Below are 57,671 nucleotides of genomic sequence, written 5' to 3' on the forward strand. Positions count from 1 at the left end.
TGCCGGTAAAGAGAACACTGGTATTTTTCCTCGTTCCCAATTTCACCCTTCTGCCGTTTACGGCGGCCGTCGAAACGTTGCGGATCGCCAACCGCATGCTGGGTTATGAGGCCTATGCCTGGCGCCTCTGTTCCACCGACGGCGAGAAGGTTCATTCCTCCGCCGGCATCGCGGTCGAAGTCAATTCTTCCGTCGCGGACGAGCGCAAGAACCTCGGCGGTGAAAATCGACCCAACATGGTCCTCGTCTGCTCAGGCATCGAGATCGAGCAATACCAGAACAAGACGGTCAACGCCTGGCTGCGGGAAACCTATAACCGCGGCATTGCAGTGGGCAGCCTGTGCACCGGCGCGCATGTACTGGCGCAAGCCGGACTGCTGAACGGAAAGCGCTGCGCGATCCACTGGGAAAACCTGCCCGGGTTCGCTGAGGCCTTTCCGCAGGTGGACGTCTACGCCGATCTCTACGAAGTCGACAGCAACCTCTATACCTGCGCCGGCGGCACCGCCTCCCTCGATATGATGCTGAACCTGATCGGGCAGGATTTCGGGGAGAACCTCGTCAATCGTGTCTGCGAGCAACAGCTGACCGATCGGGTCCGCAATCCGCACGACCGGCAGCGCTTGCCGTTGCGAGCGCGCCTCGGAATCCAGAACACCAAGGTCCTGTCCATTATCGAGTTCATGGAGAACAATCTCGCCGAACCCCTGTCGCTGGTGGAGATCGCCGACGAGGCCGACCTGTCCCGCCGGCAGATCGAGCGCCTGTTCCGTCAGGAAATGGGCCGATCCCCTGCCCGCTATTACCTTGAGATCCGGCTGGACCGGGCGCGGCACCTGCTGGTGCAATCGTCGATGCCGGTGGTCGAGGTCGCGGTTGCCTGTGGTTTCGTATCCGCGTCGCATTTCTCGAAGTGCTACCGCGAGGTCTACAATCGCTCGCCGCAGCAGGAGCGCGCCGAGCGTAAACTGACCATTGCAAGCGCGCGGGCGGTGATGGCCGCATAGAGCAGCATTGATCGGGCCGTCCGCATCAGTCGGCTCGCTGTTATGCCAGTTAGACCAGCGACGAACCTCGCGCCTGTCGATGCGGGCCACTGTCCCACCATCTCAGCACCCGCATGGCACGGAGCGTGACCCATCGAGAGGGCTTGCCCTGCCCTTCGTCAACCTCGAACCAAACCCGTCCGTTCAGGCTCCAGTCGAGGAGCCAGGTCCCGTCATCCAGGCGTCGGGAGAGCAGATGGTCGATGGCGTCGCCAAGGCGCGGGTCGCCAGGTGCCCCAGTCAGCATTGCCGAGGAACGGAAATAGTCGAGCGCGCGGAGAATGTCGTAGCGCCACCGGTTCGGGTTCAGGAAGGAAAGAAACCGCTCATCCGCCACCTTGCCGTCGGTGAGGCGGCGGAAAAGATCGCGCTCCAGAAGATATTCCTCGCCCGACCTGCGCGCCTCCCGGGATCGAGGCGTGCCCCCAGTGGCCTTCTCGTACGCCAGCAACCCTTCCAGCACGTTGAGCGTGGTTGCAAACGATGAGCGGACCGAACCGTTGATCCGCTCGCAGTTCCAGCCTCCGTCATCCAGGCGCTCCCCGAGCAGCCTTTCGACGATGGATGAAACGTCAATTCCGAAATAGGCGCCGTCCGCAACGGTCCGCCCGTTGATGCACTCCTCGACCTCGCCCTCCCAGTAAGGCTGCCCGCCCTCATCCCACCGGGAGTGCGCGCCGATCAATTCGACGGTTCGCCTGGCACGGCTCGACGAAGGGTCGAGGCCAAACTCCCGCAGTTGCGACAGCGTGAAACACGTGGCCGTCCAGGGCTGGCCATGCTCCTGCCACTCGCGAGGCTCGAAGCCAGCGGGCACGAACGCACCACCCGCCCATTGTCCATCCTCGTCCTGGTGGGAAAGAAGCCTGGCTCCCCAGCCTTCGGTCTCGATCTTGCTCCGCTCTACCGACCACTCGCTTTCCGGAGCGTCGAGCAGGTAACGCATCACCTGCCACCGGATCGATGGATCCGAGTCGAGAAGCCAGTCGACAACAGCATTCGCGTCAGTCATGCACAGGCCCGTGGGAAGGTCGGGACACGGTCGCTTATACCACACCCACAGCCCTTGGCACGATGACCGCGCCTCAACCTAGGCTGCGGCCGGCTTCAGTTTCGCCTGGCTCGATCGGATCTGAATGAGCGTGTCCAGGTTCTGGTTGACGCGGCAGTAGAATTCCTCGTCGATGAACGGCCGCAGCATGAAGTCATTGCCGCCGGCCTTCAGGAAACGCGCCGACAGAAGCCGATTCGAGGACGAGGAGACACCGATGATCCGCAGCTCGTGGGAGCCCCGGAAGGAACGAATGCGCCGCGTCAGCTCGAACCCGTCGATGTCAGGCATGTTGTAGTCGGTGACGACGAGGCCGATATCAGAGTTGCTCTTGAGGATTTCCAGTGCCTTCGCACCGCAGTCCGCGACACTGACCCTGAAATTGTAACGCTTGAGGCGGCTTGTAAGCAGCGCCCGCGCCGTCGGGCTGTCGTCGACGATCAGCACGTGATGCCGATGGTTCGTCAGGAAGCGGGCAACCGATTCCGCCAGCATGTCGACGGCGAAGACATTGTCCTTGATGATGTAATCTACGATGTCCTTGGACAGCAGCTGATCGCGCGTGCCTTCATGGAAGGTGCTGGTGAACACGATAGTCGGAATGCTCAGATCGACAAGGTATTCGAGAGCTTCGCCGTTCTCGGCTCCGGGCAGGTTGATGTTCGAAATGGCCAGCGTGACCGGCTCCGACGAGCGGTCATAGGCGATTTGCAACTCCTCGAAGTTGCGGCAGATTTCGACATCGATGCCGAACATCTCCTTCAGCCCCACGCCGATCATCGATGTGAATACGTTGGAATCCTCCGCAAGCAGAATGCGAGAATTTGCCAGAGATTGGCCGGAATACTGCATTCCGGATATGCCAAGAAAAGTCATTCCACCCTCAGTCTTGCTGTCCCTGGCGACACGACTAGCAGAAGGCATTTGCCGAAGCGTTAACTTATACCTATGCCATTGCTAAATAAGGGAAAGGCGGCAATGAATGCCGCCTTTGGGTAAACGCTTTACTTACCTCGTCTCACTAGCCGCGAAGTACAGCATTGTCAGGATCGAACGGACTTTCGGGAACGACTGTCGCGTCATACAGATCGCCGAGGATCTTGATCTTCAGCTTCGTGCCGGCAGCCGCGCATTCCGGCTTCACCATGGCGAGCGCCACGGATTTGCCGACGCGCCAGCCGTAACCGCCGCCTGTGGCGCGCCCCACAAGCTCCCCAGCCTGGCCGTAGATAGCTTCCGATCCACGCGCATCGACGTCGCTGTTGCCCTCGACCACCATGGTGACGAAGTTCCACTTCAGGCCGTTATCCTTGTAGGCGACAAGCGCGTCTCGGCCGATGAACGATTTCTCCGGCCGCAGGAAGCGATCGAGGCCGGACTCGTAGGCATTGTACTCGATCGACAGTTCGCGACCCATGTTGCGGTAGGACTTCTCGACCGCCATGGCGCTCATGGCACGGATACCGAAAGGCTTGATGCCGAATTCCGCACCGGCTTCCATCAGCTGATCGAAGATGTAGGCCTGCATCTCGATCGGGTGATGCAGCTCCCAGCCGAGCTCGCCAACGAAGTTGACGCGCAAGGCGTGGGCGGTGGCGACGCCAACGGAGATCTGCCTGGCAGTCAGCCAAGGGAAGTCCTTGTTGTCGAGGCTCGTGCGGGTGAGCTTCTTCAGCACGTCACGCGACTTCGGGCCGGCCAGCACCAGCACGCCGTATTTCTGCGTGATCGGCTGCAGCTGGACGGAGCCGTCGATGGGCGCCGCCAGGCGCATCAGGAGATCATGATCGTGGGCTTCGAGGCCGCCGGCCGACACCATGTAGAAGCGATCGGGCGCCCATTCGTAGATGGTGAACTCGGCGCGTACGCCTCCAGCCGGCGTCAGGATATGGGCAAGCGCCATGCGGCCACGCTTCTTCGGAATGGCATTGGCGAAGATGGCGTCCAGCCAGACGCGGGCGCCGGGACCCGAAACCTCCATCTTGGCGAACGGCGACATGTCGAGAACACCAACGTTCTCATGCACATTCTTCACTTCGTTGCCGACATGCTCGAAGTAGTTTGAGCGGCGGAACGACCATTTCTCGACAACTCGACCGTCGTCCAATGGCTGCGCATGGTTGTGGTTTGTGATGACATCGGCGCCGACGCCAAGCTGGTCCTTGGGCACCTCGTAGCCCTCTGGCGCGTACCAGTTGGCGCGCTCCCAGCCATAGACGGAACCGAAAACGCCACCGAGCTTTTTCAGGCGATCATAGATTGGCGTCGTTTTCAGCGGACGAGCAGCCGAACGCTCCTCGTCCGGATAGTGCATGGTGAAGACGTTGGCGTAGGCTTCCTCGTTCTTGGCAATGAGATAGCCTTCGGTGGCGTAAGGGCCGAAGCGACGCGGATCGACCCCCATCAGATCCACCGTCGGCTCGCCATCAACGATCCATTCGGCAAGCTGCCACCCGGCGCCGCCTGCGGCGGTGATGCCGAACGAATGGCCTTCGTTCAGCCAGAAATTCTTCAATCCCGGTGCCGGGCCGACGATCGGGTTGCCGTCCGGCGTATAGGCGATGGCGCCGTTATAGACTTTCTTGATGCCGACCTCGCCGAACGCCGGGACGCGGACGATCGCCGCCTCGATATGCGGCATGAGGCGATCGAGCTCCTCCTGGAAGAGTTCGTATTCGCTTTCCGCTGACGGCCCGTCGACATAACAGACCGGCGCGCCGACTTCATACGGCCCCAGGATCAGGCCACCAGCCTCCTCGCGCATGTACCAGGCACTGTCGGATTCACGCAGCACGCCCATTTCCGGCAGGCCCTGACGGCGCCGTTCCTGGATCGCCGGATGCGGCTCGGTCACGATGTACTGGTGCTCGACCGGGATGACCGGGATGTTGATACCGACCATCTCACCGGTTTTGCGGGCGAAGTTGCCGGTACAGGAGATGACGTGCTCGGCAGTGATCTCGCCCTTGTCGGTGGTCACCTTCCAGAGGCCGTCGGCCTGCTGCTCGATGCCGGTCACCGTCGTGTTGCGGTAGATGGTGGCGCCGTGGTCACGGGCGCCCTTTGCCAGTGCCTGCGTCAGGTCCGCCGGCTGGATGTAACCGTCATCCGGGTGCTGGATCGCGCCAAGCAGGCCGTCCGTCTCGCAGAGCGGCCAGACCTCCTTCACCTGCTCCGGTGTCAGGATATTGACCTTGACGCCGATCGTCTCGGCGATCCCTGCGTAATACAGGTACTCGTCCCAGCGATCCCTGGTGCGGGCGAGCCGGATGTTGGAAACCTTCGAGAAGCCGACATTCATGCCGGTCTCCTGCTGAAGTTCTTCATAGAAGCGAACGGAATACTTGTGGAGCTGTCCGACAGAGTAGGAGAGGTTGAAGAGCGGCAACAGCCCGGCGGCATGCCATGTCGACCCGGAGGTGAGTTCCTTGCGTTCGACAAGAACGGAATCGGCCCAGCCTTTCCTGGCCAGGTGATAGAGCGTCGAAACGCCCACCACACCACCGCCGATCACCACGGCACGCGCATGTGTCTTCATTGAACAGGACCCCTCTCAGATAGTCGGCACCGGAATATCGGTGCCGACTATGCAATTGAAGCCACGTCCGTCAAACGCCTGAATACGACATGAGGAAAGCTCGCCGCGACGGCTATCCCCAAGCTGTCAGGCACCGCCCTGCGCATCCTCGTCGTCGGGCAAGATCGGCTTGCCACGATGCAGCACGATCTCCTGCTGCGGGAACGGAATATCGATGCCCTCTTCCCGGAAACGATTGAGGATCGCGATCCTCAGGTCGTTGCGGATCTTCAGGCCGTCACCCATGTCGGCCAAGTGGAAGCGCAGCTCGAAGTTCAGCGACGACGGGCCGAAATTCAGGAATTCCACATGCGGCTCGGGATTGCGCAGCACGGCGGGAATCTGATCCACGAGTTCCAGAAGGATATTCATGACCTTCTGCGGATCGGCCCGATAGCTCACCGAAATCGGAACTTCCGACCGGCCGATCTTGTTGCGATGCGTCCAGTTGCCGACCGGTGAATTGATGAGATCGGAATTCGGAACGATGATCGACTGCTTGCGGAAGGTCTCGATTTCCGTCGCACGCACGGAGATGCGTTTGACTATGCCCTCCGTTGCACCACTCACGACATGGTCGCCAACTTTGAACGGCCGCTCCACGAGCAGGATGAGGCCCGACACGAAATTCGAAACGATGTTCTGGAGGCCGAAACCGATACCGACCGACAGTGCCGAGGCAACCAGCGCGAAGCTGGAGAGGTCGATGCCTGCTGCGGAAACGCCGACCAGCACGGCCAGTGCCATGCCGAGATAGCCGATCCCGGTCTTGACCGAGTTGCGGACGCCCATATCGACATGGCTGCGCGCCAGAACATGGCCATCGACCCATTTCTGGATCCAGCGGGTCGTCAGGTAACCCAGTCCAAACAGCAGGAATCCGCCCAGGATGCCGACGATCGAGATCGAAATGTTGCCGATCGTGATCTGGGTGAAGAAACGGTAGATCCACACCTCGATGTCGGTGATCTGGAAACCCCAGGTCAGCAGGATCAGCGGGATGCCAAGGAGAAGCGCGAAGCCGTAGATCGCAAGACCCGCGACGAGCCCCACCTGGTCGAGCGCAACCTCGCCCAGCCGGAACCGCCTCGCCACCCGCTCGCCCACCGACGTATGGCCGAATGCTCCCTGCTTGCCCACCGCCTTGCCGGACAGAATCCCGATATAGACGGTGACAAGCACGGCGCCCGTCAGGACAATCTGGGTGGCGACAAATCTGGCCAGCCCCACATAGCCCGCAAGGACGGCGAAGATCAGCAGCGCCCCCATGACGCGCATCAGCAATGCGAGCCACCGAGGCCATGGGCGGCCGGCCTCGTCCGGGTCACCCTCGCCCAGGATCGGGCGCATGAACGAAAGGCCGACCAGGACCGCCCCGATCAGCAGCGATGCGATGACGCTGTTGGCGACCGTCAATACGAGCGGCGCGTTGAGCGCCTCGCTGATCGTCCCAAGAAGGGAGTCCAATCCGTTCACGACTGCCATGGCTACGATGGCCGACGCCAGGAAATGAGCACCGCGATCCGTCAGGCGTACAAGCCGCCACTGGGGATGGTTGGGGGCAAGCACGGCATAGGTCAGCCGCCAGACGAAATAGACAAACCAGATGAAGCCAAAGAGCGCGCCGATAATCGGCGCAATGTCCCTCCGCAGAACATTGAAGCCGTCCAGGAAGAGGAATGACGCAATGAGGAAGGCAGCGAGTGAAAGCGTTCTCATGACTGTCGACCAGAAGGCGGCCGAGAGACGCTTGATGTATGGCGGCTCCTCGAGGGTCATATCCCGCTCGATCATCCTGCCGAACAGGCGGTACCCACCGGAGAGGAAGACCAGAGCCGCGCCGATCGAAAGGACGATCGCCCCGAGGAACTGGAATGTCTTGAACTTCCATACGAAGCTCAGCCAGCTCCCCAGCGTCCTGCCAAGATCGACCATTTCGCGCGCAAAAGCGGCGCCGGCGGCGGCGAACACGTCCAGCGTAAGCTCGGTGCGCTTGAAAAGGGTTTGCGTGAAGAGATCCCGACGAAGCGTGGAGATGGCGGTTACAGCCTGCGTTGCGCTGGTCACCAGGTTGGTAGAATCGTCGACAATGACCGTCAGTTCAGCGCGTTCCGTCGTCAGGCGATTGCGTTCCTCGGTAACATCCGCGACTTCCGGCGGCTGACCTGAGGCCGGTGGCTCACCCAGATCCGCAAGGCGCGCCTGTATCTGGGCAAGACGCGTTTCCTGCGTTGCTTTCACTGCGTGAAGCTCTGCAACCACTTCCTCGGCGTGAACCCGCAACTCCGCCAGCCTGAGATCGTCGACGGCCGTGCCTTCGAATGCCTGGCGCACGGTGCCGAGTTTCTGACGCACGCTCTCCAGCTTCGCCCGCATGTCCTGATTGATGGAGTCGGCCGTGACCTCCGCCGTCGCGGTCGCCTGCGCGTGGACGGGGCCGACCGTTGGGGGCACGATCAACAACAGCATCAGCAACACGACAAGGATGCTGCGGCAGCGTGAGCGGTGGGCGGCGTCGAAAAATCGGAACGGCATAAAATCGTAACTCATCAGCAAATGGGATTCGGCTGCGGATACGTTAGGATTCGGGCCGAAGAAAGGGAACCCCTGCCGATATCAGTCGCCGGAACCTTGGAACAAACTGGCGCGTTACCATGCGCAACCAAACTCAGGAGGGTAAAATCATGGAAGACGCAGGCATCGGCTGGATCGCAGCAATTATTATTGGTGGCATCGCAGGTTGGCTCGCCGAACAGTTCATGAAGAGCAACATGGGTGCCTTGATGAACATTCTGCTCGGCATCGTCGGCGCGATTGTCGCCAACGCGCTGCTTGGCCTCTTCGGCATAAACCTCGGCGGATGGATCGGCTACCTTATCGCCGGCTTCATTGGTGCCTGCATCCTGATCGCGCTTGGCCGAATGATACGACGCTAGGCCGCGACACCTGAACGTCAGAAACCGGCGCCGGGCTTCGATAGATACTCGAGCTCGGCGCCTGTCGATTCGCGGCCGAGGAAAGCGTTGCGATGCGGAAACCGCCCGAACTCGCGAATGACGGCGAGATGCCTCTCCGCATAGTCCAGATAGTCGGCATCACCCAATGCCTTGAAGAGCTCCACGGAGCGCTCCTGGTCCGCAAGCGATTCGGAATGCTCGAACGGCAGGTAGAAGAATCCCCGCTGCTCGGCAGAAACCGCCTGATCGGCACCGGCATCAATTGCGAGCCGCGCTTCCCGCAAAGCCATCCAATCCGCCGCAAACGCCAGCGGCGAGCCACGGTAGATGTTCCTGGAGAGCTGGTCGAGAACGATGATCGCGGCGAGCCGCTGCTCCGGCGTTTCCCGCCACGTCGTCACCTCGCCGCGGGACAGGGCCAGATGGGTGGGTCCGAACCGTTCGCGACTAGCCACATCCAATTCCGGAGAGACCGCAAACCACTGCTGTCTCGAAAGTTCCCCTAACCAGAAGTGCAGAACTTCTTTTGCTTTTTCCGCGCTCATCGAAACCCTCTAAATTAGCCGCAATAAATTGTGGTCCTGGTCGAGCAGGCGACAAAGCGCCTCCACGACCATATTGTGATCTTCCCTCTGCGGCAGCCCTGAGACCGTAACCGCACCGATGCAACCGGTGCCCTTCACGAAAATCGGAAAACTGCCGCCATGGGTCGCATAGTCGGCAGAATCCAGGCCGAACTTCGCTTCGATCGAAGTCTGCTGCTGCGCGAGGACAAGCCCGAGTGCGTAGCTCGACCGGAAGAACCGCATGGCGACCGCACGCTTCCGCCTTATCCAGGAGGTATTGTCGGCCGTCGTGCCCGGCAGGGCGCAATAGAATGCCGGCATGGCGTGCAGTTGAACGTCGATGGCGACGGCCAGTCCTCGTTCCACAGCCATATCTCGAAGCAGAGACCCGAGCGTCCAGGCAGTCGCCGCATCGAACTTGTCGAAACGGAGCCTCTCCTCCTGGTCGGCAATCCGGGCAAGGTCGTCTTCGATCTTCATTTCAAATCCTCATCTCACGCGCGGCGCATTCATGCCCAATCGGCTGGGGAAGTAAAGCGCGGGAGTTCCACCTTCTCGATCACGCCGTCTCGACAAGCGAGTGGATGGCCGACAGCAGCATGTCGTGCTGGTACGGTTTGGGCAGGAAAACCGTATTGGCGGGCAGCAGCATCGGATCGAGGCGAACGACCCCGGAAGTGATGATGATACCGGTGTGCGGCCGGATCGCCCTCACGCGTCGCGCCAACTGGATGCCGTCCATCGATCCCGCCATGTTCACGTCGGTAAAGATCACATCGACATCAGTCCGGCTGCGGAGAAGCACCATGGCTTCGTCCGCGTTCGCCGCTTCCAGAACCACATGTCCAACCTCCTCCAAAGCGTCGAGTGTCGTGAAGCGGATCATGGGCTCATCTTCCACTATGAGAACGACGGCCTTCGGAACGGGCATGCAACAACTCCTAGTCCAGTCGGCGGGCACACCGAAAACAATGATACCCGTCGCGTTCGCCGCTGCAGAAGCAGGCGAACCACATGGCGGCCATATAGGCACCAACGGGAACTTCGCCACCCTTCAGATACTGCCGCCGGGCTTCGAAACCGCACGAACCGCTTTTCGAGGCAATTTTTGCTTGCCATACCGGTCGAAATGTCCTTCTACCTCGCTATCTCACCGTTCCGTAGACCACCCCTCGAAGGTAAATCCGCATCATGGAAATTTTCACGGCGGCCGGCATGGCGGCGCTTCTACAGGTTATCGCCATCGACCTCGTGCTTGCCGGAGACAATGCGATCGTGATCGGCCTTGCAGCCGCCGGCCTGCCGGCGGAGCAGCGAAAGAAGGCCATCCTCGTCGGCATCATCGCCGCCACGGTCCTGCGCATCGGCTTTGCAACAATCACCGCCTATCTCCTCGGCATCGTCGGCCTCCTGCTGGTCGGCGGCCTGCTACTGGCCTGGGTGTGCTGGAAGATGTGGACGGAACTGCGCTCCGCGGAAGTCACAGCCCACGAAGCTCCGACGGCGGAGCAGGCCGGGGAAATGAACGTCAAGCAGAAGACGTTCGCACAGGCAGCCATGCAGATCGTGGTCGCGGACGTGTCGATGTCGCTCGACAACGTTCTGGCGGTTGCCGGTGCGGCGCAGGAGCACACGAGCGTGCTCATCATCGGCCTGGTCCTGTCCATTGCGCTTATGGGGCTGGCGGCCAATCTGGTTGCCTCGCTTCTTCATCGCCATCGCTGGATCGCCTATGTCGGTCTGGCCGTCATCGTCTATGTCACGGCCACGATGCTCTACGAAGGCGGCGCGGAAGTTCTTCCCTACATTCGGGCTTGGTTGGGCTAGCGGTCGCAAGCCCGTTTTGGGACAATCGGGAAAGCTTGCTTCACCAAGTCCTTGCAAATTCCCGTCTCGGATGTTGAACATGGGGAGAAAGCCACGTTAGGTCCCCGTCAGCCGGTGAGCGCCGGTCAGGGGCTCGCGGACCCACTGCTCGCAAGAGACGGTGAGCCCCGCACCACCCCATGAGGCCGCCATGACCGATCACCCGCATGACCAACCGACCGGACCAAGGGACTGGCGCGACGACGGGGTCAAAGTCATCCCCGGCACATCGCTTGATCCGAATACTGCCCAGACTCCCGGAATGAGCCGCGCAGCGGCGATCAACAATGCCCGCGCAGGTGCCGAGAAAATATGGGCGGGGACGGTGACGATCCACGCAAACGCCAAGACAGGCGCCCACCACCATGGGGATCTCGAGAGCATCATCTACGTGGTGAAGGGCAAGGCCAGAATGCGCTGGGGCAACAATCTCGAATATGTGGCCGAGGCGGGACCAGGCGACTTCATCTTCGTGCCGCCCTATGTTCCACACCAGGAAATCAATGCCTGCCGGGATGAGACGCTCGAATGCGTCCTCGTTCGCTCAGGCCAGGAGCCCGTTGTGGTCAACCTCGACATCGAACCGGTCGAAAAGCCGGAAGAGGTGCTCTGGAAGGATCCCATCCACCGCTAAGCTTTCCGGACGTCACCGACCGGCCCGTGCTCGGGGGCGCCTCATGCGCCTTCCTTGCTGGCCCCTGGACCGGTCGTGACCCGATCCAGCATCTCATCGCCGCCTGCCTGATCGGCCTCGGCATCGCTCTCTGGCTGGCAACGGTGACGTTCATGAAGCGGACCGGAGAACGCCCGGCCTGACTTCAGGGCCGAGGCCGGAGCGACAACCGGCCGTCCATAGCTGTTCCGACCGCCACCTGACGGTAATCTGCAAGTGTCGGATGCCGGGTCTCCAGCACCTGATGATGGGTAGCGGTAATGACCATGACGTCGGCGCCTGCGGCCTCTCCCGCGGTCACCCCGGCGAGCACATCCTCGAATACCAGAACATCGGAAGGATCGACGCCGAGACGCTCGGCACCCAGCAGGTAGCATTGCGGGTCCGGCTTGCCGACAAGGACATCCTCAGCGGTCACCATGATTCGTGGCTGCGGAATGCCGGCCGCCGCCAGGCGGACCCGCGCCAGATCGATAGGCGCGGATGTCACGATCGCCCAGCGCTCCGCTGCCAGCGAAGCCAGGAACTCCCGCGCGCCGGCGATCGGAACGACGCCTTCCACGTCCTCGATCTCGCCGCGGAGGATTTCGGCCGCCTCGGCGACCGGATCGATGCCCGGCAGGTTCAGACCGTTGATCGTATCGATGCCTCTCTTGCCATGCATCGTCGGCAGGAATGTCGCGAGGTCCAGGCCCTGACGCGTTGCCCAACGGCCCCAGACCCTCTCTGTGGAGGCAAGCGAATTGATGATCGTGCCGTCCATGTCGAACAGGAAGGCTGCATAGGTCTTGTCGCGATCTGACGGAAAGATGGAGTGCAAGGGGATATCCAGGCGTAGGAGGTTAAAAGAAGCGCCCCTTCCGATTACCGCCGCTGCCGCGACGAGACAAGCTTGCCGCCCGCTCAAGGCAGGCTAGAGGGTAAAATTCCGGCAACACAGCGATAGCAAGCAACAAAGGTGACTTTAATGCTCATCTTTTTTTGTGGACGACTGGCTGCAAGCGTGGCATTGCTCGATCGAATTTCGAAGCCTCAGGTTGAGCCATGGCCCTCGCACTCAGATTGTCCTCGGAAACCGTCATCGACCATCACGCCGCTGTGGCTTTGGTCGAAAAGATGCACGAAGACCATTCCGCATCGGGGCCGGACAGTGTCTCCGCCGGCAGCTGGGACTTCCCGCTCCACTACGGCTCGGTCTCGGCCAAGCTTCAGGGCAGCCGCATCCATCTTCGCGTCTTTGCGGACGATGACACCAACCTCTCCTATGTGAAGATGGAAGTCGCGGCGCATGCCTCCGAAATTCTCGGCAGCACCAGTGGCATCTGCTGGAGCGGCCAGGACAACATGCCTTCCCTGCCGGTCTTCTTTCGGCAGATCGCCGTGGTGTCGTCGCACCGCATATCGCCGCACATGCAGCGGATCCGCTTCCAAGCGGACAACCTCGATCGTTACGCAAGCGGCGGAATCCACATTCGCCTGCTGATCCCGTCGGCCGGCAGAAAGCCGGTCTGGCCAGCCATAGGTCCAGACGGTCTCATTGTCTGGCCGACCGGGGATGATGCGTTGACCGTGCGGATCTACACCATCCGCAGCATCGACGTCGCCGCTGGCACCCTCGACGTGGATTTCGTGCTGCATCCGGGTGTGGACACGCCGGCCGCAAATTTCGCTCAGTCGGCTGTCCGCGGACAGGTCATCGGCATGTTGGGTCCAGGCGGCGGTGACGCTCCCGACTGCGGTAATCTTCTTCTGCTCGGAGACGACACGGCCATTCCGGCAATTTCCCGCATCATCGAGAACATGCCGACGACAACCAGCGCCAGGGTCTTTCTGGAAGTGGACACGCAAGCCGATATTCTTCCGCTGGCCGCGCCGAACGCCTCCATCACCTGGTGCTTCCGCAACGGACGCCCCGCCGGCACAGCAGGTCTCCTGACAGAGGCGCTGAAGGGCATCGACGGGACCACCCTGCCCTCCGATCTTTTCGTATGGGCCGGATGCGAATTCACCGACTTCCGCGAGATCCGCAAGATCGTCCGCAAGGATTGGTGCCTGCCCAAGGACCGCCAGCTCATCGTCGCCTATTGGCGCCGGGGAGTGAACGGGGGCGACCGAACCAGCAGCGACGACTGAACAGCCCGGCAGATAGAAGTCGCACGAGGGCAGTTAGCGCCCTTCCGTTGTTCGGCACGCCGACAAAGCGGCGCGCAATTTATGCCACCTCCTTTTGCGGAATGTCTCTTCGAGCTATTCTGAATGCTTTGGTGGAGATTTTGCAGCATGGCGAAGCTCGTCTTTGGAATGAACCAGTCCCTGGACGGCTACGTCGACCACCAGGAATTTGCACCAGGTCCCGCGCTCTTTCGTCACTGGATAGAGCATGTGCGCGACCTGGCCGGTAGTGTCTACGGTCGCCGGATCTATGAGATCATGCGTTATTGGGACGAGGAGCGTCCTGAGTGGAATGCGGAGCAACAAGAATTCGCGGCGGCGTGGCGGCGCCAGCCGAAGTGGGTCGTGTCGCGCTCGCTGAAGTCAGTCGGCCCCAACGCCACACTTGTCGAGGATGACGTCGAGGCGGTGGTACGCGGGCTGAAGGCTGATCTCGTCGGGGAGATTGCAGTCTCCGGACCAGACTTGGCACGAAGCCTGACCGACCTTGGTCTTATCGATGAGTATAGGCTCTACCTTCACCCCGTCGTGCTTGGTCGCGGCAAGCCATTCTTCACCGGCCCGCGGCCAAGACTCCGCCTTGTCTCCACCGATCACGTTGGCGAGGACGTGATCCGGTTGACGTACGTTCCTGCTTGATCGCGCGCCTCACCAGACGGAGGTGATGCCAGCGCGGATCCTGAAGATCCGCACGCGGCAAACGCGTGGCAAATCCCACAACGGGCTGCCATCTCGATACCTATCCACTAGCGTTCGGACACCAGCGCGATGACAGGGACAACGGCAATCGCCACGACAGCCGCTCCGGCAAAGAAAACGCCGTATCCAAACGCGTTCGCGATTTGCCCGGCCGCCACTCCACCCGCCATGCTGACCAGCGCATCCATGCACTGGAAGAGCGTGAAATCGACGCCCGCCTGCCGTGGGTCGGACCAGCGCATGAACTGCGCGTAGAGCGCGACGAAACCGAAAGCCATGATGCCGGACGAGCTGGCAATGGCCAGCGCCATCAGAACCGGCACCGGGAATGCTCCGTTCCAGCCGGCAATCGCAAACAGGCTCAGCAGGACAGCCTGCAGGAAAAGAGCGAGGATCAGCACCGGCCTGATACCCCACATCCGCACGCAGGCACCGCCCAGGAGTGCCGCCGCCGATCCAATCAACAGGCTTCCGACGCCGTTCATCACGCCGATCGTCGCCAGATCAACGCCGCTATCGACGAGAAACGGCCCGATCATCCCCATCGCCATCTTCTGGGCGATCACGAAAGCCGCGGCGGCAACCAGGCCTCGCCGCAGTTGCGGTCGACGCAGGGCGGCGGCGAGCGATGGCACGTGCTCGCGCGTTTCATCCGGCATCCGGCTGGCAACACCGGAGAGGAAGGGGATGCCGAGAAGGACGAGGACCGCGGCCATCGTCCAGATGGCAACCTGCCAGCCGGAGGTGCCGACGAGATAGAGGAAAAGCCCGCCTCCCAAAGCGGAACCGAGATAGGCTCCCCCCACCTGCGCGGCATTCCCCCAACCATGGTGGCGTTGCGCAAGGCTCTGCACCGCAAAACCGTCGCAGGCGATGTCCACCGTCGATGCTGCGAAGGCGATAATCGTCAGCAACCCGAGAATGGGCAGGGCATTGGCCGGATCGAGCGCTCCGGCCAGAACAAGGCCGGCCACGGACGCCAGTCCGCCGGCCAGCACGATGACGCCCGATCGGTTGCGCCCCTTGGCCGGCAAGCGGTAGCGCTCCACCGCAGGTGCCCAGAGGAACTTGAACACCCAGGGCAGAGCAATAAGCGAGACGAGCCCGATCATGTCGAGCGGAACGCCCGCCTCGCGCATCACCGCCGGCAGGCCGCTCCAGGTGATGCCGCCGATAACGCTCTGGGCGACATAGAGCCCGGCGATGCCCGTCAGGAGCACCGCCGGCGTTGGTTGCTGCACGGACGACATCAGAAGCGGTAACGCAAGCTGCCGTAGATCGTGCGGCCTTCGTCCCAATAGCAGGATCCGGCCGAGCAAATCGGCTTCTGCGTGTCGAACAGGTTCTTCGCATTCACCTGTAGTGACAACCCTTCGAGGTCCGGATTGCGGTAGCCGAAGTCGTAGGAGAGAGCGGCATCCACGAAGACGCGGCTGTCATTCTCGAAGCTGTTCTGGTCATCGCCATAGCTGTCTCCCACATAGCGGACACCTGCCCCGAGACCGAGCCCCTGGAGCGGGCCGGATTCGACGAGGTAGTGCCCCCAGAGGGAGGCGATGTGATTGGGCGTCGCCGACAGCTCGTTGCCCTCGGTCCCCAGGCCGCCCTTGCGAATCTTCATGCGCTGGTAGGTGTAGGATGCAATCAGGCTGAAGCCGTTGTCGAAGGAGGCGTTTGCCTCCAGCTCGACGCCTCGGGAATTGAGGTCGCGGACAACCTGCTTGTTGATCCCGGCTGACGTATCGAAGACGATGCCATCATCCTGATCGATATCGAAGAATGCGGCGCTCAGGACGGCATTGGAATCCGGGATCTCGTATTTCACCCCGATTTCCTTCTGCCGACCGATCGTCGGATCTGCGACACGGCTCACCGTGGAGCTCGGGTCGTCGTAGACGAAACCGATGTTCGGCGAGAACGATGTCGAATAGCTGGCATAGGGGATCAGACCGATCTCCGTGCGATAGGAAAGACCGATGCGGCCCGAGAAGCCCTCATCCTTCTGGTTGCTCTCGGCAAAAGCAAAGTCGACAGCATCGGTATCGGTCCAATCGTACCGCGCGCTTCCGAACACTGTGAGATTATCCCATTCCATCTGATCATGGAGATAGATGCCCAGGAGGTTCGTCTTCTGGCTACCGATGAAGGGGGGCGGAGCACTTTGCACGTCCGCCAGATCAAAGGCGAAGGCGCTATAGGCGTTGTAGTCGGACCATCCGTAGTCGATGCCCGCTATCGCTGTATGGCTGACGGCGCCCGTGTCGAATTCGAACTGCGCCATCGTGTCGATCGCGAGATTTTTCAGGTCTTCCTTGTAGTGGCCCCAGTCGCGGACCGCCGGGATCCCGCTAAGCCCGCTATACTGCAAGTCGGCGTCAACCTCGCTGTACCGCAGATTTTGTCGCAGCGTGACGACGTCGTTCAACCTGTGCTCGAACTCGTAACCGATCCGACCTTGGCTCTGGTCGAAATCGTTCCAGTCCGGATCGCCACCGTAGATATCCGTGACCTCACCGTAGACCGGCTGGTAGAAGAAGGCCGTGCCACCGGTGCGCGCCTTCGAATACTCGCCGAGAACAGTAAGCTTGGTGTCCTCGTCAGGCTTCCACGTGAATGCGGGCGCGAGGTACAGCTTGTCGTCAGGATAGCCGGAAAGCTCGGTGTCGCTCTTCCGCCCCATCGCTGTGAAGCGGTAGAGCAGCGATTCGTCTTCGTTTGCCGGGCCGGAAAGATCCACCCCCGCCTGGTATCGGTTATCCTGGCCGATCCCCACCTCGACTTCGCGGAACGGCACGTCCTTGGGACGCTTCGTCACCATGTTGACGATACCGCCGGCGCCGCTCACGCCGTAGAGCGCTGACGACGGCCCCTTGAGAATGGTTATGCCCTCAAGGCCATAGGGTTCCGCGCGAAACCAGGCCGATGGCCCGTTCACCTGCTTCAGGCCGTCCCGGAACATGCCGGTATAATGCGTTGGAAAGCCGCGCAGGAAGAACGCGTCGTAGCGGGTGTCGAAGCCGAACGTATTCGGATTGGCACCGGCGGTATAGGTCAACGCCTCGTTCAGCGTGCGCGGACGCTGGTCCTCGATCTGGTCCTGAGTCACGACCGAGACCGCCTGCGGAAGCCTCACCAGCGGCGTATCCGTCTTCGTGCCGATCCGGTCGGTCTTCCCCACATAACCATCCTGGACGAGGATATCATCGCTCTCGGCCTCGATGGTGATCGTCTCGAGAACCGTTTCCTCTTGCGCCAGCGCACCGGGCGCTTGAAGGACGAGCGAAACTCCCGCCAGAAGCACGAGCCTCTGGCGCCAAAGCCTTGATCGGACAGACATAATTCATCCCCAAAAATGATATTGCCTGTTGGAATTCCCAAATTTGATTGAAAGGGTCAAGTATTCAGGGAACACTTAGCCAGAGGCATGCAAATCCACAACACCGGTCGTTTCATCGGATAGGGAAATCTCGCTTGCCGCCCCCGCCGGCCACCGCGACTTTCGCATCATTCACCAAAGCCGAATGCCATGGGCCGCTTTGAGCGTCCGTGCCGGCTTCAGCGTGCGATGCGTGTCGAAAGTATGAGGGATGAAAGGGTACGGTCCACTCCGTCGATGGCCCCTATTTCATCGATAAGCTGATCCAGTTCCGAGATGGATGGAGCAGCAATCATGGCGACGAGGTCATAAGAGCCGCTGACGGAATGAAGGGTCGTTACGGCCTGCAGCTTGCCGAGCGAAGAGGTCACCTGAGCCAGAGCCTTGGGCGCGATGGTGATCAGGATATGCGCCCGGATCAAGCTGGAAGCGTACTCATCCGACAACCTCACGCCGTAACCGGTGATCACCCCTTCCCTTTCGAGCCGCTCCAGCCGAGCCTGCACAGTGGTCCTGGACAAGGATAGCTTCTTTGCCAACGTCGCCACGGGCAGTCGCGCGTTCTCTCCCAGCAACGCGAGCAGTTCTCTGTCCTTCACCGTAAGCTGCATGCCCATCCCATCGATATGCCTAGATCTGTGGTCGATATGATCACATCGGTACCTCTATATGTCACTTTCGACGCTTCAGATCACCCGCCAGCCGTTTATCCTTATAAATATCCTATAGTCAAAGGCGGAGACGGACATGAAGGAAATCTTGGTAATCGGTGCCGGCAAGATCGGCGGAGCCATAGCACTGATGCTGGCGGAAACGGGTGACTATAAAGTCGTCATCGCCGACCGAAGCGAGGAGCAACTGGCCAAGATCGAACGGCATTCGGCTATCACGACAGCGGCCATCGATATTGCAGACCGCGACGCGCTGATCGAGGGACTCAGCGGCAAGTTCGCAGTATTGTCCGCAGCACCGTTCAACCTCACTGGCAGCATCGCCGAAGCTGCTCTCAAAGCCGGTGTTCATTATCTCGACCTTACGGAAGACGTAGCGACCACCAAGCTGGTTGAGCAGCTGGCGCAAGGCGCAAACACCGCTTTCATCCCCCAGTGCGGTCTCGCACCCGGCTTTATCTCGATCGTCGCAAACGACCTCGCCAAGCGGTTTGATTCTCTCGACAGCGTCCGCATGCGCGTTGGCGCATTGCCGCAGTACCCGTCCAACGCCTTGAACTACAATCTGACCTGGAGCACCGACGGTCTCATCAACGAGTACATCGAGCCTTGCGAAGCGATCGTCGAAGGCAAGCTCATCACTGTGCCGGCCATGGAGGAACGCGAGGAATTTTCGCTCGATGGCGTGACCTATGAGGCGTTCAACACGTCCGGTGGCTTAGGTACGCTCGCCAAGACGCTGGAAGGCCGCGTGCGAACGATGAACTATCGGACGATCCGCTATCCGGGCCATCAGGCGATCATCAAGGCCTTGCTGAACGATCTCAACCTGAAAAACCGCCGTGACGTGCTCAAGGATCTTTTCGAAAACGCACTTCCCGCGACCATGCAGGATGTCGTCGTCGTCTTCGTAACCGTTTGCGGCTGGAAGGACGGCCGCTACATGCAGGAGACTTACGCCAACAAGGTCTACGCCCGTGTTGTGTCAGGTCGGAAGATGAGCGCAATCCAGATCACGACGGCTGCGGGAATTGCCACCGTGCTCGACCTCCTGGCAAACGGCAAGCTCCCTGCGAAGGGCTTCGTCCGGCAGGAAGAAATCGCCTTGGCCGATTTCCTCAGCAACCGTTTCGGCCGCGTATACGATCCGGAAGCACTGCGTCTGAAGGAAGCCGTCTAAGGTTTCCAAGCCACAGGAAAGCGCTCGGCGAGTACCGCCGGGCGCTGACGATACCGGGACCATACTGGGAACGGAGACTTTTAGGCGGTGAGCTGGTTGATGATCACCAGCGGATGACGGATCAGGCTTCCTTCGATAGCCTTCACCTGCGAGCGGCAGGAATAGCCCGTCGCCATCAACACCTCATCATTGGCCGCCGACCCGACAATCGCTTTCCAGCTCATCGCATAGAGCTTCTCGGACATCGCCCGGTTGGAAACTTCATGTCCAAACGTCCCCGCCATGCCGCAACATCCCGTGTCAGGCGTGGTCAGGCTGATCCCGAGGTGATCGAAAACCACTGTCCATTGCTTCGCCAAAGCGGGAGCATTGCTTCGTTCGGTACAGTGCCCCAGCAATTTGAAAGCGTGCCGCGGCGCATGTTTTGAAACCGCCAAGTGCTGCAGGTTGCGGCTCAGCCACTCCTGTGGAAGCAGCACCTCGACCGTTCCGGATGGCTGATCCGGCGTTCGATACTCGCTCCGGTAGGTCATTGTCATGGACGGGTCTATCCCGACCAGTGTCACCCCAAGGGCCGAGATCTCATTCAGATAGCGCGATTGTTTTTCAGCGACTTGCCCGAACTTCTTCAGGTACCCATGGACATGCAGTGGCTTGCCGTTGCCCAACTCCGCCGCGATGTAGGGCCTGAATCCCATCCGCCTCGCAAGCTCCATGCCGGAAGCCACGGCAGCGGGCTCAAAGTGAGCGGTGAACATGTCTGCGACGAAGACGACAACCTTCGCCCGCTCCTCAGGCGACAACCTGCCGATCGTTTCAAGCGTCGCCTCGCCCGCCGAAAACGGACCGATTTCTTCCTTCAGGTTACGTTTTGGGAGTTTTGGCAGGGCAGTGAGGCCAAAGGCCCGCACCAGTGACCTTCCGGCGGTCGTCGATACAGCGAGGTTATAGATTGGCCTGAGACGCACCATGAGCGGCAGAAGCGTCTCGATAGACCCGACCATGGAATGCTTGAGGGGGCGAAGATAGCGGCCGTAGTAAAGCTCATAGAATTTGGCGCGAAATGCCGGGACGCTCACCTTGACGGGACACTGACCGGCGCAGGCTTTGCACGCGAGGCAATTGTCCATGGCGGCGCGCACCTCGTGGGAGAAGTCGCTCCGGTTCCTTGGATCGAGAGAGTTGAGCGCCCGCCTGATAGCGGCCGGCAGCGGGCTTGCATGGCGATGCCGTTTCGCCACTTCCCGCGGATCTACACCGAGTTCCGCGAGCTGTCGCAGCCATTCACGCATCAATGATGCTCGCCCTTTCGGCGAGTATCGGCGATCACGTGTTGCCTTGAAAGACGGGCACATCGGGCTTGTCTCGTCGAAGTCGAAACATGCGCCGTTCCCATTGCAATATGCCGCGTTGTCGAACGCTGCTCGTATATCGTTGCCCAATACGCGATCGAAGCTGCCGCGCGTCGGCACCTCATCGATTTTGAGCAGCGAGGAGCCTTCCGGCGCGGCAATCTTGCCGGGGTTCATCCGGTTCCATGGGTCGAACGCCCGCTTGATCTGCTGGAGGCTGGGATACACTGGCCCGAAGAACTCCGGCACATACTCGGAGCGCACGCCTTTGCCATGCTCCCCCCAGAGAACACCTCCGTATTTCCGGGTCAGGGCAACGACAGCATCCGAGATTTTCCGGACCAGCGGCTCGTGGTCGGCGCGCGTCAGGTCCAGTGCCGGACGTACATGCAGGACGCCCACGTCCACATGCCCGAACATGCCATAAGAAAGGCCCTCGTTGTCGAGAAGGCTACGGAATTCGCGGATATAAGCCGCCAGATTTTCCGGCGGGACTGCGGTGTCCTCGACGAAGGGAACGGGGCGCACCGACCCTTCGACATTCCCGAGAAGACCAACCGCACGCTTCCGCATTGTCCAGATCGCGTCGATATCGGCCTTGTTGCTCGTGGTCGTGTACCCGAGGTGGCGCGCCGTATGGCTCGCGTCCAGCGTCGACGTGACTTCTTCCAGCTTGCGAGCCAGCCCCTCTGCATCGTCCGCCAGGACCTCGACGATATTTATTCCGTTCGCAGGAGCGTTGCCCTCATCGGGGAAGAAGCCCGCGATCCCCGTCCAGACGATATCGCCTTTGGCGAGAGACAGGACTTTCTCATCGATGGTCTCGACGGAGGCCACCTTCAGGTCGACGAGAGCCCTCGCATCCTCAAGAGCTGTGTTGAAGTCACCGTACCGTATATTGATAAGCGCGGCGTATTTCGGGATCGGCAGCAGGTTCAACTCTGCTTCCGCGATGAACGCGAGAGTGCCCTCCGATCCGCACAGCACCGCATTGATGTCGAACCTGCCATCTTCACGGATGACGTGGGCGAGGTCGTAACCTGTCATATACCGATTGAGATTGGGAAAGACTGCCTTGATCTCGCTCTGCTTCTCCCGGACGATCTTTTCAACGGTTCGGAAGACGGCTCCGACGCTGTCCTCACGCTTGAGCTGTCCCGCGAGTTCCTCCTTATCCAGGGGGCGTGACCACCAGTCGGTACCGTCGCTGAGAACGGCACGCAGGCCCAGAACGTGGTTGGAGGTCTTGCCGTAAATGCAGGAGCCCTGACCGCAAGCATCCGTCGAGATCATCCCGCCGATCGTAGCGCGATTTGACGTCGACAGTTCCGGTGCGAAAAAGAGGCCGTAGGGCTCGAGCGCACGGTTCAACTGATCCTTGACAACTCCGGCCTCCACGCGGGCGACACGCCGGACCGGGTCGATATCGAGGATCCTGTTCATGTGTCGCGAACAGTCGACCACAAAACCGGACGTGAGCGACTGACCATTCGTCCCGGTCCCGCCACCGCGAGGCGCTATCGCGACATTCCTGAAAGCAGGTTCATTCAAGACCGTGCCGATAACCACGAGATCATCGACGCCCCTCGGAAAGAGGATGCCTAGAGGTTCAACCTGATAAATCGAGTTGTCGGTGGCAAAGACCGTGCGGGAGGCTTTGCGGGTTTCGATGTCGCCCTCGAACCCGACCTCGACCAGCCGCTCGACAAAGCCGGGCGGCTGGAGGGTTGACTGCGTACTGGTATTTAACCGCGGGATCATGGAGAGCCTTGCTCAACTCCGCAAAGGCACGCGATCAGCGTAAAGCCTCGCAGGCGCGTGCGATGCGGTTCAGCGCTTCGATAAGCTCCACCTCCGCCGTTGCATAGGAGATCCTGAAGAACGGAGACAACCCGAACGCCGAACCGGGAACAACCGCAACATGCGCCTCTTCCAGAAGGTAGTCGGTAAAGTCGGCATCGGTGTCGATCTTTCGTCCCTTGGGAGTTGTCTTTCCCAGGACGCCAGCGCAGTTCGCAAACGTGTAGAACGCGCCTTCCGGGACGCGGCACTCTATGCCGTCGATGGCGTTGAGTCCGTTCACGACAAGATCACGGCGCTTGCGGAAGCTCAGCTGACGACCCTCCAGGAAATCCTGCGGCCCGTTCAATGCCTCGACAGAGGCCGCCTGGCTGACAGAAGACGGGCACGAGGTGGCCTGGCTCTGGATGACCGCCATGGCCTTGATCAAAGCCTTGGGACCACCTGCATAGCCGATGCGCCAGCCTGTCATGGCGTACGCTTTGGACACGCCGTTGATGGTGAGTGACCGCTCTTTCAGCCGTGGTTCGATTGCGACGGGCGTAACGAAGTCAAAATCGTCGTACACGATGTGCTCGTACATATCGTCCACCATCAGCCAGACATGCGGATGGCGCATCAGGACGTCCAGCAGAGGACGATAGTCATCGGTGCTGTATGCGGCACCTGACGGGTTTGAAGGCGAGTTGAGAAGCAGCCAGCGGGTCTTCGGAGTGACCGCCTTCTCAAGCTGCTCGGCGGTCAGGCGGAAACCCGCATCCGCGTCGCACGGAATGAGTACTGCCTTGCCACCGCAGATCTCGACGATGTCGGAGTACGACGTCCAGTACGGCGTCGGGATGATGACTTCGTCGCCCGGGTCGAGTGTTGCCATGAAGGCATTGAACAGGATCTGCTTGGCACCCGTTGCGACCGTGACTTCGTCGATCGCGTAGTCGATCCCATTCTCGCGGCGAAATTTTTCGACAACCGCCTTCTTCAAGGCGGGCGTTCCGTCCAGTGCCGTGTACTTGGTATCGCCGGCATCTATGGCGGCTTTCGCAGCGTCCTTGATATTCTGCGGCGTATCGAAATCGGGTTCACCAGCCCCGAGAATGATGATCGGCAGGCCATCTCGCTTCATGGCAGCAGCGCGAGCGCCGATCTGTACAATCCTGGATACGCCGACGGCCGCAATGCGCGACGCAGGTTTGAACTGCGCCGCTTCGACCTTGGTGTTGATGGTCATGGTCACAACCGCCTTATTCGATATCGAAGGAAACGCCTTGGGCGAGCGGAAGAGCCTTGGAATAGTTTACCGTGTTGGTGGCACGGCGCATGTAAGCCCTCCAGGAGTCAGAGCCGGACTCACGACCGCCGCCCGTTTCCTTTTCGCCGCCAAACGCGCCGCCGATTTCAGCTCCGGAGGTGCCGATGTTGACGTTGGCGATACCGCAGTCCGATCCATCCGCCGACAAGAACCGCTCTGCTTCACGCATATCGAGGGTGAAGATCGAGGAAGACAGTCCCGCACCGACGTTGTTGTGATCTGCAAGTACGGCTTCGAAATCGCTGTACTTCATGACGTACAGGATAGGAGCGAAGGTCTCTTCGAGAACCGGACCCTCATGTTTCGGCATCTCGACCAAAGCGGGCCTGACGTAGAAGGCATCTGCAAGGCCAAGATCGATGCGGGCGCCCCCGGTGACAGCGCCGCCATGGGCCTTCGCTTCGGACAGGGCCTTCTGCATGCCGTCGAAGGCAAGCTTGTCGACCAGCGGGCCGACCAGTGCAGACGTTTCAAGGGGGTTGCCCACCGAAACGCTTTCATAGGCCTTCTTCAGGCGCGGCACGAGTTGGTCATAGACGCTTTCGTGCACGAAAAGACGCCGAAGCGTGGTGCAACGTTGGCCGGCGGTGCCCATGGCGCCAAACGCGATGGCGCGCAACGCCATGTCGAGATCAGCCGACGGGCAGACGATCCCGCCATTGTTTCCGCCAAGCTCCAGGATCGCCCTCGCGAAGCGCTTCGCGAGACGCGGGCCGACATCGCGCCCCATCCGCGTTGAACCGGTGGCAGATACGAGCGGGACCTTGGGATGATCGACAAGCACTTCGCCCACCGTGCGATCACCGATCAGAACCTGCGAGAGACCTGCCGGTGCATCGCCGTAACGCGCAAGCGCACGCTCAAGGATTGCCTGGGAGGCCAACGCCGTCAGTGGCGTCTTTTCGGAAGGCTTCCAGACGACTGCGTTTCCGCAGACGAGGGCCAGCGCCGCATTCCACGCCCATACGGCGACCGGAAAGTTGAAGGCCGAAATGATCCCGATGACGCCGAGCGGATGCCATGTCTCCATCATCCGGTGGCCAGGGCGTTCCGTTGCGATCGTCAAGCCGTAGAGCTGGCGCGACAGGCCAACGGCAAAGTCGCAGATGTCGATCATTTCCTGGACTTCGCCCAGCCCCTCGGACGGGATCTTGCCGGCCTCGATCGAGACGAGACGACCGAGATCGTCCTTGGCTGCACGCAGTTCCTCGCCAAGCAGACGGACCAGTTCGCCGCGCTTGGGAGCCGGCACCAGACGCCAGGTGCGGAATGCGTCGTGCGCAGTTTCGATCGCCGCGGCAGCCTCATCGGATGAAACGGTCTTCAGGTTGCCGATCTTCTCACCGGTGATGGGCGAAAAGGATGCCATCTGTCCCTGAGTGTAGAGCGACTTGTCCACGCCCAGGCGCGCAAGGATGGCAGCAGCCTCATCGGCCATGGAAACTGACTTTACAGCGATGTTCATCGAATGAACCTCCAGTTGGAATGGGTGATTGCGAGCAGATTATTCGGCTGCCGCGCGCTTTGATAGAGTGTTGAGGCATTCATCCAGCGATGACTTTTCCATGCCTGCATAGTGATCGAACTCGTTCAGCACCTTGACGCCCAGATCGGTTTCGAAGCGTTGCTGGTTCGGGCTTGCCACGAAATCCTGCTGGTCTCCGTCGCCGAGGTTTGACTGGAAAATTCCAGCGGCGCTGACCGGGAGGAAATCTTCATAGACGATCGGATCGAACTGGATCAAACCATCGGCGATCAACCTGTCCACATCGACCGGTGCAGTCAGGGTCGTGGCCCTGCCCTTCTCGGTCAAAGAATAGCTGAAGTAGCCAAGCTCGTCCTCACGTATCGCTGCCCAGTTGTCCGGGAAGGCCTCGAAAGTCTGAGCGAGCGCCGATTCATAGGCCCTGGCATTCGACCCGTCAGCCGCCGGGCGGACAACTTTTCGCGACTCATCGAGAAGCTGGTCATATAGCGCGCGCCCTTTTGGCGTGAGTGCGATGCCGCGCTGCTCGATCTCTCCAAACCGGGCGGTATGGGACCCAGCCTGCCAACCGCCGCTGCTATCCTTGAACGAGACGGACTCTTCCAGAGCCTTGAAAGACGTTTGCCGCAAGAGGACGGGGCATTCCCGCGTCGGCGGACCTTCAACGACTGCCTTCGGGGCGATAGCATATTCCGGCATGAGCGCCTGTACCCGGTCGATGTCGAGAGTGCGCGGCGTCAGGTGGTTGATGTGCGGCCCCTTGAACGAAACCACGTCAGCGATCAGACGATGCGCATCATGGAGCCGGTGATACATGTCAGCATCAACGTTGGCCTTGTCGTGCCACCGGAAAGTCTCCAGTACTTCCGTTACAAACCGCTTTCCGTCGGCGGGGCTAAGCCCCCCTTCCCGCTCCGCTTTCTGCGTCAGCGCGATTGCAAACTCAGTGAAAATCTGTCGCTCCGAAAGAACGCGGGCGGCTTCTTCTCGCAGCGCCTCGTCCGCAATCAGGTCGAGCCGGAGCAACGACGTGAAGACCCGGAACGGGTTGCGCTTCAGCGCCACTTCACCGACGGGCCGGAAGGCCGTGGAATGGACAGGCACACCTGCGGTGGACAGATCATAGTATCCCACCGGATACATGCCCATGACCGCAAAGACGCGCCGCATCATGGCGAGTTCCGCCGCCGTTCCAAGGCGGATTGCTCCGTGTCGTTCCTCGGAAATGCGATCAAGGCTGTCGGTGGCTTCAAGGCGGGACTTCAGTTCAGGACGCGCCTGCAAGGTCTCGTCATTCACCTTCGCGACCAGTTCCATCAATGTTCCGTAGGCGGGAACCTCCTCCCGATACATGGCGGACATTGCAGCCGAAAACGCTGCACGGATTTCGCAAGGGGAGACAATAGCGGGGGTCATGGCCTGTCCTCAAACACGTATTTCATTCCAGAACGGCACCATATGCTGTATTTCTAACCCGGTATTGTGATAAATTCACCTAAGTTGATGCGAAATTGGAATGACAATGCGACGGCGCCTGACCCCTGACATCGTTAACCTTCACGCATTCGAATGCGCCGCCCGGCATCAGAATTTCTCAAGGGCCGCAGAGGAGCTCAATCTTACCCAGAGTGCGGTCAGTCGGCAGATAGCCGAACTGGAGCAGCAGACGGGGCTCAAGCTTTTCGAGAGGATCAGACAACGGGTCATCCTTTCGGAAGCTGGTCAGCGCTTGCTTCCTGAAGTGGAGAAACTGCTGCAGCAATCCGAGCGACTGATGATCGGCGCAATTGCGGCGCGCCAGATGAAGGCTTCCCTGAAGGTCGCGACCCTTCCAACGTTTGGCACGAAATGGCTCGTTCCCAGACTGAAAGGCTTTTTGACGGACCAGCAGGACATCGCGATCAACGTTGAATCTCGCGTTGCTCCTTTCAGCCTCTCCGAAGAGGGCTTCGACCTCGCCATTCATTTCGGTCAACCTGTCTGGGCCGGGGGTGTTCCCAGATTTCTTTGCGACGAAAAAGTGCTTCCCGTCGCCAGCAGGGAGTTTGCGGCAAATATCGGCCACACCCAGCCCGTCGATTTCTCATGCCTCCCGCTGCTGCAGTTGGCCACAAGGCCAAAGCTATGGGCGGAGTGGTTTGAGTTGAACGGCATGTCCGCTGAAGCCGCCTACCATGGCGCTCGGTTCGATCAGTTCTCGATGATTATCGCAGCCGTGATCTCCGGCCTGGGTGTCGGGCTTTTGCCGACATATCTGATCGAAGACGAGCTGCGTTCCGGTCTTATCGCACCGTTGTCGAAAACACCGATGGTAACCCAGAATGCGTATTTCATTGTCAGGCCGGAAACCAAGATGACGAACCGCGCGGCCGACCTGTTTGAAGACTGGCTTCTGTCACAGGTCGGATAGCAAACTCCGGCATGCGAGAGATCGCCGTGACATATTGAGCGAACGACACTCCTGGCTTCCCGCGTTCAAAGCAAGCCGCGGAAGAGCAGCACGAATGCCGACGCCGAGGACACGACAAGAACGACGACCTTCACCTGTCCGCGGTCGACCAGCCGGCGTCCCCAGCCAGAAAGCAGGAAGCCCGCGAAGGCAAAGGGAAGCATCATGGCTGCCAACAGCACATCCGAGGTGCTGAAACGCCCCGCCACGATGAGAGCGGCAATCGAGATTGCCCCTCCGACAACGAAAAATGCGTTGAGCGTGGCCCGCATCCGTGGACCGCTGGAGTTCTGGTAGACCATTGCCATCGGGGGCGAGCCAATCGATGTCAACGTTCCCATGAACCCCGACATCGCTCCCGCGAAGAAGAGCGACGTGCGAGTAGCCTCGATTTTCATTCCCAGGAAACTGAACGCCACCGCGATCAGGACCGCAGCACCGAAGACAGTCGCAAAGGAGTCCGGGCTGAGCAGGCCGAGGCAAAACGCGGCGGCTATTGCCGCCAGCAGTCGACCGGACAGTGAAAAGGCGAGGTCTGCGCGGCTGACGTCACTCCATTCGGTTATCGCACCGCTTGCACTGACTGCAACGGCCATCGCCAGCATCGGACCCGGAACAAACGAAGGATCGATGATGGCGAGTATCGGCGCTGCCAACATGCTGAAACCATAGCCAGTCGAGCCTTGCACAGCACCGGCAAGCACAAGCGCGACAGCAGCGGCCACGCCTGCAGGACTAAATAGCAGTTCCATCATGCCGGGCGGTTCCAGCATGCAGCCGAGTGATCGGGGGTTTTATGCAGCAAAGGTGGCTCTTCCTCACGACAGCGTTGCGTCGCCAGGGCGCAACGGGGATGAAATCGACAGCCCTTGGGAGGATCGGCGATGTCCACGGATTCGCCTGGCGCGATGATACGTTGCCTCGCCCTCTGTATCTTGGGATTGGCGACGGGCACCGCCGAAAGCAGCGACTCCGTATAGGGATGGATGGGTCGGTTATAGATCTCCTCGCTGGGAGCGATCTCGACGATCCGCCCCGCATACATGATGGCAACCCGATGGGAAATGTGCCGTACGACTGCAAGGTCGTGGGCGATAAACAGATACGACAACCCGAAATCGCGCTGGAGATCCTGCAACAGGTTGACGACCTGGGCACGCACCGAGACATCAAGCGCGGAGACCGGTTCGTCCGCAACGATCAGCGACGGCTTCAGCGCGAGCGCACGGGCGATGCCGATACGCTGCCGCTGCCCGCCGGAGAAGCTGTGGGGGTATCGGTCGGCGGCGTCGCGGGAAAGGCCGACCCGCTCGAGGAGCTCGGCGACGACCATCTCGCTCCCTTCTGCCAAGCCATGAACCCGCAGCGGCTCCGCGACGATGTCGCGAACCTTCATGCGCGGGTTTAACGAGGTATAGGGATCCTGGAGAACGATCTGCATTCGCGAGCGTAGGCGCCGCAGTTCTTCCCCCCTCAGATGCGTTATGTCTTTTCCGTCAAAGATGATCTTGCCCTGTGCAACCCCGAGCCGCCGTAGAACCGCCCTGCCCACGGTGGTCTTCCCCGAACCTGATTCACCGACCAGGCCGAGTGTCTCGCCGGGAAAAAGATCGAAGCTGACGTCGTTCACAGCATTTAAGGTACGGCGCTTGCGGAAAAGACCTCCGGACGAGAGCTCGTAATCGATAGCCAGGCCGGAAACGGACAGAATGGGAGCCTGCATCATACTGCCTCCTTCCAAGCGTCAATGCCGGCCTTGCAGCAGGCGACCGCCCCGGCCCCGAAGGCCTTCAGTGACTGAGGTTTGTCGCAGCCACCGTCCCCTGCCGGGCAGCGGGGGAGAAAGGCGCAACCCGAAGGAGGATCAAGCAAGCCCGGCGGCGTACCGGATATAGAGACCAACCGTTCGTCCTTGACGTCGAGCTGTGGTGTCGAACGGATCAGACCTTGAGTGTAGGGGTGCGAAGGACTTTCGAATATGTCGTAGACAGAGCCTGTCTCGACGATTTGTCCCGCGTACATTACCGCCACCCGATCGCATAGGCCGGCAACGATCCCCAGATCGTGCGTAATCAGTATGATTGCCAGACCGATGGTTTCCCTCAGTTCAGCCAGCAGCTCGAGGATCTGCGCCTGTATGGTCACATCCAGCGCCGTTGTCGGCTCATCGGCGATGAGCAGCTTGGGTTCGCAAGCGATGCCCATCGCGATCATGACCCGTTGGCGCATCCCACCGGACAACTCATGAGGATACTGGTTGAGCCGCCGCTCCGGCCCGGAGATCCCAACCAGCGACAGCAGTTCCACCGCACGCTTTCGCGCGGCCTGCCGGCTGAACCCCAAGTGCAGCTCGATCACCTCGGATATCTGCGCTCCAACGGTCATCAGCGGATTGAGGGAAGTCATCGGGTTCTGGAAGACCATCGTGACTTCCTTCCCCAGGATGTGACGGGCGCCCACCTTGGCCGCGGTTAAGGGCTGGCCTTCCCAAAGGATATCGCCTCCGGAAATCCGGCCCGGCACATCGATCAGGCCCATGATCGCCTGCGCGGTCACGCTCTTGCCTGAACCGGATTCCCCGACGATCGCCAGCGTCTCTCCCGGTGCAATAGAAAGGGAAACGCCGCGGAGAGCCTGGACGGTCCCTGCACGGGTGTCGAAGTTGACTTCAAGGTTGTTGATCTGAAGCAGGAAGGAATTCATGCGTTCGCTCCCCGTGTGCGCCGGCGTCGTTTGGCGGCTTCGGCGCGTGCAAAACGCCTCTCCCGCTCCTCAGGATCGGCGGTAACCCTGAGCCAGTTCGCAAACAGATTGATGGAGAGGACCGTGGCAACGATGGTCAGACCGGGGAAAGTAACAAGCCACCACGCGATGAAGAGGTAATCGCGTCCGGAAGCAACATCGAGACCCCATGACGTTGCAGGCGGCTGCACGCCGAAGCCGAGGAAGGACACGGCCGCTTCCGCCAGAACGATATTGGTGAACTCCAGGATCGCCAGTGTGAGGAGCGGCGACACCAGATTGGGAAGGATGTGCCTGAAGATAACGCGACCCGGCTTGCAACCGATGAGTTCGGCCGCCTCGACGTAGGGCGTTTGACGTGTCGACGACACAATTCCACGAATGAGCCTGGCGTAGACCATCCAGTTGGTCATCGACAGCACCGCGACAAGTGTCCAGATGCCGGGGCCAAGCATGGCGACGACAAGCAGGATAAGAAATATGCCTGGGAAACTGACCTGTATATCGACGATGCGCATGAGCAGCGTGTCGGTACGCCCTCCGGCGAAACCCGCCCACAGTCCGACAAGCGTGCCGAGCGTTGCCGCCAGAAGACAGGTAACCGCGCCGATCGTCAGGGTCGCTCTAGCGCCCCAGATAATTCTGGACAGCACATCACGTCCAAGGTTGTCGGTACCAAGCAGATGATCCCATGTGCCTCTGGCCATCCAGACAGGAGGCTTCAGTCGCGCTGTGATCGCCTGCGCTGCCGGATCATAGGGGGCGATGAGTGGTGCGAATACAGCCATCAGGATGAGAAGCAGAATGATGACAAGACCGACAGCTGCGGCCTTGTCCTGCCACAGTTCAGCAATGGCGCCGCGCAGGCCCGAGGCGGCGGCAGCGGAAGGAACATGGGTGGATGAAGTAGCCATTAATTCAGCTCGATTCTCGGATCGACCGCCTTCGACAAGATGTCGAGAACAATGCCAATGATCACAATCAGGATGGCGATGACGAAGACGATCGCCTGCATCAGGAAGAGGTCACCGCGCTGGATCGCCTGGACAGCGGTCAATCCCAATCCCGGCCACGCAAAGACGGTCTCGACGACAACCGTGTAACCGGAAAGCGTCGAGATCAGCTCCCATCCGGAGATCGACAGGAACGGCACCAGGATATTGCGCAGCGTGTGGACGCGCAGGATACGTGGCAGGCCAAGCCCCTTTGCGCGGGCCGTTTTCACGTACTGCTTGTTCAGCTCGTCGATCATGGCTGCCCGCACCATCATCGTGAAGCGCGCAAGCGGCGTCAGCGATAGCGTCAGTGCCGGAAGCACGATGTGCGCCACAGTTCCCATCCCTGACGTGGGGAGCCACTTCAGCTGGACAGCGAATATGAGGATGGCGATCAGACCAATCCAGAACTGGGGCATTGCCAGCCCGAGAAGGCCGATGGACATCGTCAGCCGATCGACTAGGCCTCCCGGTCGGAGCGCGGCTATGGCACCCAGAGGTATCGACAGGATAACAGCGCTTCCGAGCCCCGCCGCAATCAGCAACATCGTGTTTGGAAGTCGCTCGAACACGACATCGATAGCTGGCCGCCGTTGCCAGAGGCTGTTACCGAAGTCCAGGGTAACGATGTCACCAAGGAAGCGCATAAACTGCGCGGCGATTGGCTGGTCGAGCCCGATCTGCTGCGCGAATGCGATCCTTTGGGCTTCCGTTGCGCTGAGAGGAAGCATCAACGAGACCGGATCGCCGGCCAGACGCGTCACGACAAAGACGGTCGCAGATACGCCGAAGACGACGAGCACTCCCTGGAAGAGCCGGCGCAGAATGAATTGTAGCATGTGAGTTTACCGCATTTCGGAGGTCAGTTGCCGCGGAGGTTGTCCGCGGCAATCATCAGGCGATCCTCGAGTACAGCGTTACTCAGCGACCTTCATTTCGCTCACGATCATCTTCGCATCGACCCGCGGTTGCCACTCCATGCGTTCGGAAAGCCCGTAGATGTCCTGCAGATTGAACAGCGGCACCGTGTAGCTCAGTTCGTGGCCTTTCTGCTGGATCTGGTCATAGATCGACTTTCGCTTGGCGGCATCGGTTTCGGTGCGCGCAGCCTCGATCATGGCAGCCATCTCGGCGTCCGAGTTGGACGCGGCAGCACCATCCTTGTGGTAGATGAAGGACATCTCGCGATCCGCATCCAGAAGTTCATTGGAATTGGCGATGAAAATCGAATCCGGGCGTGGTCCATCACCCATCAGGCTCTCAAGGTACTGCGAGAACTCCTGGATGTCGGTGGTCACCTGCAGGCCGGTCTCGGCCCAATACCCTGCAACGGCTTCAATCTGTTCGCGGTCTTTCAGCCAGCGGCCCGACTCGCCCACGACAACCAGTGGCTTGCCTTCGGCTCCTGCCTCCTTGATGAGCGCTTTCGCCTTCTCGATATCATAGGGATAAGGTTCGAGCTTCTCGTTGAAACCGACAGCAGCGGGGTTGATATGCGAGCCCTTGGCGACGGAGGCGTAACCCATGAAGAGACTTTCGACCATGGATTGACGGTCGATCGCGAGGTTGAGCGCCTGCCGAACCTTGGGGTCCTTTGTCACTTCGTTGTCGGTACCCAGCACAAATACCGACGTCTCAAGGCTGCGAACGGCGGCGAATTTTGGCACGCTCTCCGTGAATTCGGGAAGCAGGTTGGTGATCACGTCGAATTCGCCTGACAAGAGCCCGGACAGGCGTGTGCCGGGTTCCGTCACGAAGCGGTAGGTGACGCCGTCGATCTCCGGCTCTCCGCGCCAGTAGTCGCTGTTCGCGACAAGGGTCAGATCGGTTCCACGGTTCCAGCTTTCGAATTTGTAGGGCCCGGTGCCGACCGGTGCGCCGGCGAGATCGCCGTCCTTGCTGTAGCCGGGCGCGATCATTTTCATCCAGTACAGGCGTGAGGGCAGAATCGGATCCGGCCCATTGGTCACCAGATTGACCGTGAGATCATCGACCTTCTCGGCGCCCTTGATCGTGCCGTAGTAAGCCATCTGTTCGGAATTGTTGGCCGGGTCGATCACGCGAGTGACCGAAGCAACCACGGCATCGGCGTTGAACGGTTCGCCGTTGTGGAACTTGACCCCTTCCCTGAGCTTGAACTGCCAGGTCGTCGCGTCCACCTGCGTCGGAACTGCAGCGGCCAGTCCGGGCACCAGTTCGCCGGTCGGCGTCCGCGCCATCAGGGTTTCGTAGATATTGTCGTTCACCTGGCGCTCGCCGCCATCATCGCGGAGCTGCGGATCGAGCGTCGATGGCTCGGAGCCGATGGCGATCGTGATGGACTGCGCCCATGCAGGCGCGACGGTGGTGCATGCGAATATAGTGGCAAGGCCGACTGCTTGGGCCAGTAGCTTCGTGGTCATCATATTCCTAGTTCCCTCTTATTATTGTTCATTCCGATCCGCCGCCATGACCGGATGACTGCCCCGGTCACGAAAGCTGGAGGCGCATCAACCATGGTAACGACGGGATATTGCCCGGGTGACGGACGAATGCTGCAGTCTGTTCTTTCTGAATTCCGCTCACCGCAAGCAGCGATGTATCAGTATGCAGACAGTCAGCGTGTCCCCCGAAGGACCGTTCAACATGACAAACAACGCTACGCTTTCCCCAACGAGCGTTTTGCTGCCATGGCATTATTGCTTATTGACTGGATTGCCGTCACCTCCGGTAACAGAACGGTTGCTCTTGCAGTGAATTTTGGGTTGCGCAGAAGGCGGAAAGAGACGGGTGAGCGTCTTGGCGTTCATCAATTCCCACAGCTCTGCTTTGACAAGTTCCGGTGGATCGTAACGCGCTCCATGAGACCCCGTCGATAAAAGAACTACCGAAGGAGTTAGAAAAAAACTTACAACTTACAGCCTTGGCTTCTTGCAGCGCCTTCCATTTTGCGGCCTATTGGCGAGCGTCACGAATATCAAGCAAAGGGGAAGTGCTTGCCGAAGATAAGTCTTCCGCTTGTCCAGACATTCTATCAGGTTGGGAAACTGGGGTCATATTCAGCAGCTGCCCGTGAACTCAACTTGAGCCACCCCTCGATTTCCAACCATATCAGGCGGCTTGAGCATCTTATCGGTGAGCGGTTGGTAAGCGCCGAGCGCGGCGCAAGGAAGGTCGAGCTGACACCGAGAGGTCTCGATCTCTATGAACTGATCCGTCCGGAATTCGACATCATGCTGACGCGCTTGACGCAGCTGATGGAAAGGCAGCGTCCGGTCATAAGGATCGGCATGCCGCAGGGAATATTTCATGACCTCTTCCCCAAGGTGGTCCGCGGCTTCCGCGAGCGACATCCAACGGTAGAGATGGTCGTCTACGAACGCGACACGGCCCTCCCCGAGATGGTCAGACGGGGTACGCTCGACATCTTCGTAGCGGAACGACACTTCGGCGATCCCGTCCTGATGCAGCAACTCCTGGGCCGCTATGGTCTCACGCTGATCTATCCGCGGTCATGGGGGGCTGCGCCAGCAGATCGGGATGTTCCCGAATGGGCGCTCGGCCGTCCGTTCGTCTCGCACGAACCGGGGCAGACAATACGGGATATAGCGATAGACTTCCTCAGCCCGAAGGGCGCAACGGTGGAACCCATTATTTCAGTCTCCTCCAGCGTAAGCATAAAGCGATATGTGAGCGAGGGGCTCGGCTATTCCATATTGCCGTCCTGGTCCGTCGAGCCCGAGAACCAGAACGTGGCAACCGTTCCGCTCCCGAATCTGACGCCGGTGCCCATCTACTTCGGCACGGCGCAATTCTTGAAGGAAAGCGAACTGGTTATCAGCGTGCTGGAACTCTGCCGAAAAGAGTTGTCGGGAGACATGCTGGACGGATGATGACGACCACAAGCCTCTGACAACTTGAGGACCGATCACCTCGTCAGCTGCGTTCCATACCCCCTTGCTCGAGCCAGGTCATGGACCAACCTGGCTGCCGCAAGATCCGCGGCAGAGTTGCCCCTGAAGCAGAAGGCTTTGCGACCGCTCACCTTCGACGGGCCTGTCAGGAGGTCAAAACCAATGTGTGCCGAAGTCACGGCCTTGCCCGTGGCATCAACGGGATGTCGCATCTGCTCCAGGCTGTCGGTTCCAATCAGGTCGAAGGCTGACAGGCTTTCGGGCAGCCAGCTCCGGCCAAGATCCACCATCAAGGCAAGTGCCTCCGGTTTCATCTTGGTGGCATCCATGAAAGGTCGCAGTTCAGACGAGGCCGGGATCATGGAAACGATCACATCGGCAACCGGAACGAGGTCGGCCGGATCGTCCACCACATCCGCCTCAAGTCCACGATCACGCGCGATCACCGCCAATGCCTCGGCCGATCGCCGGCTGCGGCTGTAGCAAATCACCCGGTCGATCGTCGGACACAAATCGGTAAACGCTTCCAGATGACTTCTGGCCTGTGCGCCGCAACCGACCAGAGCGAGTATTTTCGGTTCCGGGGGAGAAAGGTACTCGGCTGACAGGGCGGAAATCGCCGCTGTGCGTTGAAGCGTGATGATCTCACCGTCCATCATGGCAAGCGGATGCCCGGTCGCCAGATCATTCAGGCAGATAACCGCGCTTATTGCCGGCAAAGCTGCATCCGGTGCCGCGGGCACCACCGTCACCCACTTCATCATTGCCACAGACCACCTGTACGATGCTGCAGCCATGGTCTGGAACACGTGGCCGACGCCCATCTCCAACTGTGATTTCGGTTGGAAGCGGCATTGGCCGGTCGCCAGATCTTCGAAGACTTCACGGACGGCCGCGCGCATTTCAGCCGGGGAGATATCAAGGGCCAATATGTCAGAGCGTGAAATGTGGATCAGATCGGGTAGCAAGGATGAAATCTCCAGACTGGCTTTTGGGGTGGAGCCCGGCCCTACCATGCCTGCGAAGGCTGCCAGAAAGGCGGTAGGGCTCGGGCAAGAGGCGCGAGATTAGAAGTAGCGCACTTCTTCCGCCTTGGTGCTGAGCGGATCTTTGCCCCGCTTCGAAAGCCAGGAGTAAACCGGCGGCACTCGGTCCGCGATGGATTCCACATGGATGTCTATGAGACATGGGCCATTCTCGTAAGCGAACGCTTCAGCCAGTGCGAAATCCAGCTCCTTCGAATTCTTCGCCGTCCATGCCTTGACACCGAAGGCTTCCGCGATGGCCTGGCCTCGCGGCGGCATGAAGTCAACGCCGAAGCACTGGTTATGGCCTTTCAGGCGGTGCAGGCCCTTGATCCAGCCGAAGGTGCCGTTGTTGAACAACAGCAGGATTGCGGGGACCTGCAGCCGTACCAGTGTCTCGAGTTCACCGACGGTCATGCCGAAGGAGCCGTCCCCGAACATGCCGATCGGACGACGTTCCTTGTCGGCAAACCATGCGCCCACCGTTGCCGGCAGAGCAGAGCCAAGTCCTCCGAATGCGCGCGGGATCGCGATTCGTGTGCGGGGGTCCTTCAGCTTGAGGAACCGGGTCATGTGCGGCGTAGGCGTCCCTGCGTCGGAATAGATGAGAGCGGGCTTTCCGTAAGCGTCGAAGGCCTCGTTGAACGATCTGACGGCTCGCTCCGGTCGAAGCGGCGTGAGCTCGGAGGTTAGCAGGCTCTCTGCATTTTCCCAGAAATCGGCGCGCAGTTCGTTCAGCTCGGTCACCCAGGGCTCAGTTCTGGCAGCGTCGGCGGTTTCGGGCACGAGTTGGATCAGCTGCCGCAGCACGAGCTTCGCATCACCCGGTACGGAGAGCACGTTCTCGTAGTTGTTGGCCATGATTTCCGGATCGATATCGATCTGGGCCACACGCTTGTTCAGCGTGATCTTGGGGAAGGTCCATCCAATAGTGACGACAGACCCCATCTTCGACCCGACGAACAGCACGAAATCAGCATGTTCGAGCGACCAGTTCGCGTGTGGATGGAAGCCGTTGTCACCGATCACGCCAACGGCGAGACGGTGATCGTCCGGCATCGTGCCTTGCCCCGTCATGGTTGTGCAGACCGGGATGTTGAGACGCTCGGCCAACTCGGTCACTTCCGCTCCCGCGCAGGAGCGGTTCACGCCACCGCCCGAGACAATCAGCGGACGCTTGCTCGAGGTCAGGAGCTTCATCAGTTCATCGAGAACGCCTGGTGCAGGCAGGGTTGGATAGGCCGGAAACTCCATGCATTCCTTCTCGACATGCAGAGAGATGCGCGACGGATCCACCTCGGCAATCAGCATGTCTTCCGGGATTTGCAGATGTACCGCTCCCGGCTTACCCGAGCAGGCGACGCGGAAGGCACGACGGATGATCTCGGGGAGTTTCTCGGCCGCCTTCACCTGAACGGACATCTTCGTGATCGGATCGAACAGGCGGGCGCAATCAAGCTCGGTTAGGACGCCGCGTCCCTCTCCCGGAAGCGGAATGTCGATCGTCAGCAGGATAACCGGCACGGAGGACGAGTTGGACTCGGCGACGGGCGGCAGCGAATACATGGCACCCGCGCCGGACGGGCATTCGAAAACGCCGGGCTTGCTGGTGAAGCGGCCATAGGCATCAGCCATATATCCGGCGGACCGCTCGTCGCGGGCCATCACATGCCGGATCCTGCCTTCGCGCTCCTGCAGCGCTTCGTAGAGTGGGACGTTCGTATCGCCTGGAACGCCGAAGATGACCTCGACCCCATAGCCAATTAGCATTTCTACAAGAATGTCAGCGCCGCGCATTTGAAGTTTCCTTGTCTGAATAGAGTTCAGTGTTCCCGCGCGGCTAAGCCGCCCTCAGCCTGAACCGGCGCGGGGAGTATGGAATGATGTCGAAGTTCGGAGAGGGACCAGACAGATGCGCTGCCGCGATCTGCCCGGTTATCGGGCCGCTGGCAAAGCCCACGTGTCCATGACCGAACGCGTAGAAGACATCGGGCGAGCGGGAGGAAGGACCGATGACCGGCAATCCGTCCGGCGTGGAAGGCCGATGTCCCATCCACCTGTCGATAACGGGCGCTTCCTTCTTCGCAAGCTCGGGGTATGTGCGGCGCGCGTGGTCGACCAGAATGTCGGCGCGATGCCAGTTCGGTGGCGTATCGATGGAGGCCAGCTCGACCTGTCCGGAAAGACGCAGTCCGGACTTCGTCGGCGTGTTTGCCATCCTTCCATCGCTCGGCATCACCGGGCTCCGCGGACCGCCCACATCCAGCGACACGACCGCGTGATAGCCTCGCTCGCTTTCCAACGGTATTTTGTCTCCGGCGAGCCGGGCCAATGTCTTTGACCAGGCACCGGATGCCACTACCGCCTGGTCGCATTCGATAAACCCGGTGTCCGTCTCGACGCCTGACAATCGGTTTCCGGCGAATGCGAAGCCGCGTGCCGCGGCGCGAACGTGCCTTGCTCCACGGGTAAAGGCCGCCGAAGCGATCTTCGCGACATAGTCTCCGGGATCGGTGCAATGGGCTCCCTCATCCGCGACCACGCCGAACGTGTAGTGGGGAGCCAGGTTCGGCTCTCGCTCCATCAGAGCGGCTCTATCGAGTTCCCGCCAACGCAACCCGGTGATCTTGCGCAAGTGCCACGAAAGGGCTTCCGCCTCGAAGGCCTTCCTGTCGGGATAGGCGTACAGCAACCCTTCCCGCCTGATGAGGTCCGATGCGCCGACCTCGTTGGACAGCGCGATGTGACGGTCCGGGCTGTCCTGCAGGAGGTTCTTCAGCGCCAGAGCAGTTGCTTCGACCCGCGGCACCGATGAGCCTGCCAACAAGAACCTGATCAGCCAGGGAGCAAGCTGCGGCAGGTGCCGCCACCTGATGACCAGTGGCCCCTTGGGGTCGGTCAGGTACCTGGGAACCTGCTTCCACAAGCCCGGCATGGACATGGGCACGACTGAAGCAGGGCTGATCCAGCAGCCGTGGCCATAGCTTGCCCCTTCCCGGCCGCCCGGCTCGATGGGATCGATGACGGTGACGTCGTGGCCAGCGCGGAGAAGCTCCAACGCGCTGCATGCGCCAACGATGCCGCCACCTATTACGACCGTATGTTTTCCGGCATTTCCGGGCATTGAACGTCCTCAGAAGTAAGCGCAAGCGTCCTGTGCTCCGCCGCAGCGGGCCGACGCATCAAAGGAAACGAGTGTGGGGCGGGGCTGCTAGCTTTGGGCCAGTATCCGCGCGTTCGATTTCAACGAAGCTTCCGAAACTGTGATGCCGAGACCTGGCCCATCCGGCACGACGACCTCTCCGTTGACGTTCCTGATCTTCTCTTCCAGGACGTCTTCTGTGAGGACATGATGCGGCATGTAGAACTCACATCCGAGCGACATGCCGGGTGTCGCCGCGATGAACTGCGTGCCCGCTGCCAGCGCGACGCCGCCCTCCCAGAGAGTTCCGCCGTATCCCGGCATCCGAGCGGTATCCGCAACAGCCATCAGAGCCTGCGCATCGAGTATCCCGCCAGCTTTCATCAGCTTGACCGAAATCGCATCCGCGGCCCGCAACCGAATGATTTCCATCAGATCCCGGGCATCGAAGCAGCTCTCGTCCGCCAGAATTGGCGTGTCCAGATCCGATGCGAACGAAGCCATTGCCGTTAGGCAATCCTTGGGCACCGGCTGTTCGATAAAGGTTGGCCGGAATTGATCAACGTCCCTCAGCGTTGATATCGCATTGAACGGCTGGAGCGCCTGATTGTAGTCGATGCGCAGGTCTATCGTGTCACCGAAGGCCATCCGCATCGCTTCGAGATGTTTCATGTCATCCCGGTGAGATTTCACACCGGTCTTGACTTTAAAGATGGTGTTCCCGTTCGGCACCATCTCGGTCATTCGGCGCATGTCCGCTTCAAAATCGGGATCAGCAATCGAGAACGACAGCGGGATTGTATCTCGAACCCGCCCCCCGAGCAGGTCCGCCACCGACAGACCGCAAGACTTGCCGAGTATGTCGAACATGGCCGTCTCGATTGCCAGGCGCGCCTCGCCATGCCCGACCAGCGTCTTCTTCATCTGCTGGGTCAGAAGACGGATACGATTGACCGGGGCACCGATGACAACAGGACGCAGGTAGACATCGATCGCTGCGAATGCAGCCTCCGCCGTTCCGGTGAAGACCTCCCAGGGCGCAGCCTCCCCCCAGCCGACAATGCCCGACGAGGACGTCAGCTCCACGAGGACCCGCTTGACGGTGCCCTTGACGTGCCCGACGCCCTGTTGCCGCGCCATCTTAATTGGGCTCTCGATCAGAAAGAGGCGGAGATTGCTTATGGTTTCCATGAAATTCAAACCGACTATGCCGTGGGCGCGGAGGCCTAACGCGGCGTTGCACCTTTGTGAAAATGGCTAAGGAAATTCTTGGTCGCTTCCATCTTGGGCGAGTCGATCACCTCCCGTGCCGGCCCCTCCTCGACAACGTAACCGTCCCGCATGAAGACGACCCGATCCGCAACATCGCGTGCAAAAGTGATCTCGTGGGTGACGATGACCATCGTCATTCCATCCGCGGCCAGCTTTTGCATGGTTTGCAGGACTTCCCCCACGAGCTCCGGATCGAGGGCTGAGGTCGCTTCATCAAAGAGCATGACCTCAGGCGTCATGGCCAGAGCCCGGGCTATCGCCACTCGCTGCTTTTGGCCGCCTGAAAGCGTTTCCGGCCGTTGGTTTGCGCGATCAGCAAGCCCGACCTTGTCGAGCAGGGACATCGCCAGGTCCACGGCGTCCTTGCGCCGCATGCCCTTCACGTAGATCGGCGCCTCGATGACGTTCTCCAGGACCGTCATATGCGGGAACAGGTTGAAATTCTGGAAGACCATCCCGGTGCGGGAGCGGAAAGCCGCCAGCGGTTTCACCTTCGGATGCTGAAGCGATTTTCCGAACGTGAATGACGTATTTCCAACGCGGATGGACCCATCGTCCGGGACAACCAGGAGGTTCAGACAACGTAGCAGTGTGGACTTTCCAGAGCCGGAAGGCCCGAGCAGTGCCACCACTCCCCCTGTCGGGACCTGGAGGTTGATGTCCTTGAGAACCTCGAGCGGCCCGAACGACTTCCTCAGTCCCGTGATCTCGATCATTGGAGCGCCCGTCATCGATTGTCTCCAAACTTGCGTTCGCGGCTACGGACGAACAGCGTCAAGGGGAACAGGATGGCGAAGTATGCGACGGCCACCGCCGTATACATCTCCAACGGCCTGAAGCTGTCGTGCGCGGCCATCTGCCCCTGATAGACGAGATCCGGTACCGCCAGCACAGACACCAGTGATGTGTTCTTGAACTGCAGGATCGACTGGTTCATCAAGGCGGGGCTCATTCGCCGCAAGGCCTGCGGCAGGATGATGCGCCTCATTGCGAGCGCGGGCGTCATCCCGAGAGCCGCTGCAGCGTCCTTTTGTCCGGGATCGATCGAGATGATGCCACCACGAATGATCTCCGCGTAAAACGCACCTCCATAGCAGGACAGCGCCAGCAACGAGGCGGTGACGGGCGTCAGTTCGATGCCCGCCAACATCGGCAACGCGTAGTAACACCAGATCAACTGCACGAGGATCGGGGTACAGCGAAACAACTCGATGAAACCGAGAGAAATTGCCCGCAGGATTGCAAATCTCGACAGCAGACACATGGCCGCCACGAGACCGATGACCAATCCGCCAACCACAATCGCGGCGGTAAAGCTGATGGTTACGCCAGCTCCCTGAAGGAATACCCAGCGGTAATCCCAGAGGATTGCAAAATTCCATTCATACATGATGTCATTGTCCGATAAGCGAGAGTCGGCAAGCCGCTGGACAGCAGTCCAGCTGGATCGGGGCTTTAGATCTCGAAACCGGGCGGAAAATCGCTTTCCTTGACACCGACCAGCTCCATGTTGCGAACGATGGCATCCTTCACGAAACCGCTCTCGCGCTGCTCGCTGATCCAGTTATCGACGAACTCGCGCCACGACTGATCCTGCTCGCGGAGGAAGCCCGCATTGGAGGTGGTGAAATCGGATGGCGTTGGCACCACCATGTCTCCGATTGCAGGGTTCTTGGCACGAACCGTCAGGGCGAGGACCATCACCAGGCATTGAGCATCGGCTCGCCCCGACTGCAGGGCGGCGGTAGCGTCACTCGCTGTCTTCAGCCGCACAAGCTGGGCCTCGGGGGCATTCCGCTTCGTGGCGGCGTCATGCGAAGAGCCTGCGTCGACGGAGATGCGCATATCGGGCTTGTTGAAGTCCTCCCATGTCTGGGCGTTCAGTCCCTTGCGCGTCAGCATTGTGAAAGAGTTTTTGAAGACCGGACCGGAGAAATCTATGACCTTCTGGCGCTCCGGCGTGGGGTTTAATCCGAAGAACACATCGATCTTCTCACCCTGAAGATCGAGCACCGAATTGCCCCAGGTGGTTTCCAGGACGGAGAGCTTGAGGTTGAGGTCGTCAGCCAGCTTTTGGCAAATATCGATGTAAAACCCACGCCAGCTGCCGTCGGCAAGGCTCTTCTGGTAATAGGGTGCGCCGTCCGCGATACCGCCAATCCGCAGCGTTCCGGACGATTTCACCCGCTCCAGCGAGCTTGCGGCGTTTGCCCGCAGGCCGCTCACAGCCAGGGCCGACGCCCCAAGAGCACCGAGACCGACCAGTCTGCCAAACTCTCTTCTATTCATGTCATTCCCCTTTTGTATTTTTTGGCGAGATCGAGCGGATCATGCGACAGCCGTTCCTCAGGTTCTCACGAGTGCCGAGTTCGACCGACATCCGTTGTCATTTGCAGCCTCGCTCGTCTTCAAGGTTGTTCGTCGGCTTTGCCGTCCGAACGCGAATGACAAATTGATGACCCAGTCTGACAAAAAACAAAAACATTGAAAAATTCCTCTGGTATGAGTTTTAGTCATGCTTCGCTTTTTGAGGGCTTCGATGAGACGCTATCTGCCATCCTTGTCTGCCCTGCATGCCTTCGAAGCAGCGGCTCGATACATGAATTTCACGCGGGCGGCTGAGGACCTGGGTCTCACGCAGAGCGGCATCAGCAGGCAGATCAAGAATCTTGAGGACTTCCTGGGCGTGACCCTTTTTCACCGGGTTGGCCCCCGCCTCGTGCTGACGGAACTCGGCGCTGACTACTACCGGGAAGTCGCCCAGACATTGGACAAGCTCCAGGAAATCTCGATCGACGCCGTACGCGGCCGAAACCTGGATAGCTCGGTGATGATCGGGACGCATTCGGCGTTTGGGTCCAGATGGCTGCCGTCCCGTCTGGGCGCCTTCATCGCAGCAAATCCCGACATTCCGCTGGAGATCGCCCAGAGCGGGCCAGACGTCGATTTCGATACGACGAGACTGGATATTGCCATCCTTCGAGGCGTTGGCACCTGGCACAATGCGCGATCGATCGAGCTTTTTGCGGAAGAAGTGGCGATTGTCGCCTCGCCGAAGCTCATCGAACCGGGCGCCCAACTTGACCCGAGAGATTTCTCCAAGTTTCCACTGATCCAGAATGCCAGCCGCCCGAGCATGTGGCTCCACTGGCTACGCCTGTCAGGCCTTGACCACTATGGCAGAATCCAGGGAACGCGGTTCGCACACAGCGAAATGATCATCAATGCGGCCCTCCAGGGGATCGGGGTCGCATTGGTGCCGGTGTGCTACATAGAAGAAGAGTTGGCGAGGAACGAACTGCATATGCCCTTCGGGGCTCCCATCCCGTCCGGCGACTCCTACTACGTCATCTATCCGGAACGGAAAGCTCATCACCAGAGCATCGTAACGATGCGGGACTGGCTCATTCGAGAGACCAAGAGCTACAGGAAGCTCAAGGACATGCGTTCCTGATCGAAAACCGCGCCAGGCGTCGCCTTTTCGTTCGGAAACGGGAAGGTTGGCCCGACTTCCCCCGGCCCTTCCCGACGCGAGACGAAGTTTGGTCAGGCGATATTTGGATTGCTATACTGCCACAGGCGCTTCGATAGGCGGGTGCGGATCGTATCCCGTGACGTCGAAGTCCTCTATCCGATAGCCGTCAATCGCATCGGGTCGCCTGACTAGCTTCAATTTCGGAAGCGCCTTGGGCTCTCGAGACAGAAGTGTGTCTGCAAGTTCGCGATGATTCAGGTAGAGGTGGACGTCGCCCCCCATCCAGATGAGTTCGCCGGGAACCATGTCGACCTGCTGCGCAACCATATGGAGCAAGGCCGCCTGCTGGCAAATATTGAATGGAACGCCGAGGCCGGTGTCTGCGCTCCTTTGCAGGCACAGCATTGAGACCTTGCGTTTACCGCGCTCGCCGTCTGACTGGACGGGCGAGTGGTTCTCCGAGGTATAGAACTGGTAGGTCATGTGGCACGGCGGGAGCGCCATCTGGTCGAGTTCGCCAACGTTCCACGCGTGAAAAAGCATCCGCCGGCTTGTCGGATTGTTCTTCAATGTCTCGATCAACGTGGCGATCTGGTCATGCTCCTTACCTTGCGCATCGACCCATCGCCTCCATTGCTTTCCGTAGACCGGACCGAGATCACCCCACTCTCCGGCGAAGTCGTCGTCGGCCAGCACACGCGCCTCGAAATCCTCCTGCGAAATCGCGTCGCCCGTCGCCTTGCGGTACTTATCCAGTGGCCAGTCGGTCCAGATACGAACATTTTCCTTGAGAAGAGACTGAATGTTCGTCTGCCCGGTGAGAAACCACAGCATCTCCTTGACCGCTGTTTTCCAGTAGACGCGCTTCGTCGTGAAAACGGGGAACGTTCCATCGGACAGGTCGAAACGCATCATGGCACCGAACATCGACAGCGTCCCGACTTCTGTACGATCAATTCGACGATCCCCCTTCTCGATCAGGTGTCGAATGATGTCCAGATACTGCTGTTCGGGGTGTCGCATAATGTTCAAAAACCGTTCGCTGTTGGAGCAATCTGGATGCGCATTGTGGAAAACGCAAGTAGCCCAAACAGGACGAAGTGACTATCCCAAAAGCGATCGCCGGCGCCTCTCACCAGTCTTCAAATAGTCAACGGCCGACGGCACATATTCGGCCAGCCCCCCCTTTTCAGGGCCATTCTAAATGCCTATATCTGCCTTGCCGGACTTCGGTCCGGATATGGCGATAAATGGTCGATGAAATAAGCCTATTGGACCCGGGGGCGGTACCCGGCGCCTCCACCAAAAACCGGTCGGTCGACTAGACCGGCTTTTGATGGGGGCGAAATAGGATCGACAAGGGTGTAAAGATCGTACTTTTGCTCGGCATGATACCGCCGTTATCGGGTCACAAGTGTAGTTGCAAATGACAACAACGCTAAGGAATACGCTCTCGCTGCCTAATGGCGGTGCGGGAATTCCGCTCTAAGTCCTTAAGGGTAGCACTTTAAGGCGGGGTTCGGAGGTACCTGGCAACAGAAACCTCCACTTCCATTCTCCAGTTGTTTCACTTTGGGTCGCGGACGCTGGCAGTCGGGAAGTCTTCTCCATCTCTAATAAATTATGTACAATCGCCATCAAGCCGACGCTTTCCCGCGCTTGGCTGACATGGCATAAGCATGCTTCGAAAAGACATTCAGAAGTGAGAGCAGGACCGCATGGGGCAGGATCATATCCGCTACGACATCTTGGCACAGGACGCATTGCGTGGCGTCATTCGCAAGGTTTTGACCGAAGTTTCTGCCACGGCTCGCCTTCCCGGCGATCACCACTTCTTCATCACCTTCCTCACCAACGCGCCGGGCGTCAGGATCTCCCAGCACCTGAAGGCCAAGTATGCCGAGCAGATGACCATCGTCATCCAGCACCAGTTCTGGGACCTGAAGGTATCCGATACCCAGTTCGAGGTCGGCCTGTCGTTCTCCGATACGCCGGAGCGCCTGGTTATCCCGTTCAATGCGATCCGCGGATTTTATGATCCGTCCGTCAACTTCGAACTCGAATTCGAGGTCCCGTCTGCGGAAGAGGAAGAGCAGATCGAAGCTGAGATCACTGCAATCCCCGTCGAGCCGATCAGCAAGTCGGAAGCCGCGGAAGCAGTCCCCGGCGAGGAAAAGAAGCCTGCCTCCGTGGTCTCCCTCGATTCCTTCCGCAAGAAGCAGTAGCGCAGAACCCGGAGGCCCCATGAGCGGTGACGTGGTCAACCTTCGGCAGTTTCGCAAGGCAAAGCAGCGTGCGGACAAGGAAAAGCAGGCCGAGCAGAACCGCCTCACCTTTGGCCGCAACAAGGCCGAAAAGACGCTGACGAAGACGCTTAACGAAAAAGCAGAGCGGTCACTCGACCAAGGCCGCCTGGAAAAGCCGAAAGATCAAGACTGATAGGGCAACATGCAGCCGTAGGTGCAGTGCGCTCCGCTTGGATGCGTTCAGTCACGGCTTCGTTTGGGATGGTAACGCCGGTGATCCGCAAACATTCTGCGACACTGCATGGTCACCGCACCAGCTTTTCGCTGGAGGATGAGTTCTGGGAAGAACTTAAGCGCATTGCCGCTGACCGCGACGTCAGCATTGCCGGTTTGATCGCGACCATTGACGACGGGCGCCCGCCCGAGAGCAATCTCTCGTCGGCGCTGCGCGTCTATGTCCTGCGCTGGCTGCGCGACATGCGAGCCACCATCTCCCAGGAATGACGGCCTCCCAGGAATAACGGCCTGCGGGCGGCAACAGAGCAGGTAGCGCTTGTTCGCGCCAGACCTTGAGTTCTATCCTTAAGGCTCGACACCGGGCAGGCTTTGGATGGTCGGCGTCTGGAGCGGCGTCAGGTCCTCCTGGAACAAATCCTGCGTCGGAGGAATGGTCAGGGTCGGCACCTGCTCCGCGCGGCGCTGCGCCTCTTCGGCGGCCCTCGCTGCGGCTGCCGCTTTTTCCCGCTCGGCCTGCGCTTCCGCTTCCGCACGAAGACGCGCTTCCGCTTCCACACGCGCCCGCTCTTCTGCTTCCGCACGCGCGCGCTCTTCCGCTTCCGCCCTTTCCCGCGCCGCCTCGCGCTCGGCGGCAACATAACGATGGAGCGAGACTTCCCGGCGCAGTCGCTGCTTCTCCAGCACGCTCGCCTGCAACGATTCGACCCGCCGCCTTTCCCTCTCAAAAGCGCGCAGCGAGAGGAAATTCGCCAGCGGGGCAACGTCGAACTCTACCTGCGGATCGGCAAGGTTGCCCGAATAGACGAACCGCACGCTCGGATCACCACCGGCCAGACCTTCGTCGCCCGGTGAATAGGTAATCGCCAGCGCGCCGCTCATCGCCTGTTCGAGCAGGTCGATCCTCGCATCGCCCGAGAACGTCGTGTCTCCCGCCTTCGCCGTGACATTCTGCGCCCTCACCTCGCCCTCGGTAATGGTGAACGGAACCGCTACCGTTCCGAGCGATGCCTCGCCCTGCCGGACTAGCCGCTCCGAGACCGGGCGAACCTTGTCCTCGGTGACCTCGCCGTCCAGCAAATCCACTTCGCCGAGAAGCGCCGGCAGCGCCACGATCGATACGCCGCGCAACTGCAGATCAGACAGCGTCAGTTCACCCGAGCCATTCAGCGATGCCATCAGCTCCAATGGCGTCCGGGCGGTCGCCTCGACCGCCATTGTTGCATTCAAACGACCTGTCGCCACCGGTACATCGCCAGTCTGCCAGATTAGCGGAGCCAGATCGGCATTCTCCACCGCTAGCCGGGTCTGGAAGATGCCGTTACCTTCGCCGTTCGACATGGCAAGACGCCCGGAAATGCGCCCACCCTGCCATGAGCCCTTCGCATCCTCGATGGTCACACCACCGTCGCGATGGGTAATCGAGGCGGAAAAATCCGCGATATCGCTGGTGAAGCCGGGCCGGAAGGTTTTCGCCTGAAGCTGCAACTGAGCCTCCGTATCTCCGAATATCGGCATGGAGAACGGCTGATCGGAGAGAGCGCCTGTCGCGGGATCGGTGAACGCGCCGTAGGCGGCTTCGCCGAGCCAGGCAAGATCGACGGTATCCAGCGACAGATCGCCCTTCAGCGACAGACCAGCAGCACTTCGATCGATCGTCAGGCTGTTGCTGCCGACAACATTTCCTGCAACCTCTCCCTGCAATCTGTCCAGCCGGATGTTTCCGGTCGCAATTGCCACGTCCGTTTCCAACTGAAGCGGAAGCCCATGGCCGAACTGCGGAATGCCGATACCGATCATCAGCAGATAGGGCTCGACGTCCTGAGAGTTCAACGTCACGCGACCGGTACCTGAGAGGAATTCCGCGGCGCCAAGACCGATCGTTCCCTCAGCATCGACTTGAGTTCTATCCGTCTGGAAGGCGAGCGTGGCGGACGCCGGCTCGTCGCCCTCCTGCGTCAGATCGATGGAAATATACCCCGGCCCATCATCGCCGAGCGGAAGAGGATCCAGCCCGGCCTGACCGAGCAGTATGGCGCTCTCCTTGTTTTCGAGGCGAGCATTGAAGGCGAGGTCGCTGGGGGCCGTCAGTTCGAACAATGTCGGCAGGGCAATATCGGCGGTAACGGTACTGCCGTTCATCACGCCCGTCAGCACCGCGGACAATCCGGCGGTGTCGCCTCCCACCTGGATATCCGCACTGAGATCGGCGCCGGTAAACCAGCGGGCGCTCGACGCCAGCCGATCAAGACCCGGGTGTGCCGGAAGCCGGTCGCGCAGCATCGCCAGGAAGCGGCCGGGGTCATCCGCCTTCAAGGTTGCGACGCCAGACCCGGTGTTGGACAGAAGCGAGCCTTCGAGACGGCCGCTGGCGGTTATCGCAGCCCCTGCGAGATCCTTGACCGACAGGCGGTCGAGCGACAGCTCCCCGTCGGACAGGGTGAAAACCGTATCGACCTTGTCCGCGGCCACGCCAAAGGCGGTGAACCGCTCTGCCTTCAGGCTCGCCGCCAACTTGTGATCCAGAACCGCCTGGCCGGCATCGTCCCCGGTGATCAGCGAGGCAAGCGCCCGCATGGCATCCAGATCGATCTCGTCGCCCGCCAATGCCATGGTCAGGGATGGCGTCTCGCCGGACGCTGCCTGTCGCTCGACACGTCCCCGCAGGATTGCCTTGCCGATGGCAAGTTCCAGGTTGTTGAAGCTTTGCAATTCCGGCGTCAGGTCGACCTTCGCGGAAAAGCCCGCTGTCTTCAACTGCCGGATCGCCGGATCGACCGCACCGGATAGCCAGTCGGCAAGACCGGACGGCTGGTTCGACGCGAGCAGCACGTCCCCGACGAAGGAGACCGGTTGCTCCAGCGTCAATGCCCCCTTCGCCTCGACCTGCGTGCGTCCCGGAAGGGTCGCGGCGAAACTGTCGACGGTCCAGCCGGTTCCGGCAGGCCGCACGTCGATGCGGATGTCGCGCACCGTCGTGTCATTGGCGACGACGGCAGGCAGGCTGAGGCTTGCACGGCCCGGCACCTGAGGAATCGGAATCTGTGCGGCGAGGTCGATCATCGCCTCGATACGCCGCTGCGCCGATGCCGCAGCATCTCGGCCGGTCTTGGCCCGTTCGCCTTCTCCGAGACGGTTTACGTCGATCTGCTGACCATCCGCGGTCAGCAGGAATTCCGGCTTTTCTCCGGTATCCAGGGTCGCTTCGCCGGTAACCACGTAAGGGTCGGCGAGAGGGCCGACTTCAAGCCGGTATTCCGGAACGCGGATGCGTTCGTTGGTGAGCTCGAAGCCCCCCTTGAGGCGCGGGCCGGGCGGCGGCGCCACCACCGGTTCCGTATCGTCCTCTTCCTGCAGCACGTCCAAAGTGAAGTTGCCGCTATAGGCGGGCCGATCCTCCGACAGGAGAATTGCGCCATCCAGGTTGAGAGCAACCGGCACGGTGTCCGGAAGCAGCCGTAGCCGGAGCGGCAACCGCTGGGCGGCGGCCTCGGCCTCCCCGGTCGTCAGGGAGAAGGTCGCCGTGTGCCCATCGAGCGAGGCATAACCGTCGCCACGCCAGGGGCCGGCGAGCGACCCGGCGGACAGGTCGGCAGCGAGCCCCGTGATGGTACGGGTGCGGCCGCTTTGCTCGTCGATGAGGTCGATCGTTCCATTGGTGACATGCACGTCCTCGATAACGACCGTGCGGGCGGGAATATCCGCCTTGCTGCCACGCATCCAGTCGAGCGTGCCGTCCTGCAGTACCCGGATACGGGCTTTCGGTTCCTCGATGCGCATGTCGAAAATACGCGCCTCGCCAGACAGGAAGGGCGCCAGCTCCATATCCATCGAGAAACGGGCGGCGTGCAGTTGCGGCTGGCCATCGCGATCCTGCCCCACCCGGACATCGTGCAAAGTCACCGAGGGAAACGGCAGGATACGCGCATCGACCGCGCCGTGAACGACGACCTTCTTGCCGAGAATACGGCTCGCCCGCTGCTCGAACTCCACACGAAAATCGGTCCAGTCTACGAAGAACGGCGCAAGCAGGGCGGCGAATAGAACCACCACCAGCGCACCACCGACCGTCAACAGGATGCGTCCCAGCAAGCACGTCCCTCCGTAGTTTCAGGAAAAGACTAGTCCCACCCGCCGCATAGGCAAGTCAAGCATTGGCGAGCTATATCGTCTGGGGAAAGATCTTGCCCGGATTGAAGATATTGTCGGGGTCGAGGCTCTTTTTGATCGCCCGCATCAGGTCAACAGCGCTGCCAAGCTCCTGCTCGAGGAAGCTCATCTTGCCCTGGCCGATGCCGTGCTCGCCAGTGCAGGTCCCGCCCATGGAAAGGGCCCGGGTATTCAACCGTCCCACGAAGGCCTCGGCGCGCGCCACATCCTGCGGGTCCTTGTCGTCGAAAAGGATCAGGACGTGAAAATTGCCATCGCCCGCATGCCCGACGATCGGCGCCAGGAAGCCGTGTTCGGCGATGTCCTCCTGGGTGGCAACGACGCAGTCCGCCAGCCGCGAAATCGGCACGCAGACGTCGGTGGACAGGCCGTTCAGATGCGGTGCGAGCGCACGCGACGCCCAGTAGGCATCGTGCCGCGCCTTCCAGAGACGGTTCCGCTCATCCGCATTCTGCGTGAAGCTGAAGCACTCGCCGCCACATTCGCCGGCGATTTCGGAAAACTGCGCCGACTGGAGGGCGACCGTTTCCTCCGTTCCGTGGAACTCCAGGAACAGCGTCGGTTTCTCCGCGTAGGAAAGGCCGGAATAGGCATTGCAGGCGCGTATCTGCATCTCGTCGAGAAGTTCGATGCGGGCGACCGGGATACCCATCTGGATGGTCATGATGACCGCATCGCAGGCAGCCTTGACGGACGGGAAGGCGCAGACGCCGCCGCCGATCTTTTCCGGCGTGCCCTGCAGCCGGAGCGTGACGGAAGTGATGACCCCGAGCGTTCCCTCCGAGCCGACGAAGAGGCGCGTCAGATCGTAGCCGGCGGAGGATTTGCGGGCGCGCTGCGCGGTGCGGATCTCCTCGCCCTCCGCGGTCACCACGGTGAGCGCCAGCACATTGTCTTTCATGGTGCCGTAACGCACGGCATTGGTGCCCGACGCCCGCGTCGCCGTCATCCCGCCGATCGAAGCATTGGCACCCGGGTCGATGGGAAAGAACAGCCCGGTCGCCCGGAGTTCGGTGTTCAGCTGTTCGCGGGTGACACCCGGCTCGACGACCACGTCGAGATCCTCGGCATTGACATGAAGAACCCGATTCATCCGTGTGAAATCGATGGAGATACCGCCATTGGGCGCGTTGATCTGCCCCTCCAGGGACGAACCCGTGCCGAACGGAATGACCGGTACGCGATGCCGGGCGCAGGCCTTGACCACCGCCTTGACGTCCTCTGCGCTCTCGACGAATACGACGCCATCGGGAAGCTGCGCCGGCAGATAGGTCGTCGTATGGGCGTGCTGCTCGCGAAACGCCTGACCGGTCTGGAGGCGATCGCCGAACTGCTGCTTGAGGATATCGAGAACCAGAGCGATCCCCTCCTCGTTTCTAATTCCCGGCCGAACGTCCTTAACCGCCATCGCACACTCTCCTGCATCCCGCGTCGAGGATTGGGTTAGGCGACGGCCAGATATTTGTCCAGAACAGCGTTGGCTCCAGCCGTTCGCTGCGACAATCGAATGCAGGGAACCAGACAATCGTCAGACTGGCTCGCACGACACAACGCTTGCCCTTGGTGGCACTCAATGGGCTGGATGGTTGGTGGCAAACGCGTGCCTTTACATCTCGGCGGCCCGGCTGACAGCATGCTGCCAGTGCGAGCCGAAGGGGGAAGCCCTACCCGTGAATGGACGATAAGTAGGGCCGTCGCCCTTACTGCGTTGCGAAGCAATACAGCAAGCCGTCACCGCCAGTACCCTGCAGCGCTTCCTGACCGCATCCGCGCGAAGGGTGCGAGGAGTTCCAGGATTTCGCGGCGGCAGAATCGTCCAGGCCCGTTCGATCGTGGTGCCCCACCATCGCCGAACCCTCGCCGTCGGACGTCCAGTTTTCGCAGGTCGCCTCATGAGCGGTCCCGTCCGGCATCGAGCCGGTCAGGATATCGTGGCGGTTCGGCGTATCGCCTCTTCCGTTCACGACCTCTCCCTTTTCGTTGAGAGCGGTTTCCTTGGTCAGGCCGTTCTGATCGCTGTGCAGGGCCTCGACGCTTGCGGCAATCGTCTGGCCTTTGGCGTTGACCCATGGGCCGGAACCGATGCGGTCACGGGCGTTGGCATCGCCGGTGCTGAGATAGGCGGCCCAGGTCTTGCCGGTTACGCCTGCTGCCTCCGCCAGACTTGCACAATGGGCATCGGCTCCTTCCAGACCACCCAGGTTAGCCCCTTTGCCAGGGCCCTGACTGGTGACGAAGAAACTCATGGTACCATCTTGCGCCGACGCAATGTGCGCGCCGGCGGCAGTCAGCAGGAATGAAGCGCATACAAGGGGAATAGCTTTCATCGTCTCCTCCATGAGCCCCCTGCCGCACACTAACCGACAGCCATACGTTGCGGTATTCAAAAGAGCGTGTCAGGAGGACGGTGAAGACGCGCCGTCACCGGCCGCTGGCCGCCACGGCTTCTCCAGCAGAGAGAATGCAGGGCAGCATTCCCAAGTGAATACCGCCCTGCGCAGCCTTATTCGGCGGCCAGAAGCGGCCGCTTCTCGTCTTCGTTCGCCTGGCGGCGTTCGGCGCGCTCCAGTTCATCGTGCAGGCGCTGTTCCTCGTGTGCATGCGGCTTGGAGAAGCGGGCGAGCAGGAGATAGGCGACCGGAGTGATGTAGAGGGTCACCAGCGTCGCAAGACCCAGGCCGCCGACGATCACCCAGCCGAGCGCGATGCGTGCTTCGGCACCAGCGCCTTGGGCCAGCACCAGCGGAAGGCCGCCGATGACCGTTGCGATCATCGTCATCATCACCGGGCGCAGGCGAATGCTGCAAGCACTTTCGATCGCCTCGCGGACGCTTGCGCCACGGTCGCGCAGCTGGTTGGCGAATTCGACGATCAGAATGCCGTTCTTCGCCATCACCCCGACCAGAAGCACGAGGCCGATCTGGCTGTAGACGTTGAGGCTGGTACCGGTCAGGATCAACGCGAAAACGGCGCAGGCAAGCCCGAGCGGCACCGTGGACATGATGATCAGCGCCGACAGGACGCTTTCGAACTGGGCCGCCAGCACCAGGAAGATGATGGCGATAGCGAAACCGAAGGTCAGCATCATGCCATTGGAGTTCTCTTCCAGCGTCGCCGCTTCGGCGAGCGGAATGAGCCGGGAACCGGACGGCATCAGAGGCGCGGCAAGCGCTTCGGCGGCCTGCACCGCCTGACCGAGCGAGACACCGTCGCGCAGGTTGGCGGAGAAGGAGACGGCGGCCAGTTGGTCCTCGCGATTGAGTTCCGGTGCAACCGCCTTTTCCTCCAGCGTCGCCACGGTCGACAGCGGCACCATGCGGCCGTCGCTCGCCTTGACGAAGATGTTCTCCATATCCGTCGGATCGTCGACGGGGCGGGTCGTGGAGGTCAGCTTGACCGGAATGGCCTCGCCATCGACGAAGACATCGACGATCTCTCGGCCCTCGAGCAACGACTGCAACGAGGTGCCGAGATTGCGGATGTCTATGCCAAGATCGGAAGCCCGTTCGCGATCGACGGTGACCGAGATCTGCGCCTGGTTCGGCTCGTTGTTGAGGCGTGGCGTCTCGAACAGGCCGCTGTCGCGCAGTGCATCGACCAGCTTGATCGCCGCCTGGGTAAGCTCCTCGTGATTGCTGCCGACCAGCGCCATCTGCAGCCCGTTGCCGGCGCCGCGGATGCGCAGGCTGTTCTGCTGTATGGTGAAGGCCCGAAGCGCGGGGACGGATGCAGCCGCCCGGTCGATGTCCTTGACGATTTCGGCCTGCGTGCGCTCACGCTCAGACCACGGGGCCAGCGTCAGGACCATGAAGCCACTGTTCGATGAGCCGCCCTGTCCCGATATGGAAAAGAGGTTCTGGATCTCGCCGCTGTCGCGCAGCGGTTGGAGCCGTTCCTCGATCTGCTGAAGCTTGTCGCGGGTATAGTCCAGGCTGACGCCTTCCGGCGCAGTGGCCCGCATCATCACCATCGCCCGGTCTTCCTGCGGCGTCAGCTCGCTGGTCACCGTTCCGAAAGCGACATAGCCCGCGCCGGAAAGCAGGAGCGCGACGACGATGACGGCAAGCGGCACGTTGAGGCATGCCGCAAGCGTCTTGCGGTAGAAATTCGCAAAACCCGAACCGAAGCGGCCGAGCATGCCGTGATCTTCCTTCATCGGCTTGGTAAGCATGCGCGACGCAAGCATCGGGCAGAGCGTCAATGCGGTGATCGACGACAGGCCGACGGCGAAGGCCAGCACGAAGCCGAACTCGCGGAACAGGCCGCCCATCTGGCCCGGCAGGAAGGAAAGCGGAATGAACACGGCCGCAAGCGTCGCGGTGGTGGCGAGGACCGCGAAGAAGACTTCCTGTGTACCGAGTACGGCCGCCGCACGCGGACCCATGCCCTCGGCGCGCCGCCTGACGATATTCTCCAGGACGACGATTCCGTCATCGACCACAAGGCCGGTCGCCAGCACGATTGCCAGCAGCGTCAGGATGTTGATCGAGAAGCCGACGAGATAGATGGCGACCAGCGTGCCGATCAGCGCCACGGGCATGGTCAGCGCCGGGATCAGCGTCGCGCGCCAGTCGCGCAGGAAAAGCCAGATGACGATCAGCACAACGGTGGCCGACAACGCCAGCGCAATCTCCACCTCGTGCAGCGCGCCCTCGATGAACACCGCGTCGTCGCTGGTGATGGCAACGCGAGTGCCTTCCGGCATGGCCTCCGAGAGATCGGCGACCGCCTGCCTGACACCTTCCGAAATGCTGAGCGTGTTGGACTGCGCCTGGCGCAGGATGCCAAGGCCGACAGCCTGCACCCCGTTTGAACGCAGCGCAGTCGTACCGTCATCGGCGCCGAGCATTACGGTTGCAACGTCGCGGATACGGACATTGTTGCCGATCAGGACGTTTTCGAAATCATCCGGCGTCGTCAGGTTGGCGGTGGCGCGCACCACGATATTCTGGGTCGCGGATTCCAGCGATCCCGCCGGCACGTCGAGCGCCGCAGTCGAGAGCGCATCCGACAGGTCGGCGATGGTCAGCCCCCGGCTGGCGAGCGCCGACTGGTCGACATCGACGCGGAAGACCTTTTCCTGGTCGCCGTAGAGTTCGACGTCGGCGACGCCCTCCACGGCGGCAAGCCTGTCCGACACCTCGTTGTCGACGAGCTGCGTCAGGTCTTCCATCGACAGGGTCGAAGAGGTGACGGCCAGCCGCATGATGGCCTGGCTGTCGGAATCGGCCTTGATGATGCGCGGTTCGTCGGCATCCTCCGGCAACTGGTTGGTGACGCGGCCGAGCGCATCGCGGACATCGTTCGCGGCAACGGCGATATCGGCAGTGTCGTTGAACTCCATCGTCACGCGGCTGGAGCCGAATTGCGATTCCGACGAGATGGACTTGAGGCCGCTGACGCGGGCAACCGCGCCCTCGATGACGTCGGTGACTTCCTGGTCGATCGTCTGCGCGGATGCGCCGTCGTAGGTGGTGCGGATGCTGATGACCGGCTGGTCGACATCGGGCAGCTCGCGCACCTCTATGCCGACGAGGGCGGCAAGGCCTGCAACGACGAGCAGCGTGTTGAGGACCGCAGCCAGCACCGGGCGACGCACGAAGAGCGCCGTGAACGTGTGCGACGAGGCGGGCGGCGCGGAGGTGGATTTTACGACCTTTTCGTCCTTCGGCTCGTTGGTACCGTCATACATCATCGGCTGGCGACCTCCGGCGTCTTGTCGCCGGCTGTGCGCACGGGGCCTCCCTCGCGGACCCGCTGGAGGCCTTCGGTTGCGACCTGATCGCCTTCCTTAAGCTCCGCGGCAACAAGCACCGCATCCGGATTGCGCTGGACGATCCGAACCCTGGTTTTCACCGACTTACCATCGACGATCTGCCATACGAACGATCCCTGGCTGTCCCACTGCACCGCCAGCGGATCGACGGAAGGATAGGTTTCGCCGGGGAAACGCATGGTGACGCCGAAGGACATGCCGGCGCGCAGCTGATCCTCGCCATTGGGGATGCGGGCGCGAAGGCGGATCGTGCGGCTTGCCGGGTCGACCCGGTTGTCGATCGATTCCACCGATCCCTCGAAAATCTGACCGGCCCGCGATACGGAACTCGCCTCGACCGGCATTCCCGGCTTCACCTGTACGGCGAAACGCTCGGGCGCCCAGAAATCCACCAGCAGTTCGGAGCGGTTATCGATGGAGACGACGTTGCTGGCGGTGGTGACGTTGTCACCGATATTGACCGCGACGATA

Annotated in this window: 48 protein-coding genes and 1 other RNA gene (2 of these 49 running past the window's edge); 15 read left to right on the forward strand and 34 right to left on the reverse strand. The window is 60.7% G+C overall.

Annotated elements, in window-relative coordinates:
* Positions 1–1,007, forward strand: partial view of a GlxA family transcriptional regulator gene (locus tag LH464_RS00820; RefSeq protein WP_390624896.1) — the 3' portion only. Its footprint begins 13 nt before the window's first position; only the last 1,007 of its 1,020 coding nucleotides appear in the window; its start codon lies off the left edge, out of view; the stop codon is at positions 1,005–1,007.
* 49 nt (positions 1,008–1,056) lie between these two features.
* Here LH464_RS00820 and LH464_RS00825 read toward each other — a convergent pair whose 3' ends face one another.
* From LH464_RS00825 to LH464_RS00840, 4 genes are all read right to left on the reverse strand, one after another.
* Positions 1,057–2,058, reverse strand: a complete 1,002-nt coding sequence (locus LH464_RS00825; protein ID WP_226784449.1) for a squalene cyclase — start codon at positions 2,056–2,058, stop codon at positions 1,057–1,059.
* Between the two features lie 78 nt (positions 2,059–2,136).
* Positions 2,137–2,973: a response regulator gene (locus tag LH464_RS00830; protein ID WP_226784450.1), complete on the reverse strand. Its 837-nt coding sequence runs from the start codon at positions 2,971–2,973 to the stop codon at positions 2,137–2,139.
* 145 nt (positions 2,974–3,118) lie between these two features.
* Positions 3,119–5,635: a GcvT family protein gene (locus LH464_RS00835; protein ID WP_226784451.1), complete on the reverse strand. Its 2,517-nt coding sequence runs from the start codon at positions 5,633–5,635 to the stop codon at positions 3,119–3,121.
* 126 nt (positions 5,636–5,761) lie between these two features.
* Entirely contained in the window at positions 5,762–8,224 is a 2,463-nt protein-coding gene (locus LH464_RS00840) for a mechanosensitive ion channel family protein (protein ID WP_226784452.1), read from the reverse strand.
* Between the two features lie 134 nt (positions 8,225–8,358).
* On the opposite strand from LH464_RS00840, the gene LH464_RS00845 reads away from it, so the two are divergent.
* Positions 8,359–8,610: a GlsB/YeaQ/YmgE family stress response membrane protein gene (locus LH464_RS00845; protein WP_226784453.1), complete on the forward strand. Its 252-nt coding sequence runs from the start codon at positions 8,359–8,361 to the stop codon at positions 8,608–8,610.
* 17 nt (positions 8,611–8,627) lie between these two features.
* On the opposite strand, the gene LH464_RS00850 is transcribed toward LH464_RS00845, so the two are convergent.
* The 3 genes from LH464_RS00850 to LH464_RS00860 all read right to left on the reverse strand — a co-directional run bounded on the left by LH464_RS00850 (position 8,628) and on the right by LH464_RS00860 (position 10,128).
* Positions 8,628–9,176, reverse strand: coding sequence for a DUF924 family protein (locus LH464_RS00850; protein WP_226784454.1), 549 nt, complete (start codon positions 9,174–9,176; stop codon positions 8,628–8,630).
* 9 nt (positions 9,177–9,185) lie between these two features.
* A complete protein-coding gene (locus LH464_RS00855; protein ID WP_226784455.1) occupies positions 9,186–9,677 on the reverse strand; it encodes a heme-degrading domain-containing protein in 492 nt (163 codons plus the stop codon).
* Positions 9,678–9,756: 79 nt separating this feature from the next.
* Positions 9,757–10,128 carry a response regulator gene (locus LH464_RS00860; protein ID WP_226784456.1) on the reverse strand — a complete coding sequence of 124 codons (372 nt, stop codon included), beginning with the start codon at positions 10,126–10,128 and terminating at the stop codon, positions 9,757–9,759.
* A gap of 260 nt (positions 10,129–10,388) precedes the next feature.
* Between LH464_RS00860 and LH464_RS00865 the strand changes: the two genes are divergently transcribed.
* The 3 genes from LH464_RS00865 to LH464_RS00875 all read left to right on the forward strand — a co-directional run bounded on the left by LH464_RS00865 (position 10,389) and on the right by LH464_RS00875 (position 11,879).
* Entirely contained in the window at positions 10,389–11,024 is a 636-nt protein-coding gene (locus tag LH464_RS00865; RefSeq protein ID WP_226784457.1) for a TerC family protein, read from the forward strand.
* 190 nt (positions 11,025–11,214) lie between these two features.
* Positions 11,215–11,697 (forward strand): cupin domain-containing protein, encoded by a 483-nt coding sequence (locus tag LH464_RS00870; RefSeq protein WP_226784458.1) that lies wholly within the window; start codon positions 11,215–11,217, stop codon positions 11,695–11,697.
* Positions 11,698–11,723: 26 nt separating this feature from the next.
* On the forward strand, positions 11,724–11,879 hold the full coding sequence (locus LH464_RS00875) for a hypothetical protein (protein WP_226784459.1): 156 nt from the start codon (positions 11,724–11,726) through the stop codon (positions 11,877–11,879).
* Positions 11,880–11,881: 2 nt separating this feature from the next.
* On the opposite strand, the gene LH464_RS00880 is transcribed toward LH464_RS00875, so the two are convergent.
* Positions 11,882–12,556, reverse strand: coding sequence for an HAD-IA family hydrolase (locus LH464_RS00880; protein ID WP_390624892.1), 675 nt, complete (start codon positions 12,554–12,556; stop codon positions 11,882–11,884).
* 224 nt (positions 12,557–12,780) lie between these two features.
* Between LH464_RS00880 and LH464_RS00885 the strand changes: the two genes are divergently transcribed.
* Positions 12,781–13,869, forward strand: coding sequence for a siderophore-interacting protein (locus tag LH464_RS00885; protein ID WP_226784460.1), 1,089 nt, complete (start codon positions 12,781–12,783; stop codon positions 13,867–13,869).
* Positions 13,870–14,016: 147 nt separating this feature from the next.
* Positions 14,017–14,547 carry a dihydrofolate reductase family protein gene (locus LH464_RS00890; protein ID WP_226784461.1) on the forward strand — a complete coding sequence of 177 codons (531 nt, stop codon included), beginning with the start codon at positions 14,017–14,019 and terminating at the stop codon, positions 14,545–14,547.
* A gap of 107 nt (positions 14,548–14,654) precedes the next feature.
* Here the strand turns inward: LH464_RS00890 and LH464_RS00895 are convergent, their stop codons facing one another.
* From LH464_RS00895 to LH464_RS00905, 3 genes are all read right to left on the reverse strand, one after another.
* Complete coding sequence (locus LH464_RS00895) at positions 14,655–15,857, reverse strand: MFS transporter (protein WP_226784462.1); 1,203 nt, start codon at positions 15,855–15,857, stop codon at positions 14,655–14,657.
* Positions 15,857–17,944, reverse strand: coding sequence for a TonB-dependent siderophore receptor (locus LH464_RS00900; RefSeq protein WP_226784463.1), 2,088 nt, complete (start codon positions 17,942–17,944; stop codon positions 15,857–15,859). Before LH464_RS00900 ends, LH464_RS00895 begins: the two co-directional genes overlap by 1 nt.
* Positions 17,945–18,162: 218 nt before the next feature.
* Positions 18,163–18,594, reverse strand: a complete 432-nt coding sequence (locus LH464_RS00905) for an Lrp/AsnC family transcriptional regulator (protein WP_226784464.1) — start codon at positions 18,592–18,594, stop codon at positions 18,163–18,165.
* Positions 18,595–18,730: 136 nt separating this feature from the next.
* On the opposite strand from LH464_RS00905, the gene LH464_RS00910 reads away from it, so the two are divergent.
* On the forward strand, positions 18,731–19,834 hold the full coding sequence (locus tag LH464_RS00910; RefSeq protein ID WP_226784465.1) for a saccharopine dehydrogenase family protein: 1,104 nt from the start codon (positions 18,731–18,733) through the stop codon (positions 19,832–19,834).
* 80 nt (positions 19,835–19,914) lie between these two features.
* Here the strand turns inward: LH464_RS00910 and ydiJ are convergent, their stop codons facing one another.
* The 4 genes from ydiJ to hglS are packed head-to-tail and all read right to left on the reverse strand — an operon-like array spanning position 19,915 to position 27,197.
* Positions 19,915–22,947: a D-2-hydroxyglutarate dehydrogenase YdiJ gene (gene ydiJ / locus LH464_RS00915; RefSeq protein ID WP_226784466.1), complete on the reverse strand. Its 3,033-nt coding sequence runs from the start codon at positions 22,945–22,947 to the stop codon at positions 19,915–19,917.
* Between the two features lie 34 nt (positions 22,948–22,981).
* The gene (locus LH464_RS00920; RefSeq protein WP_226784467.1) at positions 22,982–24,214 is read right to left on the reverse strand and encodes a pyridoxal phosphate-dependent aminotransferase; all 1,233 of its coding nucleotides are present in this window, start codon (positions 24,212–24,214) and stop codon (positions 22,982–22,984) included.
* Between the two features lie 13 nt (positions 24,215–24,227).
* Positions 24,228–25,760 (reverse strand): L-piperidine-6-carboxylate dehydrogenase, encoded by a 1,533-nt coding sequence (gene amaB, locus LH464_RS00925; RefSeq protein ID WP_226784468.1) that lies wholly within the window; start codon positions 25,758–25,760, stop codon positions 24,228–24,230.
* Positions 25,761–25,799: 39 nt separating this feature from the next.
* On the reverse strand, positions 25,800–27,197 hold the full coding sequence (hglS, locus tag LH464_RS00930; protein WP_226784469.1) for a 2-oxoadipate dioxygenase/decarboxylase HglS: 1,398 nt from the start codon (positions 27,195–27,197) through the stop codon (positions 25,800–25,802).
* 100 nt (positions 27,198–27,297) lie between these two features.
* Here hglS and LH464_RS00935 point away from each other — a divergent pair, with 100 nt between their 5' ends.
* Positions 27,298–28,191, forward strand: a complete 894-nt coding sequence (locus tag LH464_RS00935; RefSeq protein ID WP_226784470.1) for a LysR family transcriptional regulator — start codon at positions 27,298–27,300, stop codon at positions 28,189–28,191.
* 65 nt (positions 28,192–28,256) lie between these two features.
* On the opposite strand, the gene LH464_RS00940 is transcribed toward LH464_RS00935, so the two are convergent.
* From LH464_RS00940 to LH464_RS00965, 6 genes are all read right to left on the reverse strand, one after another.
* Entirely contained in the window at positions 28,257–28,985 is a 729-nt protein-coding gene (locus LH464_RS00940) for a sulfite exporter TauE/SafE family protein (protein WP_226784471.1), read from the reverse strand.
* The gene (locus LH464_RS00945) at positions 28,982–29,956 is read right to left on the reverse strand and encodes an ABC transporter ATP-binding protein (RefSeq protein ID WP_226784472.1); all 975 of its coding nucleotides are present in this window, start codon (positions 29,954–29,956) and stop codon (positions 28,982–28,984) included. The genes LH464_RS00940 and LH464_RS00945 overlap by 4 nt, the downstream gene beginning before the upstream one ends.
* On the reverse strand, positions 29,953–30,933 hold the full coding sequence (locus tag LH464_RS00950; RefSeq protein ID WP_226784473.1) for an ABC transporter ATP-binding protein: 981 nt from the start codon (positions 30,931–30,933) through the stop codon (positions 29,953–29,955). The genes LH464_RS00945 and LH464_RS00950 overlap by 4 nt, the downstream gene beginning before the upstream one ends.
* Positions 30,930–31,886 carry an ABC transporter permease gene (locus LH464_RS00955; protein ID WP_226784474.1) on the reverse strand — a complete coding sequence of 319 codons (957 nt, stop codon included), beginning with the start codon at positions 31,884–31,886 and terminating at the stop codon, positions 30,930–30,932. Before LH464_RS00955 ends, LH464_RS00950 begins: the two co-directional genes overlap by 4 nt.
* Positions 31,886–32,806: an ABC transporter permease gene (locus LH464_RS00960; RefSeq protein ID WP_226784475.1), complete on the reverse strand. Its 921-nt coding sequence runs from the start codon at positions 32,804–32,806 to the stop codon at positions 31,886–31,888. Before LH464_RS00960 ends, LH464_RS00955 begins: the two co-directional genes overlap by 1 nt.
* Before the next feature lie 78 nt (positions 32,807–32,884).
* A complete protein-coding gene (locus tag LH464_RS00965) occupies positions 32,885–34,369 on the reverse strand; it encodes an ABC transporter substrate-binding protein (protein ID WP_226784567.1) in 1,485 nt (494 codons plus the stop codon).
* Between the two features lie 573 nt (positions 34,370–34,942).
* Here LH464_RS00965 and LH464_RS00970 point away from each other — a divergent pair.
* Entirely contained in the window at positions 34,943–35,839 is an 897-nt protein-coding gene (locus tag LH464_RS00970) for a LysR family transcriptional regulator (protein WP_226784476.1), read from the forward strand.
* A gap of 35 nt (positions 35,840–35,874) precedes the next feature.
* Here the strand turns inward: LH464_RS00970 and LH464_RS00975 are convergent, their stop codons facing one another.
* The 7 genes from LH464_RS00975 to LH464_RS01005 all read right to left on the reverse strand — a co-directional run bounded on the left by LH464_RS00975 (position 35,875) and on the right by LH464_RS01005 (position 43,588).
* Positions 35,875–36,828 carry a hypothetical protein gene (locus LH464_RS00975; RefSeq protein WP_226784477.1) on the reverse strand — a complete coding sequence of 318 codons (954 nt, stop codon included), beginning with the start codon at positions 36,826–36,828 and terminating at the stop codon, positions 35,875–35,877.
* A gap of 99 nt (positions 36,829–36,927) precedes the next feature.
* The gene (locus LH464_RS00980; RefSeq protein ID WP_226784478.1) at positions 36,928–38,682 is read right to left on the reverse strand and encodes a thiamine pyrophosphate-binding protein; all 1,755 of its coding nucleotides are present in this window, start codon (positions 38,680–38,682) and stop codon (positions 36,928–36,930) included.
* A gap of 43 nt (positions 38,683–38,725) precedes the next feature.
* Entirely contained in the window at positions 38,726–40,009 is a 1,284-nt protein-coding gene (locus LH464_RS00985; RefSeq protein ID WP_226784479.1) for an NAD(P)/FAD-dependent oxidoreductase, read from the reverse strand.
* An 87-nt stretch (positions 40,010–40,096) separates the two neighbouring features.
* A complete protein-coding gene (locus LH464_RS00990; RefSeq protein ID WP_226784480.1) occupies positions 40,097–41,218 on the reverse strand; it encodes an enolase C-terminal domain-like protein in 1,122 nt (373 codons plus the stop codon).
* A gap of 35 nt (positions 41,219–41,253) precedes the next feature.
* Positions 41,254–42,030 carry an amino acid ABC transporter ATP-binding protein gene (locus tag LH464_RS00995; RefSeq protein ID WP_315859566.1) on the reverse strand — a complete coding sequence of 259 codons (777 nt, stop codon included), beginning with the start codon at positions 42,028–42,030 and terminating at the stop codon, positions 41,254–41,256.
* Complete coding sequence (locus LH464_RS01000) at positions 42,027–42,689, reverse strand: amino acid ABC transporter permease (RefSeq protein ID WP_226784481.1); 663 nt, start codon at positions 42,687–42,689, stop codon at positions 42,027–42,029. The genes LH464_RS00995 and LH464_RS01000 overlap by 4 nt, the downstream gene beginning before the upstream one ends.
* A 65-nt stretch (positions 42,690–42,754) precedes the next feature.
* Entirely contained in the window at positions 42,755–43,588 is an 834-nt protein-coding gene (locus tag LH464_RS01005; protein ID WP_226784482.1) for a transporter substrate-binding domain-containing protein, read from the reverse strand.
* 250 nt (positions 43,589–43,838) lie between these two features.
* Between LH464_RS01005 and LH464_RS01010 the strand changes: the two genes are divergently transcribed.
* Positions 43,839–44,753, forward strand: a complete 915-nt coding sequence (locus LH464_RS01010) for a LysR substrate-binding domain-containing protein (RefSeq protein WP_226784483.1) — start codon at positions 43,839–43,841, stop codon at positions 44,751–44,753.
* Positions 44,754–44,864: 111 nt separating this feature from the next.
* On the opposite strand, the gene thyA is transcribed toward LH464_RS01010, so the two are convergent.
* Positions 44,865–45,800, reverse strand: a complete 936-nt coding sequence (gene thyA / locus LH464_RS01015) for a thymidylate synthase (protein ID WP_390624897.1) — start codon at positions 45,798–45,800, stop codon at positions 44,865–44,867.
* Positions 45,801–45,956: 156 nt separating this feature from the next.
* Here thyA and ssrA point away from each other — a divergent pair.
* From ssrA to LH464_RS01035, 4 genes are all read left to right on the forward strand, one after another.
* Positions 45,957–46,324: a transfer-messenger RNA gene (ssrA, locus tag LH464_RS01020) on the forward strand.
* 168 nt (positions 46,325–46,492) lie between these two features.
* Positions 46,493–46,999: an SspB family protein gene (locus LH464_RS01025; RefSeq protein WP_226784485.1), complete on the forward strand. Its 507-nt coding sequence runs from the start codon at positions 46,493–46,495 to the stop codon at positions 46,997–46,999.
* A gap of 19 nt (positions 47,000–47,018) precedes the next feature.
* Positions 47,019–47,213 (forward strand): DUF4169 family protein, encoded by a 195-nt coding sequence (locus LH464_RS01030; protein ID WP_226784486.1) that lies wholly within the window; start codon positions 47,019–47,021, stop codon positions 47,211–47,213.
* An 80-nt stretch (positions 47,214–47,293) separates the two neighbouring features.
* On the forward strand, positions 47,294–47,524 hold the full coding sequence (locus LH464_RS01035) for a ribbon-helix-helix domain-containing protein (protein WP_226784487.1): 231 nt from the start codon (positions 47,294–47,296) through the stop codon (positions 47,522–47,524).
* A gap of 78 nt (positions 47,525–47,602) precedes the next feature.
* Here LH464_RS01035 and LH464_RS01040 read toward each other — a convergent pair whose 3' ends face one another.
* The 5 genes from LH464_RS01040 to LH464_RS01060 form a co-directional block, all read right to left on the reverse strand.
* On the reverse strand, positions 47,603–51,346 hold the full coding sequence (locus LH464_RS01040; protein ID WP_226784488.1) for an AsmA family protein: 3,744 nt from the start codon (positions 51,344–51,346) through the stop codon (positions 47,603–47,605).
* 70 nt (positions 51,347–51,416) lie between these two features.
* Positions 51,417–52,832: an FAD-binding oxidoreductase gene (locus LH464_RS01045; RefSeq protein WP_226784489.1), complete on the reverse strand. Its 1,416-nt coding sequence runs from the start codon at positions 52,830–52,832 to the stop codon at positions 51,417–51,419.
* 292 nt (positions 52,833–53,124) lie between these two features.
* On the reverse strand, positions 53,125–53,751 hold the full coding sequence (locus LH464_RS01050; protein ID WP_226784490.1) for a hypothetical protein: 627 nt from the start codon (positions 53,749–53,751) through the stop codon (positions 53,125–53,127).
* Positions 53,752–53,927: 176 nt separating this feature from the next.
* Positions 53,928–57,116, reverse strand: coding sequence for an efflux RND transporter permease subunit (locus tag LH464_RS01055; protein ID WP_390624898.1), 3,189 nt, complete (start codon positions 57,114–57,116; stop codon positions 53,928–53,930).
* On the reverse strand, positions 57,116–57,671 hold the 3' end of the coding sequence (locus LH464_RS01060) for an efflux RND transporter periplasmic adaptor subunit (protein ID WP_226784492.1). 617 nt of this gene lie beyond the right edge of the window; only the last 556 of its 1,173 coding nucleotides appear in the window; the start codon falls outside the window, past its right edge — the gene reads right to left on this strand; the stop codon is at positions 57,116–57,118. The genes LH464_RS01055 and LH464_RS01060 overlap by 1 nt, the downstream gene beginning before the upstream one ends.

The sequence above is a fragment of the Pseudorhizobium xiangyangii genome, assembly GCF_020531965.1.
Lineage (GTDB): Bacteria > Pseudomonadota > Alphaproteobacteria > Rhizobiales > Rhizobiaceae > Neorhizobium > Neorhizobium xiangyangii.

What these genes read in the sequence shown, in the direction of transcription:
- LH464_RS00825 (WP_226784449.1), bottom strand. Translation starts at nt 2,058, where the DNA reads ATGACTGACGCGAATGCTGTTGTCGACTGGCTTCTCGACTCGGATCCA.
- LH464_RS00830 (WP_226784450.1), bottom strand. Translation starts at nt 2,973, where the DNA reads ATGACTTTTCTTGGCATATCCGGAATGCAGTATTCCGGCCAATCTCTG.
- LH464_RS00835 (WP_226784451.1), bottom strand. Translation starts at nt 5,635, where the DNA reads ATGAAGACACATGCGCGTGCCGTGGTGATCGGCGGTGGTGTGGTGGGC.
- LH464_RS00840 (WP_226784452.1), bottom strand. Translation starts at nt 8,224, where the DNA reads ATGAGTTACGATTTTATGCCGTTCCGATTTTTCGACGCCGCCCACCGC.
- LH464_RS00845 (WP_226784453.1), top strand. Translation starts at nt 8,359, where the DNA reads ATGGAAGACGCAGGCATCGGCTGGATCGCAGCAATTATTATTGGTGGC.
- LH464_RS00850 (WP_226784454.1), bottom strand. Translation starts at nt 9,176, where the DNA reads ATGAGCGCGGAAAAAGCAAAAGAAGTTCTGCACTTCTGGTTAGGGGAA.
- LH464_RS00855 (WP_226784455.1), bottom strand. Translation starts at nt 9,677, where the DNA reads ATGAAGATCGAAGACGACCTTGCCCGGATTGCCGACCAGGAGGAGAGG.
- LH464_RS00860 (WP_226784456.1), bottom strand. Translation starts at nt 10,128, where the DNA reads ATGCCCGTTCCGAAGGCCGTCGTTCTCATAGTGGAAGATGAGCCCATG.
- LH464_RS00865 (WP_226784457.1), top strand. Translation starts at nt 10,389, where the DNA reads ATGGAAATTTTCACGGCGGCCGGCATGGCGGCGCTTCTACAGGTTATC.
- LH464_RS00870 (WP_226784458.1), top strand. Translation starts at nt 11,215, where the DNA reads ATGACCGATCACCCGCATGACCAACCGACCGGACCAAGGGACTGGCGC.
- LH464_RS00885 (WP_226784460.1), top strand. Translation starts at nt 12,781, where the DNA reads ATGGCCCTCGCACTCAGATTGTCCTCGGAAACCGTCATCGACCATCAC.
- LH464_RS00890 (WP_226784461.1), top strand. Translation starts at nt 14,017, where the DNA reads ATGGCGAAGCTCGTCTTTGGAATGAACCAGTCCCTGGACGGCTACGTC.
- LH464_RS00895 (WP_226784462.1), bottom strand. Translation starts at nt 15,857, where the DNA reads ATGTCGTCCGTGCAGCAACCAACGCCGGCGGTGCTCCTGACGGGCATC.
- LH464_RS00900 (WP_226784463.1), bottom strand. Translation starts at nt 17,944, where the DNA reads ATGTCTGTCCGATCAAGGCTTTGGCGCCAGAGGCTCGTGCTTCTGGCG.
- LH464_RS00905 (WP_226784464.1), bottom strand. Translation starts at nt 18,594, where the DNA reads ATGCAGCTTACGGTGAAGGACAGAGAACTGCTCGCGTTGCTGGGAGAG.
- LH464_RS00910 (WP_226784465.1), top strand. Translation starts at nt 18,731, where the DNA reads ATGAAGGAAATCTTGGTAATCGGTGCCGGCAAGATCGGCGGAGCCATA.
- ydiJ (WP_226784466.1), bottom strand. Translation starts at nt 22,947, where the DNA reads ATGATCCCGCGGTTAAATACCAGTACGCAGTCAACCCTCCAGCCGCCC.
- LH464_RS00920 (WP_226784467.1), bottom strand. Translation starts at nt 24,214, where the DNA reads ATGACCATCAACACCAAGGTCGAAGCGGCGCAGTTCAAACCTGCGTCG.
- amaB (WP_226784468.1), bottom strand. Translation starts at nt 25,760, where the DNA reads ATGAACATCGCTGTAAAGTCAGTTTCCATGGCCGATGAGGCTGCTGCC.
- hglS (WP_226784469.1), bottom strand. Translation starts at nt 27,197, where the DNA reads ATGACCCCCGCTATTGTCTCCCCTTGCGAAATCCGTGCAGCGTTTTCG.
- LH464_RS00935 (WP_226784470.1), top strand. Translation starts at nt 27,298, where the DNA reads ATGACAATGCGACGGCGCCTGACCCCTGACATCGTTAACCTTCACGCA.
- LH464_RS00940 (WP_226784471.1), bottom strand. Translation starts at nt 28,985, where the DNA reads ATGATGGAACTGCTATTTAGTCCTGCAGGCGTGGCCGCTGCTGTCGCG.
- LH464_RS00945 (WP_226784472.1), bottom strand. Translation starts at nt 29,956, where the DNA reads ATGATGCAGGCTCCCATTCTGTCCGTTTCCGGCCTGGCTATCGATTAC.
- LH464_RS00950 (WP_226784473.1), bottom strand. Translation starts at nt 30,933, where the DNA reads ATGAATTCCTTCCTGCTTCAGATCAACAACCTTGAAGTCAACTTCGAC.
- LH464_RS00955 (WP_226784474.1), bottom strand. Translation starts at nt 31,886, where the DNA reads ATGGCTACTTCATCCACCCATGTTCCTTCCGCTGCCGCCGCCTCGGGC.
- LH464_RS00960 (WP_226784475.1), bottom strand. Translation starts at nt 32,806, where the DNA reads ATGCTACAATTCATTCTGCGCCGGCTCTTCCAGGGAGTGCTCGTCGTC.
- LH464_RS00965 (WP_226784567.1), bottom strand. Translation starts at nt 34,369, where the DNA reads ATGACCACGAAGCTACTGGCCCAAGCAGTCGGCCTTGCCACTATATTC.
- LH464_RS00980 (WP_226784478.1), bottom strand. Translation starts at nt 38,682, where the DNA reads ATGCGCGGCGCTGACATTCTTGTAGAAATGCTAATTGGCTATGGGGTC.
- LH464_RS00985 (WP_226784479.1), bottom strand. Translation starts at nt 40,009, where the DNA reads ATGCCCGGAAATGCCGGAAAACATACGGTCGTAATAGGTGGCGGCATC.
- LH464_RS00990 (WP_226784480.1), bottom strand. Translation starts at nt 41,218, where the DNA reads ATGGAAACCATAAGCAATCTCCGCCTCTTTCTGATCGAGAGCCCAATT.
- LH464_RS00995 (WP_315859566.1), bottom strand. Translation starts at nt 42,030, where the DNA reads ATGACGGGCGCTCCAATGATCGAGATCACGGGACTGAGGAAGTCGTTC.
- LH464_RS01000 (WP_226784481.1), bottom strand. Translation starts at nt 42,689, where the DNA reads ATGTATGAATGGAATTTTGCAATCCTCTGGGATTACCGCTGGGTATTC.
- LH464_RS01005 (WP_226784482.1), bottom strand. Translation starts at nt 43,588, where the DNA reads ATGAATAGAAGAGAGTTTGGCAGACTGGTCGGTCTCGGTGCTCTTGGG.
- LH464_RS01010 (WP_226784483.1), top strand. Translation starts at nt 43,839, where the DNA reads ATGAGACGCTATCTGCCATCCTTGTCTGCCCTGCATGCCTTCGAAGCA.
- LH464_RS01025 (WP_226784485.1), top strand. Translation starts at nt 46,493, where the DNA reads ATGGGGCAGGATCATATCCGCTACGACATCTTGGCACAGGACGCATTG.
- LH464_RS01030 (WP_226784486.1), top strand. Translation starts at nt 47,019, where the DNA reads ATGAGCGGTGACGTGGTCAACCTTCGGCAGTTTCGCAAGGCAAAGCAG.
- LH464_RS01045 (WP_226784489.1), bottom strand. Translation starts at nt 52,832, where the DNA reads ATGGCGGTTAAGGACGTTCGGCCGGGAATTAGAAACGAGGAGGGGATC.
- LH464_RS01050 (WP_226784490.1), bottom strand. Translation starts at nt 53,751, where the DNA reads ATGAAAGCTATTCCCCTTGTATGCGCTTCATTCCTGCTGACTGCCGCC.
- LH464_RS01055 (WP_390624898.1), bottom strand. Translation starts at nt 57,116, where the DNA reads ATGTATGACGGTACCAACGAGCCGAAGGACGAAAAGGTCGTAAAATCC.